This window comes from Micrococcus sp. TCR-5 (genome assembly GCF_052220525.1).
Classification (GTDB): Bacteria; Actinomycetota; Actinomycetes; order Actinomycetales; family Micrococcaceae; genus Micrococcus; species Micrococcus luteus.
Genome location: NZ_JBQPDO010000001.1, coordinates 284217 through 339331 on the forward strand (window position 1 = coordinate 284217; position 55115 = coordinate 339331).

Annotated in this window: 52 protein-coding genes, 5 tRNA genes, 1 other RNA gene and 1 pseudogene (2 of these 59 cut by a window edge); 34 read left to right on the forward strand and 25 right to left on the reverse strand. The window is 72.8% G+C overall.

Annotated elements, in window-relative coordinates; translation table 11 throughout:
• From fabF to aceE, 6 genes are all read right to left on the reverse strand, one after another.
• Window positions 1-455, reverse strand: partial view of a beta-ketoacyl-ACP synthase II gene (gene fabF / locus ACTSKS_RS01315; RefSeq protein ID WP_144825294.1) — the start only. Its footprint begins 790 nt before the window's first position; the window shows 455 of its 1245 coding nt (coding positions 1-455); it begins with the start codon at window positions 453-455; its stop codon lies off the left edge, out of view.
• 176 nt (window positions 456-631) lie between these two features.
• Complete coding sequence (locus ACTSKS_RS01320) at window positions 632-877, reverse strand: acyl carrier protein (RefSeq protein WP_010078906.1); 246 nt, start codon at window positions 875-877, stop codon at window positions 632-634.
• Window positions 878-938: 61 nt separating this feature from the next.
• Window positions 939-1991, reverse strand: a complete 1053-nt coding sequence (locus ACTSKS_RS01325) for a beta-ketoacyl-ACP synthase III (RefSeq protein ID WP_020624511.1) — start codon at window positions 1989-1991, stop codon at window positions 939-941.
• A 32-nt stretch (window positions 1992-2023) separates the two neighbouring features.
• A complete protein-coding gene (locus ACTSKS_RS01330) occupies window positions 2024-2947 on the reverse strand; it encodes an ACP S-malonyltransferase (RefSeq protein ID WP_036312804.1) in 924 nt (307 codons plus the stop codon).
• Between the two features lie 104 nt (window positions 2948-3051).
• On the reverse strand, window positions 3052-4254 hold the full coding sequence (locus tag ACTSKS_RS01335; RefSeq protein ID WP_036312800.1) for a PucR family transcriptional regulator: 1203 nt from the start codon (window positions 4252-4254) through the stop codon (window positions 3052-3054).
• 124 nt (window positions 4255-4378) lie between these two features.
• Window positions 4379-7129 (reverse strand): pyruvate dehydrogenase (acetyl-transferring), homodimeric type, encoded by a 2751-nt coding sequence (gene aceE, locus ACTSKS_RS01340; protein WP_439884138.1) that lies wholly within the window; start codon window positions 7127-7129, stop codon window positions 4379-4381.
• A 254-nt stretch (window positions 7130-7383) separates the two neighbouring features.
• Here aceE and ACTSKS_RS01345 point away from each other — a divergent pair, with 254 nt between their 5' ends.
• The 5 genes from ACTSKS_RS01345 (at window position 7384) to ACTSKS_RS01365 (ending at window position 9658) form a co-directional block, all read left to right on the forward strand.
• On the forward strand, window positions 7384-7815 hold the full coding sequence (locus ACTSKS_RS01345) for a DUF3052 domain-containing protein (RefSeq protein WP_135039841.1): 432 nt from the start codon (window positions 7384-7386) through the stop codon (window positions 7813-7815).
• Complete coding sequence (locus tag ACTSKS_RS01350; RefSeq protein WP_135039842.1) at window positions 7808-8314, forward strand: redoxin domain-containing protein; 507 nt, start codon at window positions 7808-7810, stop codon at window positions 8312-8314. The genes ACTSKS_RS01345 and ACTSKS_RS01350 overlap by 8 nt, the downstream gene beginning before the upstream one ends.
• 15 nt (window positions 8315-8329) lie before the next feature.
• A tRNA-Val gene (locus ACTSKS_RS01355) sits at window positions 8330-8403 on the forward strand.
• A gap of 74 nt (window positions 8404-8477) precedes the next feature.
• A complete protein-coding gene (locus ACTSKS_RS01360; protein WP_135039843.1) occupies window positions 8478-9317 on the forward strand; it encodes an AzlC family ABC transporter permease in 840 nt (279 codons plus the stop codon).
• Window positions 9314-9658, forward strand: coding sequence for an AzlD domain-containing protein (locus ACTSKS_RS01365; RefSeq protein WP_135039844.1), 345 nt, complete (start codon window positions 9314-9316; stop codon window positions 9656-9658). Before ACTSKS_RS01360 ends, ACTSKS_RS01365 begins: the two co-directional genes overlap by 4 nt.
• Here ACTSKS_RS01365 and ACTSKS_RS01370 read toward each other — a convergent pair.
• Entirely contained in the window at window positions 9645-10229 is a 585-nt protein-coding gene (locus ACTSKS_RS01370; RefSeq protein WP_135039845.1) for a hypothetical protein, read from the reverse strand. The two genes, ACTSKS_RS01365 and ACTSKS_RS01370, sit on opposite strands and share 14 nt — an antisense overlap.
• Before the next feature lie 138 nt (window positions 10230-10367).
• Here ACTSKS_RS01370 and ACTSKS_RS01375 point away from each other — a divergent pair, with 138 nt between their 5' ends.
• The 3 genes from ACTSKS_RS01375 to gndA all read left to right on the forward strand — a co-directional run bounded on the left by ACTSKS_RS01375 (window position 10368) and on the right by gndA (window position 13632).
• Window positions 10368-10868, forward strand: a complete 501-nt coding sequence (locus tag ACTSKS_RS01375) for a hypothetical protein (protein WP_041103632.1) — start codon at window positions 10368-10370, stop codon at window positions 10866-10868.
• A gap of 205 nt (window positions 10869-11073) precedes the next feature.
• Window positions 11074-11988: a polyphosphate kinase 2 gene (ppk2, locus tag ACTSKS_RS01380; RefSeq protein ID WP_010078895.1), complete on the forward strand. Its 915-nt coding sequence runs from the start codon at window positions 11074-11076 to the stop codon at window positions 11986-11988.
• Window positions 11989-12069: 81 nt separating this feature from the next.
• Window positions 12070-13632 carry an NADP-dependent phosphogluconate dehydrogenase gene (gene gndA, locus ACTSKS_RS01385; RefSeq protein ID WP_036381289.1) on the forward strand — a complete coding sequence of 521 codons (1563 nt, stop codon included), beginning with the start codon at window positions 12070-12072 and terminating at the stop codon, window positions 13630-13632.
• 19 nt (window positions 13633-13651) lie between these two features.
• Here gndA and epsC read toward each other — a convergent pair whose 3' ends face one another.
• The 3 genes from epsC to msrA form a co-directional block, all read right to left on the reverse strand.
• The gene (gene epsC / locus ACTSKS_RS01390; RefSeq protein WP_036381293.1) at window positions 13652-14239 is read right to left on the reverse strand and encodes a serine O-acetyltransferase EpsC; all 588 of its coding nucleotides are present in this window, start codon (window positions 14237-14239) and stop codon (window positions 13652-13654) included.
• Between the two features lie 43 nt (window positions 14240-14282).
• Window positions 14283-15218, reverse strand: a complete 936-nt coding sequence (gene cysK, locus ACTSKS_RS01395) for a cysteine synthase A (protein ID WP_036340182.1) — start codon at window positions 15216-15218, stop codon at window positions 14283-14285.
• Window positions 15219-15303: 85 nt separating this feature from the next.
• Window positions 15304-15885: a peptide-methionine (S)-S-oxide reductase MsrA gene (msrA, locus tag ACTSKS_RS01400; protein ID WP_036312770.1), complete on the reverse strand. Its 582-nt coding sequence runs from the start codon at window positions 15883-15885 to the stop codon at window positions 15304-15306.
• A gap of 113 nt (window positions 15886-15998) precedes the next feature.
• On the opposite strand from msrA, the gene ACTSKS_RS01405 reads away from it, so the two are divergent.
• The 3 genes from ACTSKS_RS01405 (at window position 15999) to ACTSKS_RS01415 (ending at window position 18748) form a co-directional block, all read left to right on the forward strand.
• Window positions 15999-16925: a Nif3-like dinuclear metal center hexameric protein gene (locus ACTSKS_RS01405; protein ID WP_317676647.1), complete on the forward strand. Its 927-nt coding sequence runs from the start codon at window positions 15999-16001 to the stop codon at window positions 16923-16925.
• Window positions 16922-17656 carry a zinc ribbon domain-containing protein gene (locus tag ACTSKS_RS01410; RefSeq protein ID WP_135039848.1) on the forward strand — a complete coding sequence of 245 codons (735 nt, stop codon included), beginning with the start codon at window positions 16922-16924 and terminating at the stop codon, window positions 17654-17656. The genes ACTSKS_RS01405 and ACTSKS_RS01410 overlap by 4 nt, the downstream gene beginning before the upstream one ends.
• An 81-nt stretch (window positions 17657-17737) precedes the next feature.
• Window positions 17738-18748, forward strand: a complete 1011-nt coding sequence (locus ACTSKS_RS01415) for a reverse transcriptase-like protein (protein ID WP_182488441.1) — start codon at window positions 17738-17740, stop codon at window positions 18746-18748.
• A gap of 34 nt (window positions 18749-18782) precedes the next feature.
• On the opposite strand, the gene ACTSKS_RS01420 is transcribed toward ACTSKS_RS01415, so the two are convergent.
• Window positions 18783-19580: a YaaA family protein gene (locus tag ACTSKS_RS01420; RefSeq protein ID WP_135040024.1), complete on the reverse strand. Its 798-nt coding sequence runs from the start codon at window positions 19578-19580 to the stop codon at window positions 18783-18785.
• Between the two features lie 119 nt (window positions 19581-19699).
• Between ACTSKS_RS01420 and ACTSKS_RS01425 the strand changes: the two genes are divergently transcribed.
• Window positions 19700-20014, forward strand: a complete 315-nt coding sequence (locus tag ACTSKS_RS01425; RefSeq protein WP_135040023.1) for a hypothetical protein — start codon at window positions 19700-19702, stop codon at window positions 20012-20014.
• A 21-nt stretch (window positions 20015-20035) separates the two neighbouring features.
• On the opposite strand, the gene rnpB is transcribed toward ACTSKS_RS01425, so the two are convergent.
• Window positions 20036-20414: RNase P RNA component class A (rnpB, locus tag ACTSKS_RS01430), an RNA gene on the reverse strand.
• 144 nt (window positions 20415-20558) lie between these two features.
• Between rnpB and ACTSKS_RS01435 the strand changes: the two genes are divergently transcribed.
• On the forward strand, window positions 20559-22004 hold the full coding sequence (locus tag ACTSKS_RS01435) for a glyceraldehyde-3-phosphate dehydrogenase (RefSeq protein ID WP_182488440.1): 1446 nt from the start codon (window positions 20559-20561) through the stop codon (window positions 22002-22004).
• 82 nt (window positions 22005-22086) lie between these two features.
• On the opposite strand, the gene def is transcribed toward ACTSKS_RS01435, so the two are convergent.
• Window positions 22087-22710, reverse strand: coding sequence for a peptide deformylase (gene def, locus ACTSKS_RS01440; RefSeq protein ID WP_158183698.1), 624 nt, complete (start codon window positions 22708-22710; stop codon window positions 22087-22089).
• Between the two features lie 94 nt (window positions 22711-22804).
• The gene (locus tag ACTSKS_RS01445; protein ID WP_236649745.1) at window positions 22805-23506 is read right to left on the reverse strand and encodes a Crp/Fnr family transcriptional regulator; all 702 of its coding nucleotides are present in this window, start codon (window positions 23504-23506) and stop codon (window positions 22805-22807) included.
• Between the two features lie 163 nt (window positions 23507-23669).
• Here ACTSKS_RS01445 and ACTSKS_RS01450 point away from each other — a divergent pair, with 163 nt between their 5' ends.
• On the forward strand, window positions 23670-23897 hold the full coding sequence (locus tag ACTSKS_RS01450; RefSeq protein ID WP_036381311.1) for a heavy-metal-associated domain-containing protein: 228 nt from the start codon (window positions 23670-23672) through the stop codon (window positions 23895-23897).
• A gap of 32 nt (window positions 23898-23929) precedes the next feature.
• Window positions 23930-25924: a heavy metal translocating P-type ATPase gene (locus ACTSKS_RS01455; RefSeq protein ID WP_442927215.1), complete on the forward strand. Its 1995-nt coding sequence runs from the start codon at window positions 23930-23932 to the stop codon at window positions 25922-25924.
• Here ACTSKS_RS01455 and ACTSKS_RS01460 read toward each other — a convergent pair.
• On the reverse strand, window positions 25840-26145 hold the full coding sequence (locus ACTSKS_RS01460) for an antibiotic biosynthesis monooxygenase family protein (protein WP_044659105.1): 306 nt from the start codon (window positions 26143-26145) through the stop codon (window positions 25840-25842). The two genes, ACTSKS_RS01455 and ACTSKS_RS01460, sit on opposite strands and share 85 nt — an antisense overlap.
• Before the next feature lie 1115 nt (window positions 26146-27260).
• Here ACTSKS_RS01460 and ACTSKS_RS01465 point away from each other — a divergent pair.
• The 3 genes from ACTSKS_RS01465 to ACTSKS_RS01475 all read left to right on the forward strand — a co-directional run bounded on the left by ACTSKS_RS01465 (window position 27261) and on the right by ACTSKS_RS01475 (window position 28901).
• Entirely contained in the window at window positions 27261-27707 is a 447-nt protein-coding gene (locus tag ACTSKS_RS01465) for a hypothetical protein (RefSeq protein WP_036384865.1), read from the forward strand.
• A gap of 61 nt (window positions 27708-27768) precedes the next feature.
• Window positions 27769-27975, forward strand: coding sequence for a hypothetical protein (locus ACTSKS_RS01470; RefSeq protein ID WP_036384866.1), 207 nt, complete (start codon window positions 27769-27771; stop codon window positions 27973-27975).
• A 302-nt stretch (window positions 27976-28277) separates the two neighbouring features.
• Window positions 28278-28901, forward strand: coding sequence for a DUF3263 domain-containing protein (locus tag ACTSKS_RS01475; RefSeq protein ID WP_442927228.1), 624 nt, complete (start codon window positions 28278-28280; stop codon window positions 28899-28901).
• Window positions 28902-28920: 19 nt separating this feature from the next.
• Here the strand turns inward: ACTSKS_RS01475 and ACTSKS_RS01480 are convergent.
• Window positions 28921-28996 (reverse strand) — tRNA-His (locus tag ACTSKS_RS01480).
• Between the two features lie 103 nt (window positions 28997-29099).
• Window positions 29100-29726 (reverse strand): oligoribonuclease, encoded by a 627-nt coding sequence (orn, locus tag ACTSKS_RS01485; protein WP_036384868.1) that lies wholly within the window; start codon window positions 29724-29726, stop codon window positions 29100-29102.
• Between the two features lie 90 nt (window positions 29727-29816).
• Between orn and mptB (ACTSKS_RS01490) the strand changes: the two genes are divergently transcribed.
• Genes mptB (ACTSKS_RS01490) through ACTSKS_RS01500 form a run of 3 tightly spaced genes read left to right on the forward strand, consistent with a single transcriptional unit; the run spans window position 29817 to window position 34578 of the window.
• Window positions 29817-31472 (forward strand): polyprenol phosphomannose-dependent alpha 1,6 mannosyltransferase MptB, encoded by a 1656-nt coding sequence (gene mptB, locus ACTSKS_RS01490; RefSeq protein WP_442927216.1) that lies wholly within the window; start codon window positions 29817-29819, stop codon window positions 31470-31472.
• A gap of 50 nt (window positions 31473-31522) precedes the next feature.
• Window positions 31523-33196 (forward strand): polyprenol phosphomannose-dependent alpha 1,6 mannosyltransferase MptB, encoded by a 1674-nt coding sequence (gene mptB, locus ACTSKS_RS01495; protein WP_223247532.1) that lies wholly within the window; start codon window positions 31523-31525, stop codon window positions 33194-33196.
• The gene (locus tag ACTSKS_RS01500; RefSeq protein ID WP_036316843.1) at window positions 33193-34578 is read left to right on the forward strand and encodes a glycosyltransferase family 87 protein; all 1386 of its coding nucleotides are present in this window, start codon (window positions 33193-33195) and stop codon (window positions 34576-34578) included. Before mptB (ACTSKS_RS01495) ends, ACTSKS_RS01500 begins: the two co-directional genes overlap by 4 nt.
• A gap of 36 nt (window positions 34579-34614) precedes the next feature.
• On the opposite strand, the gene ACTSKS_RS01505 is transcribed toward ACTSKS_RS01500, so the two are convergent.
• Together ACTSKS_RS01505 and ACTSKS_RS01510 are read right to left on the reverse strand one after the other, a co-directional pair.
• Window positions 34615-36060 carry a DUF2079 domain-containing protein gene (locus tag ACTSKS_RS01505; RefSeq protein WP_061867776.1) on the reverse strand — a complete coding sequence of 482 codons (1446 nt, stop codon included), beginning with the start codon at window positions 36058-36060 and terminating at the stop codon, window positions 34615-34617.
• Window positions 36061-36175: 115 nt separating this feature from the next.
• Window positions 36176-36249 (reverse strand) — tRNA-Arg (locus ACTSKS_RS01510).
• Window positions 36250-36447: 198 nt separating this feature from the next.
• On the opposite strand from ACTSKS_RS01510, the gene ACTSKS_RS01515 reads away from it, so the two are divergent.
• Window positions 36448-36999 (forward strand): single-stranded DNA-binding protein, encoded by a 552-nt coding sequence (locus ACTSKS_RS01515; protein WP_036381125.1) that lies wholly within the window; start codon window positions 36448-36450, stop codon window positions 36997-36999.
• A gap of 98 nt (window positions 37000-37097) precedes the next feature.
• Window positions 37098-38780 carry an energy-dependent translational throttle protein EttA gene (gene ettA, locus ACTSKS_RS01520; RefSeq protein WP_442927217.1) on the forward strand — a complete coding sequence of 561 codons (1683 nt, stop codon included), beginning with the start codon at window positions 37098-37100 and terminating at the stop codon, window positions 38778-38780.
• 186 nt (window positions 38781-38966) lie between these two features.
• On the opposite strand, the gene ACTSKS_RS01525 is transcribed toward ettA, so the two are convergent.
• Window positions 38967-39986, reverse strand: a complete 1020-nt coding sequence (locus ACTSKS_RS01525) for an acyl-CoA thioesterase (RefSeq protein WP_442927218.1) — start codon at window positions 39984-39986, stop codon at window positions 38967-38969.
• Window positions 39987-40063: 77 nt separating this feature from the next.
• On the opposite strand from ACTSKS_RS01525, the gene ACTSKS_RS01530 reads away from it, so the two are divergent.
• Window positions 40064-40774 carry a hypothetical protein gene (locus ACTSKS_RS01530; RefSeq protein WP_250161886.1) on the forward strand — a complete coding sequence of 237 codons (711 nt, stop codon included), beginning with the start codon at window positions 40064-40066 and terminating at the stop codon, window positions 40772-40774.
• A 38-nt stretch (window positions 40775-40812) separates the two neighbouring features.
• Here ACTSKS_RS01530 and ACTSKS_RS01535 read toward each other — a convergent pair whose 3' ends face one another.
• The 4 genes and pseudogenes from ACTSKS_RS01535 to ACTSKS_RS01550 form a co-directional block, all read right to left on the reverse strand.
• The gene (locus ACTSKS_RS01535) at window positions 40813-41286 is read right to left on the reverse strand and encodes a globin (protein WP_250162097.1); all 474 of its coding nucleotides are present in this window, start codon (window positions 41284-41286) and stop codon (window positions 40813-40815) included.
• Window positions 41287-41454: 168 nt separating this feature from the next.
• Window positions 41455-41886, reverse strand: a pseudogene (locus tag ACTSKS_RS01540) (OsmC family protein); the annotation flags it as partial.
• Window positions 41887-41977: 91 nt separating this feature from the next.
• Window positions 41978-44599 carry an aminopeptidase N gene (gene pepN, locus ACTSKS_RS01545; protein ID WP_442927229.1) on the reverse strand — a complete coding sequence of 874 codons (2622 nt, stop codon included), beginning with the start codon at window positions 44597-44599 and terminating at the stop codon, window positions 41978-41980.
• A gap of 155 nt (window positions 44600-44754) precedes the next feature.
• Window positions 44755-45525 carry an IclR family transcriptional regulator gene (locus tag ACTSKS_RS01550; RefSeq protein WP_250162096.1) on the reverse strand — a complete coding sequence of 257 codons (771 nt, stop codon included), beginning with the start codon at window positions 45523-45525 and terminating at the stop codon, window positions 44755-44757.
• A 183-nt stretch (window positions 45526-45708) separates the two neighbouring features.
• Here ACTSKS_RS01550 and ACTSKS_RS01555 point away from each other — a divergent pair, with 183 nt between their 5' ends.
• The 4 genes from ACTSKS_RS01555 to ACTSKS_RS01570 all read left to right on the forward strand — a co-directional run bounded on the left by ACTSKS_RS01555 (window position 45709) and on the right by ACTSKS_RS01570 (window position 49616).
• Window positions 45709-46563 carry an alpha/beta fold hydrolase gene (locus ACTSKS_RS01555; RefSeq protein ID WP_181816363.1) on the forward strand — a complete coding sequence of 285 codons (855 nt, stop codon included), beginning with the start codon at window positions 45709-45711 and terminating at the stop codon, window positions 46561-46563.
• Between the two features lie 14 nt (window positions 46564-46577).
• Window positions 46578-48143 (forward strand): flavin-containing monooxygenase, encoded by a 1566-nt coding sequence (locus ACTSKS_RS01560; protein ID WP_442927219.1) that lies wholly within the window; start codon window positions 46578-46580, stop codon window positions 48141-48143.
• Between the two features lie 87 nt (window positions 48144-48230).
• Window positions 48231-48704 (forward strand): ribose-5-phosphate isomerase, encoded by a 474-nt coding sequence (locus tag ACTSKS_RS01565; protein WP_119217347.1) that lies wholly within the window; start codon window positions 48231-48233, stop codon window positions 48702-48704.
• A complete protein-coding gene (locus ACTSKS_RS01570) occupies window positions 48705-49616 on the forward strand; it encodes an Fpg/Nei family DNA glycosylase (protein ID WP_440314981.1) in 912 nt (303 codons plus the stop codon).
• A gap of 122 nt (window positions 49617-49738) precedes the next feature.
• Here ACTSKS_RS01570 and ACTSKS_RS01575 read toward each other — a convergent pair.
• Window positions 49739-49809 (reverse strand) — tRNA-Gly (locus ACTSKS_RS01575).
• Window positions 49810-49888: 79 nt separating this feature from the next.
• Between ACTSKS_RS01575 and ACTSKS_RS01580 the strand changes: the two genes are divergently transcribed.
• From ACTSKS_RS01580 to clpX, 6 genes are all read left to right on the forward strand, one after another.
• Window positions 49889-50779: an SDR family NAD(P)-dependent oxidoreductase gene (locus ACTSKS_RS01580; RefSeq protein ID WP_127435167.1), complete on the forward strand. Its 891-nt coding sequence runs from the start codon at window positions 49889-49891 to the stop codon at window positions 50777-50779.
• Window positions 50780-50862: 83 nt separating this feature from the next.
• Window positions 50863-50936, forward strand: a tRNA-Pro gene (locus tag ACTSKS_RS01585).
• A gap of 42 nt (window positions 50937-50978) precedes the next feature.
• A complete protein-coding gene (gene tig / locus ACTSKS_RS01590; protein WP_134417050.1) occupies window positions 50979-52343 on the forward strand; it encodes a trigger factor in 1365 nt (454 codons plus the stop codon).
• 267 nt (window positions 52344-52610) lie between these two features.
• On the forward strand, window positions 52611-53225 hold the full coding sequence (locus ACTSKS_RS01595; RefSeq protein WP_152743804.1) for a ClpP family protease: 615 nt from the start codon (window positions 52611-52613) through the stop codon (window positions 53223-53225).
• A 41-nt stretch (window positions 53226-53266) separates the two neighbouring features.
• On the forward strand, window positions 53267-53932 hold the full coding sequence (locus ACTSKS_RS01600) for an ATP-dependent Clp protease proteolytic subunit (RefSeq protein WP_002855988.1): 666 nt from the start codon (window positions 53267-53269) through the stop codon (window positions 53930-53932).
• Between the two features lie 167 nt (window positions 53933-54099).
• Window positions 54100-55115: the 5' portion of an ATP-dependent Clp protease ATP-binding subunit ClpX gene (gene clpX, locus ACTSKS_RS01605; RefSeq protein ID WP_060775624.1), read on the forward strand. It continues 283 nt past the right edge of the window; the window shows 1016 of its 1299 coding nt (coding positions 1-1016); it begins with the start codon at window positions 54100-54102; its stop codon lies beyond the right edge, outside the window.

The window sequence follows — 55115 nt, forward strand, 5'->3', positions numbered from 1 at the left end:
CCGAACTCGAGGGAGAGCGCGCCGGCGGCGCCGTTGGGCATGAGCATCGGGACGGTCATGGGCAGCACGCGGCGCGGGCCGCGCTCGCGCAGGGTGTCCCAGCCGTCCAGGAGGGTCCACACGCCGCCGATGCCGGTGCCGAAGGCCACGGCGAGCCGGTCGCCGTCGACCTCCGCGCCCTCGAGGCCGGCGTCCTTCCAGGCCTCGCGCGCGGCGACGGTCGCCATCTGGGTGGCCGGGTCCTGGCGCTTCTGCTCCACCTTGGAGAGGACCTCGGAGGTGGGCACGGCCAGCTCGGCCGCGAAGGTGACCGGCAGCTCGTACTTCTCCACCCAGTCGTGCTCCATGGTGCGCGCACCGGAGACGCCCTGCAGGGCGTGGGACCAGAAGGTGGGCACGTCGCCGCCGATGGGCGTGGTGGCGCCGAGGCCGGTGATCACTGCGGTGCGGGTCATGGGTCTGCTGCCTCTGGGTCTCGAGTGGGGATCGGGCGGAGGGGGAGTCGTCGGCACGACGCGCGGCGCTCGCCGGGGTGCCGGAAGTCGAGGGTGGCGGGGCCGGGGGCGCTCACGCGCCCCCGGCGCTCACCGAGGGGACGGGACGGACCGGGCCCGCCGCCGTCGTGGGCCGATCAGGCCTGGGCGCCGTCGATGAAGTCGACGGCGTCCTGGACGGTCTTGAGGTTCTTGACCTCCTCGTCCGGGATCTTCACGCCGAACTTGTCCTCGGCGTTGACCACGATGGTCATCATCGAGATCGAGTCGATGTCCAGATCGTCCGTGAAGGACTTCTCCGGCTGCACCTCGGCGGTGTCGAGGCCGGTCTCCTCGTTCACGATCTCGGCGAGGCCGGCGAGGATCTCTTCCTTGGAAGCCATGGGGCGTCTCCTTCGGTAGGGGTGTGGGGTGTACGTGATCAGTGAATCAGACGGCGCCGCCTCAGGGGAGGCGGACCACCTGGGCGCCGTAGACCAGCCCGGCGCCGAAGCCGATCTGCAGGGCCAGGCCGCCGGTGAGCTCGGGGTTCTCCTCCAGCAGACGGTGCATGGCCAGCGGGATGGACGCGGCCGACGTGTTGCCGGCGTCCGCGATGTCCCGGGCCACGACGACGGACTCCGGCAGCTTCAGCTGCTTGGCGAACTCGTCGATGATCCGCATGTTGGCCTGGTGCGGGATGAACGCGGCGAGGTCTTCGGGCTCCACGCCCGCGGCGTCGAGGGCCTCGCGGGCCACCTTCGCCATCGACCACACGGCCCAGCGGAAGACGGAGGGCCCGTCCTGGCGCAGCGTGGGCCAGAGCATCCCCTCCGCGCCGGTGATCGCCGAGGCGTCGCCCGTGGTGCGGGCGTGCTCCACGGCATCGCGGAGCTCCAGCTGCGAGTGCGTCATGGAGATCGTGGACCAGCGCTCCCCGTCCGAGCCCCACACCGAGGGGGAGATGCCCGGCTCGTCCGAGGCCGACACGATCACGGCGCCCGCGCCGTCGCCCAGGAGGAAGGAGATGGAGCGGTCCGTGGGATCCACGACGTCGGAGAGGCGCTCGACGCCGACCACGAGCACGTGCCGCGCGGTGCCGGAACGCACGAGCGCGTCGGCCTGGGCCACGCCGTAGCAGTAGCCGGCGCACGCGGCGGAGACGTCGTAGGCGGGCGCCGGGGTGGCCCCGATCTCGTGCGCCACGAGGGCCGCGGCCGAGGGGGTGGCGTGCGGGAAGGTGACGGTCGAGACGATCACGGCGTCCAGGTCCGAGCCCTGCAGGCCGGCCCGCTCGAGGGCCTCCCGGGCGGCGCCCACGGCCATGACGGGCACGGTCTCCTCCGCCGTGGCGCGCTGGCGCGTGACGATGCCGGTGCGCTGGCGGATCCACTCGTCCGACGAGTCGATAGGGCCGATGAGGTCCTCGTTGGGGACCAGGTTCGCCGGGCGGTAGGCGCCCACGGCCACGATGCGGCTGGCCGCGGGGCGCTCGTGCTGCTTCAGGGTGACGGTCATGGTGCTTCTCTCTGCCGGGCGGTGCGCGGGGTTCAGGCCGAGTGCTCGGCCAGGAACGCCCGCGCGGCGTCCAGGTCCTCGGGGGTCTTCACGGCGAGCTGCGCGGTGCCCTTGAGACCGCGCTTGGCCAGTCCGGTCAGTGTGCCACCGGGCAGCAGCTCCAGGACGCCCGTGACCTGCCGCGTGGCCATGGTCGCCATGCACAGGTCCCAGCGGACCGGGCGGGTGACCTGGTCCACGATCCGGGCGAGCACGTCCGTGCCGGACTCGACGGCCTCGCCGTCCCGGTTGGACAGCAGGGGCAGGCGCGGGTCCGAGGGGGAGAGGCCGGCGACGTGGGCCGCGAGGTCGTCCACGGCGGGGCGCATGTGCTCCGTGTGGAACGCGCCGGCCACCTTGAGCGGGATCACGCGAGCGCGGGCGGGGGCGGACTCGGCGAGCGCGCCGAGGGCCTCCGCGGTGCCGGCGGCGACGATCTGGCCGGCGCCGTTGACATTGGCGGGCGCCAGGCCCGCCGCGTCGATGGCCGCGAGGACCTCGTCCTGGTCCCCGCCCACGACGGCGGCCATGCCCGTGGGCGTGGCCGCGGCGGCCCGGGCCATGCCGGTGGCGCGCACGCGCACCAGGGAGAGGGCCTCGGCGGGGGACAGCACGCCGGTGACGGCGGCCGCGGTGACCTCGCCCACGGAGTGGCCGGCCACGACGGTCGACTTCGGTGCGGCGGCGTCCGCCTCGAGGGCCGCGGCGGCCACCAGGCCGGCCGCCACGATCAGCGGCTGGGCGACGGCGGTGTCCTTGATGGTCTCCTCGTCCGACTCGGTGCCGTGGCGGATCAGGTCCACGCCCGCGGCGTCGGAGAGGGACGCGAGCAGGTCGCGGGTCCCGTCCAGCTCGAGCCAGGGGGCGAGGAAGCCGGGCGTCTGGGACCCCTGTCCGGGGCACACGATGGCAAGCATTCCTCCATCGTGTCAGGATCGGCCGCCATCCCGGACAGATCGCGCCACGAAGCACGGCGAGTCGGTTTGGAGGGTTTCTACAAGTGGGGGGGCGCCGCCCCGGCTCAGTCCGAGCCTGTCCCGGTCGTCGGCCGCGCCCCCGCGAGCCGGCCCAGGGTGATCGCGGTCTGCAGGACGTACGCGTCGCGGGGGACCAGCGGGTCCCAGCCGGTCACCTCGGCCACCCGCTTGAGGCGGTACCGCACCGTGTTCGCGTGGACGAACAGCTCGCGGGCCGTGCCCTCGAGCGAGTGGCCCAGCGCGCCGTACGCGTCCACGGTCTCCAGCAGGGAGGTGCCGGCGTCGGCCAGGGGCGTGAACACCCCGTCCACGAGGGCTTCCCGGGCCGTGGGGTCGCCCAGCAGCGCCCGCTCGGGCAGCAGGTCCTCCGCCGGGGTGGGCCGGCTCGCCCGGGGGTGGGCGGCCGCCGCGCTGAGCCCGGCGAGGGTGTGCCGCGCCGAGACGTGCACCGAGACCAGCGAGTCCACGACGGGTCCCACGATCACCGGTCCCGGCGCGAACCAGGGCGCGAGCGCCTCGCCCACCGCCCGCGCGTCCCGCACCGAGCCGACCACGAGGACGAGCCGTTCGGACTGCACGCCCACGAGCAGGTCGCAGTCGAGCCTCGCCGCGGCCCGCCGCAGGTCCGGGATGAACGCGGGCTTGTCCTGCCCCGGGGCGAGACCGGCCATGACCATCACGTCGTGGTCCCCACGCCAGCCCAGCGCCGTGGCCCGATGCCGGATCTCGTCCGGGTCCTGCCCGCGCAGCACCGCGTCCAGCAGGACCGACTCGAGCCGCGAGTCCATCGCGCCGCGCATCTCCGCGGCCCGGGCGTACACGTCTGCGAGCGCGAACGCGACCTCGCGCGAGTAGTGGAGGATGTGTTCGCGGACGGGCGCCTGGTCGCGCTCGGCCAGCAGCTCCGGCACCCGCGTCTCGACGACGTCCACCATCGTCCGGATGAGCTGGAGGGCCCGCTGCAGCGAGATCGCCCGGGTGAGATCGGTGGGCGCGGGCCCGAAGACGTCCTGCAGGACGTGGCCCGTGGAGGTGGGCCGCTCGAACCACGTGAGGAAGCCCTGCAGGGCGCGCTGGGCCACGAGCCCGAGGGCGCTGCGCTCGTCCGGGGTGAGTCGGCGGTACCAGGGCAGGGTGGCGTCCAGCCGCTGCAGCACCGCCGTGTTCAGTGCCCCCAGGTGGCTCCGGAGGCGGGCCAGCCCGTCGGTGCTCACGGGGCGAGGGGCGGCGGGGCGGGGCTCGGGCATGCGCTTCATCCTAGGCGCGTGTTGTGGGGTTCCTACAGCGACGACGCCGGCCGCCCGCCTCCGTGGCGGAGGCGGGCGGCCGGCGTCGGGTCGGGAGGACGTCGGCCTCCCCGCGGCGTGCGGGTCAGGCGTCGCCGCCTGCGATGCCGGTGGTGCCGGCGTTGACGTCGTCCAGGCGGTACTTCTCGTGCGCCTTCGCGGCCGTGCCCCGCTCGACCTCGCCCTCCTCCTCGAGGAGCTGCAGCGCGCGGACCACCATCGAGTGGGTGTCGATGAGGAAGTACCGACGGGCGGCGGCGCGGGTGTCCGCGAAGCCGAACTCGTCGGCGCCGAGCGCCGAGAAGCGGTTCGGCACGAACGGGCGGATCTGGTTCGTCCACGAGGTGGAGTAGTCCGAGGTGGCCACGATCGGGCCCTCGGCCCCCTGCAGCGCCTGCGTCACGTAGGGCACGCGCGGGGTGGCGGACGGGTCCTTCAGGGCGTCCTTCTCCGCCGCGACGGCGTCGCGGTACAGCTCGTTGTAGGAGGTCACCGACCACACGGAGGCGTTCACGCCCCACTCCTCGGAGAGGATCCGCTGGGCGTCGAGCGCCCACGGCACGGAGACGCCGGAGCCCAGGAGCTGGACCTTCGGGCCGTCGCCCTGGCCCTCGGAGAGGCGGTAGATGCCCTTGAGCAGGCCCTCCACGTCGAGGCCCTCGGGCTCCTCGATGTGGGTGATCGGCTCGTTGTACACCGTGAGGTAGTAGATGACGTTGCGGACGTCGTCCCCGCGGTCGTGGTCGCCGTACATGTCCTCCAGGCCCTGGCGCACGATGTGGGCGATCTCGTACGAGTACGCCGGGTCGTAGTGCTTCACGGCCGGGTTCGTGGACGCCAGGACGGGGGAGTGACCGTCCATGTGCTGGGTGCCCTCGCCGGCGAGGGTGGTGCGCCCGGCGGTGGCGCCGATCATGAAGCCGCGCGCGAGCTGGTCGCCTGCGGCCCAGATGTTGTCCGCGGTCCGCTGGAAGCCGAACATCGAGTAGAAGATGTACACCGGGATCATCGGCTCGCCGTGCGTGGAGTACGCCGTGCCGATCGCGTTGAACGCCGCGGTGGCGCCGTCCTCGTTGATGCCGACGTGGTAGATCTTCCCCTGCGGGGACTCCTTGTAGGACAGGAACAGGTCCCGGTCCACGGACAGGTAGTTCTGCCCCTTGGGGTTGTAGATCTTCGCGGTCGGGAAGAACGAGTCCATGCCGAAGGTGCGGGCCTCGTCCGGGATGATCGGCACGAAGCGCGGTCCCATGTTCTTGTCCCGCATCAGGTCCTTGAGCAGGCGCACGAACGCCATGGTCGTGGCGGCCTGCTGCTTGCCCGATCCCTTGCGGGCCTGCTTGTACGCGGACTCCGGGGGCAGCGGGATCGCGTGGTAGTCGCTGCGCCGCTCCGGCACGAAGCCGCCCAGCTCCTTGCGCCGCTCCATCATGTACCTGATCTCCGGGGCGTCGGCACCCGGGTGGTAGTACGGGATGTTGTACGGGTCCTTCTCGATCTGCTCGTCCGAGATCGGGATGCGGTGGCGGTCCCGGAACACCTTGAGGTCGTCCACCGTCAGCTTCTTCATCTGGTGCGTGGCGTTGCGGCCCTCGAAGGACTTGCCCAGGCCGTAGCCCTTGATGGTGTGGGCCAGGATGACGGTGGGCTGGCCCTTGTGCTCCATGGCGGCCTTGTAGGCGGCGTAGACCTTCTTGTAGTCGTGGCCGCCGCGCTTGAGGCCCCAGATCTCGTCGTCGGTCATGTCCGCCACCATCTCCTTGGTGACGGAGGACCGGCCGAAGAAGTGGTCGCGCACGAAGCCGCCGGACTCGGCCTTGTAGGTCTGGTAGTCGCCGTCGAGCGTCTCGTTCATGATGCGCACGAGCTCGCCCTCGTCGTCGACCTCGAGCAGCGGATCCCACTCGCGGCCCCACAGGACCTTGATGACGTTCCAGCCGGCGCCCCGGAAGTAGGACTCCAGCTCCTGGACAATCTTGCCGTTGCCGCGCACCGGCCCGTCGAGACGCTGCAGGTTGCAGTTGATCACGAAGGTGAGGTTGTCGAGCTTGTCGTTGGCCGCGACGTGCAGCTGACCGCGCGACTCGGGCTCGTCCATCTCGCCGTCGCCGAGGAAGGCCCACACGTGCTGGTCGGAGGTGTCCTTGATGCCGTTGTTGTGCAGGTACCGGTTGGTCTGCGCCTGGAAGATGGCGTTCATCGGCCCCAGGCCCATGGACACGGTGGGGTACTGCCAGAAGTGCGGCATCATCCGCGGGTGCGGGTAGGAGGGCAGGGCGTGGCCCTGGCGGGACTTCTCCTGGCGGAAGCCGTCGAGGTCCTGCTCGGTCAGGCGGCCCTCGAGAAACGCGCGGGCGTAGTTGCCCGGCGAGGAGTGGCCCTGGAAGAAGATGTGGTCGCCGCCGCCCGGGTGGTCCTGACCGCGGAAGAAGTGGTTCAGGCCCACCTCGTAGAGGGTCGCCTGGCCTGCGTAGGAGGAGATGTGACCGCCGACGCCGACGCCGTCGCGCTGGGCGCGCTGCACGAGGGCCATGGCGTTCCACCGCAGGTAGTTGCGGTAGCGGCGCTCGAGCTCCTCGTCGCCCGGGTACTCCGGCTCCTGGTCCGCCGGGATCGTGTTCACGTAGTCCGTGGTGGTCACGTAGGGCAGGGCGACGGACTGGGCGCTCGCGCGCTGCATGAGGGAGCGCATGATGTACTGCGCCCGCTCCGTGCCGCGCTCCTCGATGAGTCCGTCGAGGGACTCGATCCACTCCGACGTCTCCTGGGGATCCTTGTCCGGGAGCTGGTCGGTCAGACCGCTGCGGATCTGCGAGCTCTCTTCGGCTGCGCTCACGGTGCCTCCTGGTTCTCGTGCGGAGGGGTGCTCCGCGGTGGGCTGCGGGCAGACGATCCGGTCCGGGCCCGCGACGCCGAGCCGGGCGCGTCGCCCGGAGAGTGCGTCTGTTCCTCCCCAGAGTAGACCGCAGCCGCCGCGTCCGCCCGGCCGGAGGCCCCGGAACGGCGGCGTCCACGGCGTATGGTGGTCATCATCACCCGCTCGACGGCGCGGGCCGCAGTGCCCGCCACCATCAAGGAGGACCGGACACTATGCAGGCTGGGTCGACGCCGACCTCGACGGACAGCGCCCTGCTGGCGGAGCTCGCCCTCTCGAGGGGCGACCTGGTGCAGGAGTGGGGGTACGACGACGACGTCGACTTCACCTTCCGTGACGCGCTCGAGGACGCCCTGGGCGAGGAGCTGCTGACCGAGGACGATCAGGAGCCGGCGGACGCCGTCCTCTTCTGGTGGCGCGCGGACGACGGCGACGTCATGGATCTCACGGATGCCCTCGTGGACGCCCAGCGGTCCCTCGATGCCGGCCCCGTCTGGATCATGACCCCCCGCACGGGGCGCCCCGGCCACGTCAGCCCGGCGGACGTCGCCGAGGCCGCCTCCACCGCGGGCCTGCACGCCACCACCGGGGCCGGCGCCTCCGAGGACTGGGCCGCTCAGAAGCTCGTCCAGAAGCGCGGTGGCTGAGCCCCCGTCCGGCGGGACGCGGGGCGCCGACGTCGTCCCCGCGCTGCGCGACGACCACGGCCAGAGGTGGCCGTGGCCGCCGACGCGCGGGCCCGAGGACGCGGCCGCGCCGCGGGGCACGTGGCTCGTCTTCCTGCCCGGGGCGTTCACGCCGGTGTGCACGGACGAGCTCGGCTGGCTCGGGGCGCTCGCCGGGGACGTGGCGGTCGACGAGGTGGCTGTCCGCGTGGTCTCCTGTGACGCCGCCCCCGTGCTGCGCCGCGTCCGCGAGGAGCTGGCACTGCCGGAGCCGCTCACCCTGCTCTCCGATTTCTGGCCCCACGGCGCGGCCTGCCGTGCCCTCGACGTCTTCGACGCGGAGACCGGGCGGCCCCGCCGCGTCTCCGTGCTGCTCGGCGCGGACGGGGTCGAGGCCGCGCGCGTGGTCGCCGCCCCGGGGCAGGCACGCACCCGGGGCGAGCACGAGGCGGCGACGCGCGACCTGCTCGATCACCGGTAGCCTGGACGGACACCGGCACCTGTAGCTCAGTCGGTCAGAGCATCTCGTTTACACCGAGAGGGTCGGGGGTTCGAGTCCCTCCGGGTGCACCGATCGCGGGGCCGTGACATGGCGTGACGCCCTGACCTGTCATGTCGCCGGCCCGCCGGGCGCGTGTGAGACCATGCTCACCATCATGGGCTCCTCGTCAGCGTCCTCGCGCGCCTCCGCTCCGCCCTCGCGGTGGGCCGAGGTGCGCTCCGGCGTCGCCGTGACGCTGGGCGCCGGCCTCGGCCTGTTCCCCCTGGGCGTGGCCTTCGGGATGCTCGTGGTCCAGGCCGGGCTGCCCGCGTGGGTCGCACCCCTGTTCTCCGTGGTCGTGTTCGCCGGGTCCGTCGAGCTGCTGCTCGTCTCGCTGGTGGTGGCGGGCACGCCGCTGCTCACGATCGCCGTGACGGTGTTCCTCGTGAACTTCCGCCACGTGTTCTATGCGTTCAGCTTCCCGCTGCGCGTGGTCCGGGGGCGCCTCGCGCGGATCTACTCGATGGGCGCCCTGATCGACGAGGCCTACGCCATCGCCGCGGCCCAGCCCCGCGGCTGGACCGGCCCCCGACTGGTGGCCATGCAGATCGCGCTGCATGCGTACTGGGTGCTCGGGGGCCTCGCCGGGGTGGCCGTCGCGTGGCTGCTGCCCGCGCCGGTCGAGGGCCTCGAGTTCGCGCTCGTCGCCCTCTTCATCGTGCTCGCCATGGACGCCGCCCGCACGCGGGCCCAGCTGCCCCTCGTGCTGGCGGCCGCGGTCGCCGTCGGGGTGGCCCTGCTGCTGGCACCGGCACAGGTGCTCGTCGTCGCCTTCGCCCTCTACGCCGCGGTGCTGATCGCGTTCCACGTGCTCGCCGCGCGCGGCGTCGCGCTGCCGCTGCCGGAACCCGCCCCCGTCACCGGGCAGGTGCCCGTCGTCGCCGCGGCGGGGGAGCGGCCCGTCACGGACGCCGAGCCCGGCGCCGAGGATGACCCCCGATGACCGGCGCCGCGTACCTGGTGGCCGCGGCCGTCGTCGCGGGCCTCGTGACCTTCTGCCTGCGCGCGTTGCCGTTCGCCCTGCTGCAGCCGCTGCGGGAGTCCGTGCTCGCCGCGCGGCTGGCGGTGTGGATGCCCGCCGGCGTGCTGACCGTCCTGGCCCTGGTGATGCTGCTCGACGCCGCGGCCCTGGCCCCCGGAGAGCCCGTGGACGGGACCCGGGTGGCCCACGCGCTGATCGCGGCGGCGGTGACAGTCGTCGTGCATCTGCTGGCCGGGCGGCGGACCCTGGTCTCGATCGCCGCCGGCACGCTGGCCTACGTGCTGTTGGTCAACCTGGCCTGACCGGCGGCGGGGCGGGCTCGCCCAGGCGTTCGGCCCACGCGCGGGCCGCCGCGGCGAGGCGCCGGCCGTAGGCGGTGACCCCGTCGGACAGCGTCCCGGCGTTGTAGAGCGTCCCCGCCCGGGCGATCCCCTCCGCGGAGAGGTCGCCGCGCAGGTGCCCGCGCAGGATCTCCAACCCGAAGGCCAGGTTGTCCTCCGGCTCCCACAGGCGGAGGCCGCGCTCCGCCGCCTGCGCGAAGTACGGCGGCCACGTGATCTGCGCGGGCCCCACCCCGTTCGACGTCTCCCCCTGCGCCACCCGGGCCACGAGCTCCTCGTAGCGCTCCCGGGTCACGGGGACGTCCGTCCCGCGCGGGGCGCTGTGCACGCCGCCGGCGTCGTGCCCGAAGACGTTCCGGCCACCGGACTCGAGCTCGGCCAGGGCCGCCGCCACCGGGAGGGGCACGTCCGCCCGGCGTGCGGCGGCCACGATCGCCGCGGCGTTGTCGAGGTGCCGGCCGAGCGTCGCCGGCGGGTCGGACGAGCGGTCGCGGGCGGAGCGGCGGGTGAGGAGGTCGCGGAGCAGGCCCATCGGCCCACCCTCCCGCATCCCGGGTTGAGTTGTCGCGGGTGACGGGCCCACGCACCCGCGACAACTCAACCCGGGATGCGGGGCAGGGGCCGGGCGGCGGCGCGTCGTCGGCGTCCGGGGCGCACTAGGGTGGAGCGCATGTCCGCGACCCCCCTCGGCTTCTGGAAGCTGCCCGCCCGTCCCGACGGCGCCGCCCGTCACCTCGCCGTCATCACCGGGGGCGAGGCGCAGCAGACCATGCTCTTCCTCCAGGACGGGCAATGGTCCATCCTCGCCCTCTTCCAGGACGAGCTGGCCGGCAAGGCCGCCGCCCGCACCCTGGACGCGCTCCTGCAGTCCGTCACCTGTCTGCGCATGGGCGGCCGTGACGTCCTCGACGGCGCCGACACCCCGCGGCCCGGTGTCGAGTGGGCCGGCTACGACCGCGAGTTCGAGGAGGCCGACGTGGCCGAGCAGCGCGACGTCGAGCCGCGCGGCCGGATCTGGATCCTCCCCGCCACGGACGGCGCCTCCGTCGGCCTCAAGCTTCCCGGGCACCGCCGGTACGACGACGCCGTCGCCCAGTTCGCCGACGTCGACGCGGCGCGTGCCGCCGTCGCGGCGATCGACGAGCTCCTGGGCGTCGGCCCGCGCGGCTGAGCAGGCCGACTCTCGTCGGCCCGGGGCCGCGACCGTTCGCCTCCCAGGGTTCACCTGCTGTTCACGCGGCTGCGCTGCCGGGCCCGGCTTCCTCGTCCGCCGCCCGCCCATAATGGTGGACAGAGCACAGGCCGCGGCCCGCCGCCGTCGTACCGAGGAGGGGGACGGACGGGCACGGTGACGCACCCAGTGAAGGAGACGGTCCATGGAGCTGCTGCAGCCCGACGCCCCCCGCGAGAACCTCCGCGAGTTCATCGACAAGCTGCGCGACGGCGGCTACACCGTCTCGGACGGCCACACCAACGATCCCGACCTGATCGATCCGCAGGGCCGTGCCGTGGAGACGTGGAGGGAGGACTACCCGTACGAGACGCGCATGACGCGCGAGGAGTACGAGCTGGAGAAGTACCGCCTGCAGATCGAACTGCTCAAGCTGCAGTACTGGGGCGAGGACACCGGCCAGCGCCACATCATCGTCTTCGAGGGCCGCGACGCCGCCGGCAAGGGCGGCACCATCAAGCGCTTCACCGAGCACCTGAACCCCCGCACCGCCCGCGTCGTGGCCCTCAACAAGCCCTCGGACCGCGAGCTCGGCCAGTGGTACTTCCAGCGCTACATCCAGCACTTCCCCACGGCGGGCGAGATCGTGCTGTTCGACCGATCGTGGTACAACCGCGCCGGCGTCGAGCGCGTGATGGGCTTCGCCACGGACGAGCAGTACCGCCGCTTCATGAACCAGGTGCCGCTGTTCGAGAAGATGCTCGTGGACGACGGCATCCACCTCACCAAGTTCTGGTTCTCCGTGACACAGACCGAGCAGCGCACGCGCTTCGCGATCCGCCAGATCGACCCGGTCCGCCAGTGGAAGCTCTCGCCCATGGACCTCGAGTCCCTGGACCGTTGGGAGGCGTACACGGAGGCCAAGGAGGCCATGTTCCTCCACACGGACACGGACCACGCCCCGTGGATCTCCATCCGCTCCAACGACAAGAAGCGGGCCCGCCTCAACGCGATGCGCTACTTCCTGTCCCAGTTCGAGTACGAGGGCAAGGACCACGAGGTCGTCGGCACCCCGGACCCGCTGATCGTGCGCCGCGGCCGCGACGCCGTGGGGGACTGACCGCGGTCGACGTAGGCTGGGGGGCGGGTCCGTGTCCGGCACGGCCCGTCCCACCGTCCGAGCCACAGGAGGCCACCCGCGATGACCGAGCAGACCACCACCGTCCCCGTCGGCGCCGCCGACATCGGCGTCACGGGCCTGGCGGTGATGGGCGCGAACCTCGCCCGCAACTTCGCCCGCCACGGCTACACGGTGGCCCTGCACAACCGCAGCCGGGCCCGCACGGACCAGCTCGTGGCCGAGCACGGTGACGAGGGCGCGTTCGTGGCGACGGAGACGCTCGCCGAGCTCGTGCAGTCCCTCGCCGTGCCGCGCCGGGTGCTCATCATGGTCAAGGCGGGCGCCCCCGTGGACGCCGTCATCGACCAGCTCGTCCCCCTGCTGGACGAGGGCGACATCGTCATCGACGCCGGCAACTCCCATTACGAGGACACCCGCCGCCGCGAGGCGGCCCTCGCCGAGAAGGGCCTGCACTTCGTGGGCGTCGGTGTCTCCGGCGGCGAGGAGGGTGCCCTGCACGGTCCGGCGATCATGCCCGGCGGTCCGGAGAAGTCCTACGAGGCCCTCGGCCCGATGCTCGAGAAGATCTCCGCGCAGTTCGAGGGGGAGCCGTGCTGCGCCTGGGTCGGCACGGACGGCGCCGGCCACTACGTGAAGATGGTCCACAACGGCATCGAGTACGCGGACATGCAGGTCATCGGCGAGGCCTACGACCTGCTGCGCCGCGTGGGCGGCCTCGAGCCCGCCGAGCAGGCCGAGGTGTTCACGGCGTGGAACCAGACCGACCTGGCCTCCTACCTCATCGAGATCACGGCCGAGGTGCTCGCCCAGGTGGACGCGGCCACGGGTCGCCCCCTCGTGGACGTGATCGTGGACGAGGCCGGGCAGAAGGGCACCGGCCGCTGGACCGCGATCTCGGGTCTCGACGTCGGCTCCCCGGTGGCCGCGATCGCCGAGTCCGTCTTCGCCCGCTCGCTGTCCTCCCAGCGCGCGGTGCGCGAGGCCGCCCGTGAGACCCTCGCGGCCGGCGTCGACGAGGACGCGCAGCGCGCCCCGCAGGACACGGACACGTTCGTGGAGGACGTGCGCCAGGCGCTGTTCGCCTCCAAGCTCGTGGCCTACGCGCAGGGCATGGACATGCTCGCCGCCGCCGCCGAGGAGTACGGCTGGTCGCTGGACCTGGGCACCATCGCCTCGCTGTGGCGGGACGGCTGCATCATCCGCGCCGACCTGCTCGACGTGATCATGCAGGCCTTCGGCGGCCGCGACACCTCCCGCCACCCGGCGCCGGGCACCCGCGCCCCCGGCCAGCCGCTCAACCTGCTCTTCGCCCCCGAGTTCGCCCAGGCGATCGCCGAGGCCCTGCCGGCCTGGCGCCGCGTGGTCGGCACCGCCGTCGCCGCGGGCGTGCCGGTGCCGGTGTTCTCCTCGGCCCTGGCGTACTACGACGGCCTGCGGGCCGACCGCCTGCCGGCCGCCCTCGTGCAGGGCCAGCGCGATTTCTTCGGCGCCCACACCTACCTGCGCGTCGATCGCGAAGGCTCGTTCCACACGCTGTGGTCCGGTGACCGCACCGAGGTGGACGGCGAGGGCGTGCCCGTGGTCATGCCGCAGCCGACCGAGGGCGACCCCACGCAGGACTGACCCGGCGTGGACCCGGCCCTCAGATCCAGAGGGCCGGGTCCACGTACTCCGCGGGGTCCACGAGCGGCTTGCCCTCGGACGGGCCCTTGCGCGGTCGGACGGTGGCCGGCACGCCGGTGGCGATCGCGTCGGCGGGGGTGTCCTTCACGACGACGGCGTTGGCGCCCACCGCCGTTCCCTCCCCGAGCTCGACGGGTCCGAGGATCTTGGCGCCGGCCCCCACCACGACGCCGTCGCGCAGCGTGGGGTGCCGCTTCACCTTGGCCAGGGAGCGGCCGCCGAGGGTGACCCCGTGGTACAGCATCACGTCGTCGCCGATCTCTGCGGTCTCGCCGATCACGACGCCCATGCCGTGGTCGATGAAGAACCGGCGACCGATCGAGGCGCCGGGGTGGATCTCGATGCCCGTGGCCGCGCGCGTGACCTGCGAGAGCACGCGGGCGGGCATCTTCAACCGGTCGTGCCGCCACATCCGGTGCGCGACGCGGTGCGCCCACACGGCGTGCAGACCCGAGTAGACGAGGGCCACCTCGAGGTCACCGCGCGCCGCCGGGTCATGGCTGCGGACGGTCGCGATGTCTTCCTTGATGCGGGAGAACAGTCCCACGGGCGGCCCCTTCGGGTCGGTGCGGTCGGTGAGCGGGCGGCGGTCAGCCGCGGATGTCCTCGAAGAGGGCGGTGGAGATGTAGCGCTCGCCGAAGTCACACACGATGGCGACGATCAGCTTGCCCTCGGACTCGGGCTTGGCGGCCTCCTTGAGGGCGGCCGAGATGATCGCGCCGGTGGAGATGCCGCCGAGGATGCCCTCCTCGGTCCCGAGCCGACGGGCGGTCTCGATGGACTCCTCGAAGGCGGCCGGGTAGACCTCGTCGTAGAGGTCGGTGTCCAGGATCTCGGGCACGAAGTTCGCGCCGATGCCCTGGATCTTGTGCGGGCCGGCCTGGCCGCCGGAGAGGATGGGGGAGTCGGCCGGCTCGACGGCGATGAGCTTCACGTCCGGCTTCTGCTCGCGCAGGTACCGGCCCGCGCCCGTGATGGTACCGCCGGTGCCGACGCCGGCGATGAACACGTCCACGGCGCCCTCGGACGCGTCCCAGATCTCCGGGCCGGTGCCCCTGTAGTGGGCCTGGACGTTGGCCTGGTTCGCGAACTGCTGGGCCCAGATGGAGTTCGGGGTGCTGCGGACGATCTCCTGGGCGCGCTCGAGGGCGCCGCGCATGCCGTCTGCCCCGGGGGTCAGCACGATCTCGGCGCCGAACGCCTTGAGCATCACGCGGCGCTCGGTGGACATGGTCTCGGGCATGGTCAGGATCACGCGGTAGCCGCGTGCCGCGCCGACCATGGCCAGGGCGATGCCGGTGTTGCCGGAGGTGCCCTCCACGATGGTGCCGCCGGGGGTCAGCTCGCCGGCCGCCTCCGCGGCGTCGACGATGGCGGTGCCGATGCGGTCCTTCACCGAGTTGGCCGGGTTGTAGAACTCGACCTTCACGGCGACGTCGCCGGGCAGGTCCTTCGCGAGGCGGTTCAGCCGGACCAGGGGCGTGTTGCCGACCGCCTGGGTGATGTCGTCAAGGATGCGGGCCATGGTGATACCTCCGGTGGTGGTGCGCCTCGGGGCGCGGGCGATCTAGTGGGTGTTCCTGCGTCAGGCTATCGAGCCGCGGCGGCGCTCAGGCGTCCACGAGCCACGCGGAGTAGTTCCGGCGCACCTTCGCGAGCTTCGGATCGATGACCACACGGCAGTATCCGTTGGAACGGCGCCGCGCATAGAAGTCCTGGTGGATGTCTTCGGCCGGGTGCCACGCGGACGCCGGCTCGACGCGTGTGACGATGGGGCTGTCATAGTTCGCCTGTGCCCGGGCGATCTCGTCCGCGAAGAACCGGGCCTCGGCCTCGTCGTGGGCGAAGACGGCCGATCGGTACTGGGTGCCGACGTCGGCCCCCTGGCGGTTCAACGACGTGGGGTCGTGGCCGGTGAAGAACAGGTCCATGATCACCTCGGGCGGCACGACGGCGGCGTCGAAGCGCACGCGGACCGCTTCGGCGTGGCCGGTGGTCCCGGTGCACACGGACTCGTAGCTCGGGGCGGGGTCGTCGCCTCCGGTGTAGCCGGACTCGACGGCGAGCACGCCCCGCACGCGACGGTAGACGGCGTCGAGGCACCAGAAGCAGCCGCCGGCGAGCGTCAGCTCGCGGACGTCGGCGGGCGCGTCGGAGGCGCCGAGGGGCTCGGTACGGGGGGAGTCGGTCATGGCAGGCACAGCAACGCGGCCCGCGCTTTTCATTCCCGACGTCGCCGCGCCGTGCCCTCACCCAGGGCCGCCGGGTCGTGCGTGCCCGGGCCGGGTGGGCCATCATGGCCGGTATGACCGTGTCCCGTCCCACCGTCCCCGCCTCGCCGGAGCACGCCCTGGCCCCGCCGACGCTCGGGCAGGTCCTCGAGGTCGTCCAGGGGCTGTGGCCGCGGGAGCTGGCGGAGCCGTGGGACGCCGTCGGGCCGGTGGCCGGGCGCCCGGAGGCCCCGGTGCGGACCGTCCTGTGGGCGTTGGACCCGGTGCAGGCCGTGGCCGACGAGGCCGTCGCCCGCGGGGCCGACCTCGTGGTCACCCACCACCCGCTCCTGCTGCGCGGGACCTCGTCCGTCGCCGCCGTCGGACACGCCGCCGCGAAGGGCCGCCTGCTGCACACCCTGATCGAGCACCGCATCGCCCTGCTGGCCGCGCACACCAACGCCGACGCCGTCGTGGACGGCGTCTCGGACGTGCTGGCCCGTGCCGTCGGCGTCACCGGAGCGCTCTCGCCCCTGACGGCCTCCGCCGCCGGCACCGGGGCCGAAGGCATCGGCCGGGTGGGCGACCTGCCCGAGGAGACCGACCTGGCCGCCTTCGCCCGGGCCGTGCACGCGGCGCTGCCCGCCACGGCCGGCGGCGTGCGCGTGGCGGGCGACCCCGCCCAGCGCATCCGCCGCGTCGCCGTGTGCGGCGGTGCCGGAGACAGCCTCTTCGACGCGGTCCGCGCGTCCGGCGCGGACGTCTACGTGACCGCCGATCTGCGCCACCACCCGGCCTCGGAGGCCCGGGAGACGGCGGCGTCGGGGGAGGGGCGTCCCGCGCTCGTGGACGTCTCGCACTGGGCGAGCGAGTCCCTGTGGCTCGAGCACGGCGCCCGCGCCCTGGAGGCCGCCCTGGCGGAGCGGGGACTGGGCGTCACCACCCTGTTCTCAGATCACCGCAGCGACCCCTGGGACTTCCTGGTCGGGGGAGAGCGGGCCGACGAGGGGAGTCACGCATGAGTGAGGTCACCGCACCGCCGGCCGTCCAGGCCCGGCTGCTGGAGCTGCAGGAGCTCGACACGGCCCTGGACCAGGCCCGCGCCGTCGTCCGTCGGCTCAAGGCGGACCCGGAGCACGCCCGGCTGCGCGCCCGTGCGCAGGAGTTCGAGGAGGCGCTGCCCGGTCTGCAGGACGCCGCCCGCACCGCCGACCGGGCGGGGGCCGAGGCCACCGAGAAGGCCGCCGCCACCCGCGCCCGTCGGGACCGGACCCGGGAGCGGCTCGAAACGGGCCAGGGCGGGCCCAAGGAGCTGCAGGCCATGCAGCACGAGGACGACACGCTCACCGCACTGCTCGACGACCACGAGGCCGCGGCCCTCGAGGCCATGGAGGCCGCCGACGCCGCCGAGTCCCGGCTCTCGAGGGGCCACGCCGCTCTGGAGCGGGCGCAGGCCGAGGTCGAGGCCCGCGCGGCGGAGGTGCGCCGCGAGGGGCAGGCTGTGACCCAGCGTGGCCGGGACCTCATCCAGCGCCGGGCGGCGTTGGCCGCGGAGTTCCCCGCGTCGTTGCTGGCCCTGTACGAGGAGGCGCGGGAGCGCAACGGCGGCATCGGCGCGGCCCGGCTCGTCGGGAACCGGTCCGCGGCCGCGGGCACGGAGCTGTCGCCCGCGGAGGTCGCGCGCATCCGGGCCCTCCCGCCGGCCGCCGTCGCCCGCTGCCCCGAGTCCGGCGCCATCCTCATCCGGGACTGATCCCGGGCCCCGCCCCCGGCGCGATCAGTAGAGTGGGGGGCCGCGTCGGACGGCGCGACCACGGACACGAGGAGGCGCACGGTGAGCGGACGAGTCCTGCAGGTGGAGGCCGACGGCGGGTCACGGGGCAACCCCGGCGTCGCCGGCTACGGCGCCCTGGTGCGCGACCCGGCCACGGGCGAGATCCTCCGGACCGACGCCGCTCCGCTGGGGAAGGCGTCCAACAACGTGGCCGAGTACTCCGGGCTCGTGGCCGGGCTGCGGATGGCCCGGGACCTCGACCCGGAGGCCCGGGTGCACGTGCTGATGGACTCCAAGCTCGTGGTGGAGCAGATGTCCGGGCGGTGGAAGATCAAGCACGACGACATGCGGCGCCTCGCGGCCGAGGCCCGTGCCGTGCTGCCCCCCGAGCGCGTCAGCTACGAATGGATCCCACGCAACCGGAACAAGGACGCCGACCGCCTCTCCAACGAGGCCATGGACGCCGGCGCGCGGGGCGGGCAGTGGGACGCCGGCGCCTCAGAGGTGCCCGTTGCGGCCCCCACGGCCGCGGGGTCGACCGCCGCGGAGGCGTCCACGACCTCCGCACCGGCGGTGGCCGGGTCCGGCCTCGACGCGGACGCGGACGTCCGGGCCGTGGAGGCGGACGGGCCCGACGCCGTCGCCTCGCCGGAGGATGCGACCCCGGCGCCCGCGCCCACGGGCCGGCTGCACCACGTGGAGATCTGGGTCGCCGACCTCGCGGCGGCCGAGGCGAGCCTCGGCTGGCTGTTCGGCGAGCTCGGCTACGTGCCCGGCGAGGGGTGGGCCGAGGGCCGGACGTACCAGGGGGCGGGGGAGTACCTCGTGCTCGAGGCCGGGCCTGACGTCGCCGCGGGCGCTCACGAGCGCACCCGTCCGGGCCTGAACCACCTGGCCTTCCGGGCCGGGTCGCGCGCCCGCGTGGACGAGCTCACCGCCGCCGCGCGCGGCCGGGGGTTCCGCCTGCTCTTCGAGGACCGCCACCCGCACGCCGGGGGTGCGGACCACTACGCCGCCTACCTCGAGACCGCGGACGGCTTCGAGGTGGAGCTGGTGGCCGTCGAGGACTGAGGCCGCGTCCGGACAGAGCGATCCTCGGCCCGGATCATCCCTCGGGCAGGATCACCCGCAGCGCGCCGGGCTTCGCGCCGGACGGCCGGGCCAGCTCGACCTCCCAGCCGGGGCCGTCCCCGGCCCGCGCGACCACGTCCGCCACACGGTCCAGCGTCGAGGTCTCCCGGGCCCCCGCCTCCAGGAGCGCGCGAGCCACGAGGCCGCGGGTGTGCTTGGCGAAGTGCGAGACGACCGTCCGCTCGCCGTTGCGCAGCTGGAACACGTCCACCGCGAGGGTCCGCTCCGCCGGTGCCCGCCACTGGGCCGCGTAGCCGCCGGAGCGGCAGTCGACGACGGGCCCGCCGTCCTGTGCGGCGAGCGCGTCGAGGGCGGGGGTCATCACGGGGCGCCAGTGCGCGGCCAGCCCGGGCAGCCCCGGCAGCTTCGCGCCGACGGGCAGCCGGAAGGCGGGGATCCGGTCCGCCAGCGCGGTGGCGCCGAACAGTGCGGAGAAGACCAGCACGGACGCGCGGGCGCGGCGCTTCGCCGCCGAGGACAGGGCGGCGTGGTCGAGGGCATCGAAGAGCACCCCCGTGAACACCCGGTGACCGGGCGCGGCAGGGGCCGAGGCCAGGCGCGTGTTCGCCTCGACCTCGCCGGCGAGCGACGCCCCGACGCCGAGGGCCGCCAGGGCATCCGGGGCAGCCGAGACCGCGGCGAGCCGCCTGAGCAGGTCCGCGCGGGCGCCCGTCACCGCGGCGTCCTCGGCCAACGCGAGGGAGTCGAGGTCGAGCGGGGCCCCAGAACGGGGTGCGGTCTTGCCCTCGGAGGGCGGCAGCAGGATCAGCACCGGGCCAGCCTAGCCAGGCGCCCCGGGCCGACGCGCAGACGGGCCGGGCCGACGTCGTCGTCCGGACCTGGCACAGTGGTGGGGTCCGCACAGCCGCCCCGCATCCCAGGAGTCGCCCGATGACCGCCATGAACGTGTTCGGCGTGGTGTTCCCGTTCGTCCTGCTCGTGATCGCGGCCGCCGTGTGGCTCGGGGTCCGCTCCAGCGGGCGGGAGCGCACGCACGCCTCGGCCGTGGAGCACCGCCTGCGGGAGCGCACCTTCACGGGGCAGGACCGCGTGACGCTCGAATGGCCACGGGACCGGCGACGCCCGAGCCTGGCGAAGGTCGTCTCGATCGGCGAGTCGTACGGGTACCGGCTGCTGGACAAGCAGGAGCGCGAGCACGTGGTGGAGCTCGAGTTCGAGCGGATCCTCGACGACGAGGGGTTCTGACCCCAGCCGGGGGCCGTGAGGCGGGACGGACCGGCTGTAAGCCGGGTTCTGTGCCTCGCGCGCGTTGCCCCGCGCGAGGTGACGGCCATCCATCTGGGCCCGCCATCGCTGACGGGCTCGAGCGGCCAACCCGGACGCTGGGGCGAGCAGCCCTCGTGACGCGTCCTGTTCGGCCTTGCACCGGATGGGGTTTACCGAGCCGGCCCCGTCACCGGGGCCGCTGGTGGTCTCTTACACCACCCTTTCACCCTTACCGCCGCGCACACGGCGCGGAGGCGGTCTTCTCTCTGTGGCACTGGCCCGCGGGTCGCCCCGGGTGGATGTTGTCCACCATCCTGCTCTGCGGTGCCCGGACTTTCCTCGCACCCCCGCAGGGGCACGCGGCCGTCCGCCGATCCGTCCCGACCGACCAGTCTACGCCCCGCTGAGGCCGCGGGGCCGCTGCGGACGCGTCCTCGCCTAGAATGGAGGCGTCCGCCGACAACGAGGTCGGGGGACGGGGCCTGCCCAGGACGGCCCCGCCAGGTTTCAAGGAAGGACTCCCGTGGCAGACACCGCCTCGACCCAGACCCCCGAGTGGAACACGCAGCAGAAGCTCGCGGAGAAGATGGTCCCCCTGCTGGGCACCCTGTACCGCGAGCACAACGTGGTCACCTCGATCTACGGGCGCTCCCTCGTGAACCGCGGCGTGATCGACATCATCAAGGCCCACCGCTACGCCCGCCGCGTGCAGCAGGCGCCGCTGAGCGTCGAGTCCACCTATCCACTGGTCGAGGCCATGGCCGCGATGGACCTGGGCGCCGCCACCGTCGACCTGGCCGAGCTGGCCGCCAAGCAGAAGGCCTCGGGCCAGGACGTCCAGGCCTTCCTGGACGCCGAGCTCGCCGAGGTCAAGGGCAAGGCCGGTGAGGGCCTGGGCGAGACCCAGGACGTCGTGCTCTACGGCTTCGGTCGCATCGGCCGCCTGCTGGCCCGCATCCTCCTCGACCACGCCGGCGGTGGCTCCAAGCTGCGCCTGCGTGCCGTCGTCGTGCGCAAGAACTCGGAGGATGACCTGATCAAGCGCGCCTCCCTGCTGCGCCGCGACTCGATCCACGGCCCGTTCGACGGGACGATCGTGGTGGACGAGGACCGCGACGTGATCACCGCCAACGGCACCGAGATCCAGGTCATCTACTCGAACGATCCGACCACGGTGGACTACACCTCCTACGGCATCAAGGACGCGCTGGTCGTCGACAACACCGGACGCTGGCGCGACGACGAGGGCCTGTCCCAGCACCTGCAGGCCAAGGGCGCCGCGAAGGTCCTGCTGACCGCCCCGGGCAAGGGCGAGATGAAGAATATCGTGTTCGGCGTGAACTCGGACGACATCACGCCCGAGGACACCATCATCTCGGCGGCCTCCTGCACCACCAACGGCATCACCCCGGTGCTCAAGGTCATCCAGGACGACTACGGCATCGACCACGGCCACGTGGAGACCGTGCACGCCTACACCAACGACCAGAACCTCGTGGACAACTTCCACAAGGGCGCCCGTCGTGGACGTGCCGCCGGCATGAACATGGTGCTCACCGAGACCGGCGCCGCCAAGGCCGTGGCCAAGACCCTGCCCGAGCTCAAGGGCAAGCTCTCCGGCAACGCCATCCGCGTCCCCACCCCGGACGTGTCCATGGCCATCCTGAACCTCGAGCTGACCAAGCCCACCTCGGTGGAGGAGCTCAACGCCCGCCTGAAGCAGGAGTCCCTCACCGGCGCCCTGCGCGGCCAGGTCGGCTACGTGGACTCCCCGGAGGTCGTGTCCACCGACTTCGTCGGCTCGGACCGCGCCGGCGTCGTGGACGGCCTGGCGACCCTCGTGAACAACGACGGCAAGAACGCGATCCTCTACGTCTGGTACGACAACGAGTACGGCTACTCGCACCAGGTGATCCGCGTGGTGGAGAAGATGGCGGGCCAGCAGGTCCCCGCCTTCCCGCAGGCCTGACCCGCCGATGATCGACGGCCCGTCCCCGCGGAGGGGACGGGCCGTCGTCGTGTGCCGACCGGGGCGGACGCGGAGCCGAGGCTCAGGCCTCGTCGTCCCCGTGGTCGTGGTCCGCGTGGTCGTCGGCGTCGTGGCCGAAGGGGTCCTCGTCGGTGCCGGGCAGCCACGTCACGCCGGGCACGTTCAGTCGCTCGGCCCGCTGCGCACGCTTCCAGCGCCGCTGCCACTTGCCCTCGAGCCGGTTCACGTAGAGGGTGCCGTTGAGGTGGTCGTACTCGTGCTGCATGATGCGCGCGAACCAGCCCTCGGCCTCGAACTCGAACATCTCGCCGTCCACGCGCTGGCCGGACAGGCGCACGCGGGTCGGGCGCTGCAGGGGGAAGCCGAGCCCGGGCACCGAGAGGCAGCCCTCGGTGTGCTCGTCCGGGTGCGGGTCGTCCTGCGGCGCCTTGTCCAGGTGGGTCAGCACCGGGTTGATCACGTGGCCCACGTTCGGCGCGTCGCCGGAGTCCGGGAACGTCCACGTGAAGATCCGCAGCCCGACCCCGACCTGCGGGGCGGCCAGACCCACGCCGTGCGCGGCGTCCTGCGTGACGTACATGTCCTCGATCAACTCGCGGATCTCGTCGTCGATCACCTCCACCTCGGCCGCGCGCCGGTGCAGCACGGGCTCGCCGTAGACGGTGATGGGACGGATGGAGGCCATGGCGCTGCGCTTCCCGGCCCGGGCTGCGGGCCTGCGTGGGTAGGGGGACGGGGGAGCCCCCAGCCTACCGCCGCGGACACCACGACGACGGCGGTCATTCCGCGGCAAGGGCCTCCAGCGCCTCCGGGTCCAGCAGCGTCACCCGCGGGCCCTCGATGGCGATCAGGCCGTCGTCGGCGAGGCGGCGCAGCCCGCGGCTGAACGCCTCGGGGGTGGTGCCCAGCAGCGAGGCGACGTCCTTCTTCGGCGCGGCCAGCACCACGACGAGGTCGGCCTCGTCCCGGAGGGCCGGCAGGCCGAGCAGATGTCCGGCGATCCGTGCGGTGACAGGCTGACGCTCCCATGCCAGCCGTTGTTCAGCCTCGGCCAGGCGGACGGCCAGCGTCCGCATCACGCGTCCCCCGATGCCCGGATGCTCGGCCAGGAGTCGGGCGACCTCGGCGTGGGAGAAGGTGCACAGGCGGGTCGCGGCCACGGCGCGCGCCCCATGCCGGGCCGGCTCGCCCGTGAGGAACTCGTGCTCGCCCACGGAGTCGCCGGGCTCGACCATCCGCACCACGCGTTCCCGGCCGGTCGCTGAGCCGAGCGTCAGCGCCAGGCGGCCGCTGTGCACGACGCACAGGCGGTCCGTGCGGTCACCGGCCAGGTGCAGGGCATCGCCGGCCTCGAGCACGAGCGGCCGCGCCAGGGCGGAGACCCGGCGCAGCTGCTCCAGATCCAGCCCGGAGAACAGCGGGACCCGGGCCGCGCACGGCTCTGGTTCATCCACGAGGGCGAGGGGCAGGTCGATACGCACGCCATCAGCCTCCCACACGGCGGCTTGACCGCGGTCAAGGCGTACCCGCCGTCCCCTTCGTAGCGTCAGTGACATCCCCGGAGGACGGGGATCGGACCGGGCACCCGCCCCGTCTGCTCAGCCTCACCGGCGACCGCGCCGGTGACGACCGACTGGAGTGACCATGACCCCCACCACGCACACCCTGCTCCGCGCCGAGGGCTTCAGCTGCCCCTCGTGCGTCCGGAAGATCGAGAAGGCCCTCGACGCCCTGCCCGGCGTGACCGGCGCGCAGGTCCACTTCGAGACCCAGCGCATCGAGGTCGACCACGACCCGCAGACCACCACTGCCCAGGACCTCGTCGAGGCCGTCGCCAAGGTCGGCTACACCGCCCGGCCGTCGGCCTTCTGACACCGCCCCGCCCCCGACGAACGGAGTCCGCCATGTCCACCCCCGCCGTCACACGTCCGGGCCGCCCTCGTGCCCGGTTCGCGTTGTCCCGCCGCTGGCGGCGCCCCGTGGTGGCCGGCCTGCTGATCGCCGTCTCGCTCGTGCTGGCGCCCGAGCAGCTGGCCCACGGGACCGGACACCTCGTGGCGGCGGGCCTGATGCTCGCCGCCGCCGTCGTGGCCGGCCTGCCGATCGCGCGCGACGCGATCGCCGCCCTGCGGGTGAAGACCGTCGGCATCGACCTGCTCGTCGCCACCGCCGCGATCGGCGCGTCACTGCTCGGCAATTTCTGGGAGGCCGCCGCCGTGACCTTCCTCTTCGCCCTCGGCCACGCCCTCGAGGACGCGACCCTGTCTCAGACTCGCTCGGCGCTCGCGGACCTCGTCTCCACGGCGCCCGAGACCGCCGTCGTCGTGGACGCAGACGGGACCCAGCGCACCGTGCCTGCCCACGAGGTGGCCCCCGGCGCGACCGTCCTCGTCAAGGCCGGCGCTCGGGTGCCGGTGGACGGCGTGGTGCTCACCGGGGTCGGCGCCGTGGACGAGGCATCCATCACGGGCGAGTCCATCCCGGCGGAGAAGACCGACGGTGACGCCATGTACGCGGGCACCGTCGCCACGGCCGGCCTGCTGCAGGTGCAGGCCCGGGGCGTCGGCGCCGACACCACGCTGGCGCGCATCATCCACCGCGTCGAGGCGGCGCAGGAGGCCCGTGCGCGGACCCAGCAGTTCATGGACCGCTTCTCCCGCTGGTACACCCCGGCGATCATGGTGCTGGCCTTCGCTACCGGCCTGATCACGCGGGACGTCCCCCTGGCCCTGACCCTGCTGGTCATCGGCTGCCCGGGCGCCCTCGTGATCTCCATCCCGGTCGCGATCGTGGCAGGGATCGGCCGCGGCGCCAAGGACGGCGTGCTCATCAAGGGAGGGGAGTTCCTTGAGCGCTCCGCTAAGGTCGACGCCGTCGCCGTCGACAAGACCGGCACCCTCACGTCGGGCACCCCCGAGCTGACAGACGTCGTCGCGTTCGAGCCCGGGGCCGAGGACGAGGTGCTGCGCTGGGCCGCACGGCTCGAGGCGGCCTCGGACCACCCGCTGGCCGCGCCGGTCGTCGCGGCGGGCCGGGACCGCGGCCTGCTGGACGGCCCGCTGGCCACGGATGTGGACGTCGTCCTCGGCCGCGGGCTCACCGGAGAGGTGGACGGCCGTGTCGTCGCCGTGGGCAACGTGGCGCTGCTGCGCGAGCGCGGCGTGGATCCGGCCGCGACCGACCGGGTCGAGACCGTCGCGGCCGAGCTCGCGGAGGCGGGCCGGACCCCGGCGGCGGTCGTCGTCGACGGCATCCCGCTCGGCGTCCTCGCCATCGCAGACACCCTCCGGCCCGAGGCCGCGGGCATGATCCGGGCGCTGCACGGGATCGGCGTCCGCGAGGTCGTGATGCTGACCGGCGACCAGCCCGGCGTCGCGCAGGCCGTGGCCCGGCAGGTGGGCGTCGACGACGTGCGGGCGGGCCTGCTGCCCCAGGACAAGCTCGAGGCGATCGAGGCCCTGCAGGCCGAGGGCCGCGTCGTCGCGATGGTCGGTGACGGCGTCAACGACGCCCCGGCCCTGGCGACGGCGGACATCGGCGTGGCCATGGGCGCGGCCGGCTCCGGTGTGGCCATCGAGACCGCGGACATCGCCCTGATGGGCGACCGGCTCGAGCGGCTGCCGCAGGCGCTCGATCTGGCCCGGCGCACGGTGCGGGTGATGCGGCAGAACATCGCGATCTCCCTCGTCACCGTCGCGGCCCTGCTGGCCGGCGTCTTCGCCGGCGGCGTCACGATGGCCGTCGGCATGCTCGTGCACGAGGCGTCCGTGCTGCTGGTCATCGTGAACGCGATGCGCCTGCTGCGGCGCCGCGATCAGCCCAGGTCCACGACCTCGAACTCGAGCAGGTCGGCGCCCGTGGCGACCGGCGCCGGGCGGCCGCCCTGCTCGGCGGCGTGAGCGGCGGGCATGCGCCCGTCCCGCCAGCGCCGGAAGTCCTCCTCCGACGCCCACGTCGTGACCACGAAGTAGCGGTCCTCGCCCGCAGTGGGCCGGAGCAGCTGGAAGCCCTCGAAGCCCGGCTCCTGGTCCACCGCGTGCTTGCGGGCGGCGAACCGCTTCTCGAGCTCCGGGCCGGCGCCCTCGGGGACGCTGATGGCGTTGATCTTCACGACGGACATGGGCAGACCTCCTCGTCGGCGGGGGTGCGGCGTCGGGTCGACGCCCTCACCGGCCGACTCTACGCCCGGCTGCGGACCGGGAGTCCGTCGATCGGTTGAGGCCCGGCGGCGTCGTCCCTGCGACGCTGAGCCGTGGAACCGGCCGCGGGGGACCCCGGGCGGCCCTGCTCGAGGCAGCCTCCTCGCGGCGGGCGCCTCGAGCGGGGGCATGCTGATTGGGGCCCGGGCCGTCCAGGCCGCGGGCGCGTTCCTCTCGGGCGCCGTGGCCCGTCACCTGGCGGCTCGGTTCAGCGCCCCGGGCACCATGCTGATCGGGCGGGGCCTGGAAGTGGCCGGGGTCGTGGTGCTCGCCCTGCTCCTGGGCCCGGACACCTCAGGTTGGCTCGGCCCTGGGCACCGCGTTCGCCGGGGCCACCCTGTCCATCGCCCTCGCCGCCGCGCTCCCCGCGGCCCTGGACGACGCCGGCCTCACCGGTCCGGCGGCCGACTCGCTCGCCTCAGCCACGCGGGGCTCGGCCGGCACCACGATCCCGCAGCTGCGGGCGCAGGGCGAGCGCGGCCCGCTCGAGGAGCACACGGGGCCGCCGTCGACGCGCTCACGGCCGGCTTCGCCGACGCGGCGCGCTGGGCACTGCTCATCGCGGCCGTGTTCCTCGTGCTCGGATTCATCGGCGCGCTGCGGCTGCGGCGGGCGTCCGGGAACCCCTGAGCACACGAAGAAGCCCCCGGAATCCGCATGATTCCGGGGGCTTCGAGTGGGATGAGGGACGAGGATTGAACCCGGCTGGACACGCCCCGGCCTGGCTGAATCATGCGGGACGGTGGGCCACGCGCCCCGGTTTGAACAGGTCGTGTTCGGTGGACGGGGGCTACCAGGGTTGCATTCGGGAGAGGTGACGGGGGTTCCCGCGCGTGGAGCCGGAATCGAAGCCGCCCCACCACCAGGGGAGGTGGCGGGAGCGGGAGCCGCAGCGGTCACGGGATTGGCCGCGGCAGGCGGCGGCCGCACGAAGGGGATGGCGGGCGGCGCCGAGGCCCAGCGTAGCCCGGGCGGGACGGCACGGTTACGGGTAAATCCGCGACACGGAAGGCCAGCTTCTCCCTATGCTGAAGCAGTGCACCTCGCCCTGCTGACTGCGTCCGCAATTTCCTCGCTCCCCATCTGGGCGCAGTGGATTTCCGCCCTCGCGCCCGTGGGAACCGCCACCGCCGTCATCGTTGCCTTCCTCGCCTACCTCCAGAAGAAGCGCTCTGACGACCGTGCGGACTGGTGGGCCCGCGCCGTGAAGGCCATGGAACTGATGACGGCCGAAGAGACCACCTCCGTGAACGCCGGCATGGCCCTGGCCAGCCACATCATCGACAGCGAGACGGCCTCCGACAAAGACCGGGCCATGTTCGCGGAGGTCGTCGACAGGATCGTCGACGACATCATCCAGGACAGCGTGCAGGTGGAGAGACGGGTGGCCAAGGAGAAACGGCTGCACCGCCAATCGCGCAGCGGTGGCTTCCTCAACAACGTGCGCACCGGATGTCCCTGGCTCCGCGGTCACACCCAGTAGCCTCTAGTCGTTACATCCACACCGGCTCTACACTCGTCTTCAACACCCGGAGGTGACCACCATGACTGCCCAGCTCTCGTCGAACGCGCCCCGCCCCCGCGACTCGAGCGCCTACGTGACCGTTCATAGCCGCGGCGGGCAGAAGGTCTTCGTCCGCGACGCCGCTAAGCGAGAGACCCTCCGGCGCGCTGACGCGCTCCTGGTGAAGCTGGCCTCCTCCAAGACTGGCGAGACCACCGAGACACGGCGCGGCCGCCGCTCGGCCTGACCCAGACGCACGAGAGCGCCCCCGCACTCCCTTGAAGGGAGGACGGGGGCGCTTCGTCGTGGGGCCGGTCAGTCGGTGACGCGATGGCGAGGGCTGCGGCCGAGTTCGCGCACGAACGAGCCTTCGGCCACCTAGTCGTTCGGGAGCCAGCGCCGACGTCGGAGCCCTCGCGGATCTCGACGACGTCGCCCACCGGCACGGTCGCGTTCTGGGCCGCCCAGCGAAGGCCAGGCTGGACCATGCCGACGACGGAGAGGCCGACAGCGATGGAGAACGCCGCCCAGTCGGGTAGGTCAGCGAGGATGGCCGCGCCGGCCACCTGTCCGTTCGTGACCACATGGTGCTGCAGCTGTGGGGCCGCGCGTGACCGGGCCGCTGAGCACCTGGTCAGGTTGCGGGGGACGGCGCTGGCGATGTGCGTGGCCACGCTCTCCGAGGACCCCGTGGCGACCGCCGCCTACCCTGTGGTCACGCGGCGTGCGGGGGGCAGACCCGCGGGCGCGCGGTGCGGGCGGCCTCGCGGCGGTAGCCGGCCAGGGTGCCCTCGCTGCAGTGAACGGCGCGGGCCAAGACGTAGCGGTCGAGGCACTGGGCGAGCGTGGGTACGTCCTCGGTGCCGTCGGCGTGGGCCTCGAGCGGGCGACGTCCGGGCCCTGGGCGGGGTCCTCGATGATCGCCTTGATGCGGAGCGCCCCCGTCTCGGAGAGCATGGCTGGCATCTGCCGGAAGCGGCCGCGCTCGTAGTAGCCCACCCGGAAGGTGGTCACGCCCTTCTTCGACGTGCGCGTGCTGATGGTTGCCATGACTCGCTCTCCTCGGTCCCGTCGCTCACGCGGAGGCCGCTCCGGCCCCGCGGGGTGCCGAACACAACCATGGACGCAACCACGAACACGATGAGGGAACGAGAAAGCCCCCGGAACCAGTAAGGATTCCGGGGGCTTCGGGTGGGGTGAGCGACGGGGATTGAACCCGCGACCTTCTGGACCACAACCAGACGCTCTGCCGACTGAGCTACGCCCACCATGCCTGCTTCACACGGACGGATCCGCGCGGCGCAGCGGGGTCCACAGTACACGAGATCCCGCGCAGCGCCGAATCGGGGCACTAGGGCCGGGAGTGCCTGCTCAGGCCTGCGCCCCGGACACCACCTCCGCGATGGCGCGGGCCTCCTCCGTGGTGGGGCCGGGGGCGGGGGCCATGACGGCGGCCCGGTAGTAGCGCAGCTCGGTGATGGAGTCCTTGATGTCCCCGAGGGCGCGGTGGCCGCCGGTCTTGGCGGGGGCCTGGTAGTAGGCGCGCGGGTACCAGCGGCGGGCCAGCTCCTTCACGGTGGACACGTCCACGATCCGGTAGTGCAGGTGGTCGACGACGGCGGGCATGTAGCGGGCGAGGAACAGCTTGTCCTGGCCCACCGTGTTGCCGGCCAGCAGGCCCTTGCCGGCGGGCACGCGGGCGGCGATGTACTCGAGCACGCGCGCGGCGGCGTCGTCGAGCTCGAGGCCCTCCGCCAGCTCCGACAGCAGGCCGGAGGTGGTGTGCATGTCCCGGACGAACGGGTCCATCTGCTCGAGGGCCGCCTCGGAGGGACGGATCACCAGGTCGATGCCCTCGTCCAGGATGTTCAACTCGGCGTCCGTGATGAGCACCGCCACCTCGACGAGCTCGTCGACCTGGGGGTGCAGGCCGGTCATCTCGCAGTCGATCCAGACCAGGGGGGCGCTCTCCGGCGTGGGGGTGCTCGTCTCGCTCATGCCCCCAGGCTACTCGCGTGTCACGATGGTAGATTCGAGCGAGCCGCGCCCTCGCGCGCCCTCGCAGGACCGCACGGAAGGACCCGTCGCATGAGCGTGTCGACCCCGCGTCCGTCCGGGTCCACGGCCCACCGGCCGGAGTACGTCGGCGTCGGCGGCCTCCGCACGGACCCCCAGGTCGCCGGTGCGGACTGGTGGCCCATCCTCGTGGGGACCCTCGGCTCCCTCCTCCTGGTGGTGGGCTCGTACTCCGTCGGCTGGCTGGCCTCGGCCTCCCCGATCAATCGCTGGCAGTGGCTGATCCCGTGGCGCACCCAGGAGACCGGCGTGCTCGCCGGCGCGGCGCTCCTCACCCTCGGCTGCTGGGTGATGTTCTGGGCCTGGCTGCGCCTGGGCCAGACGATCCGCCCCTTCGGTCGCGGCGCCCTGCGCACGGTCAACCTCGCCACCGTCCTGTGGTGCCTGCCCCAGGTCGTGGCCCTGCCGATCTTCAGCCGGGACATCTTCGCCTACGTGGGACAGGGCCGTCTCATGGAGGCGGGGCAGGACCCCTACGTGGACACGATCTCCTCGCTGTCCAACTGGTTCCAGCTCGGAGCGGACGCCACCTGGGCGGACTCCGAGACCCCGTACGGTCCGATCTTCCTGTGGATCGAGCAGGCCGTCGTCGCGATCTCGGGGGACATGAACCCGGACCTGGCGATCTTCCTGTTCCGCCTGGTGGCGGTGGCCGGCGTCGCGCTGATCATGGTCTTCGTGCCGCTGCTCGCCCGCAGGATGGGCGTCAACGATGCGTGGGCGCAGTGGATCAGCGTCGCCAACCCGCTCTTCACCATCAGCTTCGTCGCGTCCGGGCACAACGACGCCCTCATGGTCGGCCTCGCCCTGGCCGGCACGTGGTGCGCGCTGCGCGCCGGGCATCCGCTCCGCCCCCAGCGGCCCGGGCAGTCCGTCGCGTGGGGGGTGGCCGGCGTCGTGCTGGTCACCCTATCCCTGGGCATCAAGCCCATCACCCTCGTGCTGCTCCCGTTCATCGGCCTGCTGTGGGCCGGCCCGACGGCCCGATGGCCGCGCCGGTTCGCCTTCTGGGCCCTCACCGCCGGGATCTCCTTCGGCCTCATGGCCCTGGTGGGCGTGCTCAACGGCTTCGGCTTCGGCTGGGTGGCCGTGATGGTCGGCACGGGCACGGGCACCGTGCCGTGGGGGCCGATCGGCATGCTGTCCCTCATCACGGTGGGGGCGAGCGAGCTCCTCGGGCAGGGGGCGGACGTGCAGGCCGTCGAGGGGGTGTACAAGACCGCCGGACGCGTGCTCTCGGTGCTCATCGTGCTGGCCCTGATGTTCCTCGGCCGCCAGGACCGCGTGATGACGCGCATGACCTGGGCGTTCACCGCGCTGGTGATCCTCTCGCCCATCATCCAGCCCTGGTACCTGTTGTGGCTGCTCCCGTTCTTCGCCGTGATCGGCATCCGGGACAACTGGCAGATCAAGTGGGTCGTGTTCACGGTCGGCTACTTCCTGGCGTTCGGCGCGTCGGACCAGCTCTTCACCTGGCAGTTCCTGGACATCGCGGACCAGGTCAAGGCCGTGTCCCTGATCGTCTCCGCCGTGTGTCTGCTGTGGATCCTCGTCGTGGACCGCCGCACCAGCCGGTTCGTGAAGGACCACTGGCACGTGCGCCCCGCCGTGCGCGCCGGCCTGGCCCGGCTCCGTGGCGCCCCTCGACCCGTGGAGCCGGGGGAGTGAGGCCCGCCGCCCCCGCGACGACCGGCGCCCGAGGGCCCCGTCCGAGCCGCGTGGCGGCGCAGCCCGAGCCGGAGGCGGCCGTCCGCCGGGGCACGTGGGCGTCCGTGCTCATCACGGTGGGCTCCTGGGGCGTGGGGTGGCTGCCGATGACGCCCGACTCGGTGTTCTCCGGCACCACCCTGCTCAACCCGCTGCGGGTCTACCTTCCCGGCGTGCTGCTCAGCACCGTGCTGCTGGCCGCCGGCTCGCTGCTCCTCGTCCGATCCTGGCTCGAGCTGGGGCGCGCGCTGCGGGGCCGCTGGGAGGAGCACGGCCGCCTGGTGGCCCGGGCCGCCTGGTGGTGGTCCGCCCCGCTGATGCTCGCGCTGCCGATCTTCTCCCGCGATGTGTTCTCCTACCTCCAGCAGGGCCGGCTCCTCGCGTCGGGTCTCGACCCGTATTCCCAGGGCGTGTCCGCCCTGCCCGGCTGGTTCATGCAGGGAGCGGACTCCATCTGGGCCGAGTCCCCGTCCCCCTACGGGCCGCTGTTCCTGCTGTTCGCCGAGACGACGTGGCGGGCCACGGGCGGCAACATCGAGCTCTCCGTCACGGCGTTCCGGCTCCTGGCGCTCGCGGGCCTGGCGCTGTGCCTGTGGGCGGTGCCGCGGCTGGCCGCCGTCGCGGGCCGATGCGGGGTGTGGGCCACGTGGGTGGCCGTGGCGAACCCACTGTTCCTGCTCTACATGATCGCCGGCGCCCACAACGACGCGCTGATGTCGGGGCTGATGCTCGCGGGCATCCTGCTCATGGTCCGCCCGCCCCGCCGCCGCGTGCATGCGCTGTGGGGGATCGTGCTGATCGCCCTGTCCGTTGCGATCAAGCCCCTGACAGCTTTGGTGCTGCCCTTCGTGGCCCTGCTCCTGCCCACCGGCTGGGCCCGGTTCCGCGCGGCCGATCCGCGCCTGCGCCGGCGGGACCGGCTCGGCCCGTGGTTCACGACGGCGGTGATCTCCCTGGCCGTCCTCACGATCCTCGGCGCCGGCTCCGGCCTCTGGTTCGGCTGGGTCCCGGCCATGCTCACGAGCGGGGACGCGGCGTTCCCGTATGCCCCCGTGGGCCTGCTCGGCCTGCTGCTCGGCGCGGTCGTCGAAGCCGTGACGCCCCTGGGGGCGCGCGACGTGGCCGCGGCCTTCTACACCGCGATGACGGTGTCGGCCCTCGGCTTCACGGCCTGGCTGGCCCTGCGCCGCCGGCCCCTGGACCCGGTGTTCAGCGCGGCGGCCGTGCTCGTGGTGGCCGTCGCCACCGCCCCGATCGTCCAGCCGTGGTACCTGCTCTGGGTCCTGCCGCTGCTGGCGTGCGCCCTCCGCCCGCTGCCGTGGGGCGCCGACCATCCCCGCTGGCTCGGGTGGGTCACCGCGCTCGCGGTCCTGTTGCTCACCGGCGTCGGCGTGGTGGACCAGCTCTCCGTGGCGCAGTGGCTGCCGGTCCTGGCCGTCCGCGTGTTCACCCTGGTCCTGATGCTCGCGGGGATCGGATGGATCATCCACCGCGATCCCGTCACCGCGCCCCTGTTCCCCGGGCGGCGGCGTCCTCCCCTGGAGGTGGTCGAGCCGCGGGCCGCGGCGGCGTCGCCGACGCCTCCGGAGGCGGGCGTGCCGCCGGACGCGCCGCCCGACGGGCCGCCGTCGACCGCCGCGCACCCCGCCTCCTCGTCCACCCGCATCCCCCAGGAGAGACCGTGACCTCCCACCCCCGCAGTCCCGCCCCGTCCCGTCCGAGCGGCCGCTGGGTCGGCCTGCTCGTCGGCCTGACCGTGGTGGCCGCCGCCGTCGGCGTGCTGACCAAGCAGTGGTGCCGCGTGAACGGCTGGGCGGCCCCCGGCGTGCACGCGCACATGTGCTATTCGGACTTCGCCCAGCTGTTCCCCACGCGGGGCCTCTCGGACGGCCACTTCCCCTTCTACACGCCGCTGCCGCCCGAGCAGTGGATGGAGTACCCGGCGTTGCTGGCCGTGGTCGCGGGTGTGACCATGTGGCTCGTGCCCGCCTCCGGCGACCTGCACGAGCGCACCGTGACCTACTTCGACGTGAACGCGATCGGCGTGGTGCTGTGCTGGATCGTGCTGGTCGTCGCGACCGCGTACACCGCGCGCGGTCGCTCCCGGGACGCCCTGCTCGTGGCCCTGGCCCCGGGGATCATCCTGACCTCGATGCTCAACTGGGACCTGTGGGCCGTGATGCTGGCCGCCCTGGCCCTGTGGGCGTGGACGGCGGGCCGTCCGACCCTCGCCGGCCTGCTCATCGGGCTCGGCACCGCCACGAAGCTCTACCCGCTGTTCTTCTTCGGCGCGATCTTCGTGCTGGCGCTGCGCACGGGCCGCTGGGCCGGGTTCGTGAAGGCGGCCCTGGCCGGGGCCGCGGCCTGGCTCGCGGTGAACCTCCCGTTCATGCTGACGGCGTTCGACCAGTGGTCGCGCTTCTACACGTTCTCGGGGGACCGCGCGGTCTCCTTCTCCTCGACCTGGCTGGCGCTGGCCTGGACAGGATGGTCCGGGGAGACGTTCACGACGCTTCAGAACGGCCTGTTCCTGGTGTGCTGCGTGGGGATCGCCTACCTCGCCCTCGCGGCGCGGCACCGTCCGCGCATGGCCCAGCTGTGCTTCCTGATCGTGGCGTCCTTCATCCTGTGGGGGAAGGTGTACTCGCCGCAGTTCGTGATGTGGCTGATCCCGCTCGTGGTCCTCGCGACGCCGCGGTGGCGCGCGTTCTGGATCTGGCAGGCCGTGGAGGTCTACCACTGGGGCGGGGTGTGGATGGAGTCGGCGCGCATCACCTCCGACGGGGCGTTCGCCGGCGGCGCCTGGTGGATCACCGCCTGGTATGCCTCGGGGATCGTGGCGCACATCGTCGCCCTCGTGTGGCTCATGACCACGGTGGTCAAGGACATCCTGGACCCCGTCCGCGACCCGGTGCGCCGCACCGCACTCGACCAGGGGGCCCCCGAGATCGCCCCGGGGGTGGCCGAGGACCCGCACGCCGGCGTCTTCACCGGTGCCCGTGACCGACTGCTCCTGCCCCCGGCCGGACTCGGCCTGCAGCCACTCGGCGAGTCCGCGGGCCGCTGACGGCGGAGCGGGTCCGCCGGCGCCGTGGGGTTCCGCTCAGCGGTGCTCGAGGTACGTCGTGCAGGTGGGCGAGACCGCGCGGTCCGGGTGGTGCAGGACGACGACGTCGCCCGCGGACCAGACCCGCTCGAAGCCGAGCCGCTCGGCGCGGGCCAGCGCCTGCTCCGGGGTGAGGGGGTCCCAGCCGCCGAGCTCGGGCACCGAGGTGTCCACGATCATCCACGTGGCCAGCTCGTCGCCGATGTCCCCGTGCAGCCCGACGTGGGTGCGGGCCGTCAGGTGCGGCACGGCGTTGTCGGCGGCCTCGACGCACACCCCGTCCGGGATCAGCCCGACCGCGTGGTCGAGGTCGCGGGCGTGCTGCGTCATCGTCATGTCGCCGGCGATCGTGCGGTGCAGCGGGTACACCTGCGGGAAGAACGCGGTGCCGATCAGACCGGCGGCCAGTGCCGCGGAGACGAGGACGGCGGGCAGCCGGCGCAGCGTGTCCCGGCGTCCGGCCAGCCGGTGGGCCGCCTCGAGCGCGGCCATGAGCAGCAGCGGGGCGAGGATCGCGTCGTACTGGTACACGGGGGCCCACACGTTGAGGCGGTCGTTGAACAGCCGCGAGAGCAGGATCGGCAGGGCCATCAGCGTGAGCGGGCTCAGGACCGGCAGGAACAGCAGCGGGACGAAGTGCAGGAGCCAGAGGGCCACCTTCAGCGGGTGGTCGAACAGCACCGCGACGGCGTTCCACGGCTGGGTCAGCAGGAACAGGACCGAACTGCGCATGTCCGGGCCCAGGGCGGTGAACTGCCAGTAGCCGAACGCGCCGGTGGGGGAGTAGTGGGGGATCACCACGGACGTGGCGAACCAGTAGCCGAGCACGCCCAGCACGGCGGTGACCGCGGCCTGCGGCCAGAAGCGACGGATCGCCATCACCAGGGCCACGGCCAGCAGGGTCACGCCCATGTCCTCTCGGACCGTGAGCAGCAGCGCCGCCAGGCCGGTGGCGAGCCACGCCCGCTGCCCGTCCAGGGCCCACACGAGCCAGGCGAGGATCGGCACGCCGAGGGTGACCTCGTGGAAGTCCCAGTTCACCATCGCCTGGAAGGGCCAGGAGAGCAGCAGGGCGGCGACGGCGGCCAGGGCCACCCCGTGTCCCGCGCGACGACGGGCGAACAGGTACACCGGCACGGCGGACGCGGCGAGGGCCAGCGCCATGACCACGCCGAGCATGCGGGGGTCCGGCCATACCCAGTAGAAGGGCGCCAGCAGCGCGAGGATCGGGTGGAAGTGGTCGCCGAGGATGTGGAAGTCCACGCCCTTGACGGAGCTGAGGGGGGCGTTGAACAGCGCGTACTGCCGCACCACCTGGTCGAAGATGCCCAGGTCGTAGCCCTTGGCCTCGTAGGTGGCGTACCGGAGGAAGGAGTGCGTCACGTACAGGGCCGCGGCCGCGACGAGCAGGGCGGCCAGCTGGACGCCCTCGCGACGGGTCACACGGACCTCGGGGACGGCGGGTCGCGGGGCGCGGAGCCAGGAGCGCAGACGGTCCAGGACGGTCTCCTTCGGGCGGTCGTCGGGCGTGCTCGGACGGCTCCGCCCCTGGTCTGGGTGCCCCAGGAGGGATTCGAACCCCCGACCGGCGGATTAGAAGGCCGCTGCTCTGTCCAGCTGAGCTACTGGGGCTGGGCCGTGTCAGTCTAACGGCCGCCGGCCGCGGCGCCGTCGGCTCCTGCACAGTCGCCCGGGGACCTCCGCGCGTCCCCAGACCGGCCCCGATCCTGCCGGGGTGCCCCGCGGTGGGGTTGTCTGGCCATGGCGGATCAGCCGATGCGCCGACGACTCGCCCCGGCGCCCACCGGGGCCCAGCCCAGGAGGCACACCATGCAGGACCTCATCACCGTGCGCGGCTTCGTGGCCACGGACCCCGCCACCCGCCACACCGCATCGGGGGCCGCCGTGACCGGCTTCCGCCTGGCCACCACCGAGCGGCGCTTCGACCGCGAGACCGCCGAGTGGGTGGACGCCCACACCAACTGGTACAGCATCTCGGCGTTCGGCCAGCTCGGCTCGAACACCGCCCAGTCCGTGAAGAAGGGCAACCCCGTGATCGTCACCGGTCGACTCCGGGTCCGCGACTGGTCCTCGGGCGAGCGCTCCGGCACGTCCGTGGACGTGGTGGCGGACGCCGTCGGGCTGGACCTGGGCTTCGGCTCGGCGGCGTTCCAGCGCAGCCAGCGCGCGGCCGTGCCGCGCCCCGAGTCGGCCCCGCGCGACGACGACGCGTCGGGCGGGCGGGCCGGCGCGGTCGGCGACGGGTTCAGCGCGGGCCTGCCGGACGGGTTCCAGGGTGGCGACGCCCCGGCCTCGCCCGGCCCGGACGAGTCGGACGCGGGCGCCCCCGGGCGCGAGCCGGCGGCGGCCGGCGTCGCCTGACCACGGGGCGGCACGGAGCACGGAGGGGGAGCGGGCTCGGTGGTCGCGGGATCGGCACGATGAGTGGAATCCCGCGGCCACCGACTAGCCTGGGCCGCATGGCGGAATTCATCTACACGATGGTCAAGGCCCGCAAGAAGGTGGGCGACAAACTGATCCTGGACGACGTCACCATGTCGTTCTACCCCGGGGCGAAGATCGGCATGGTCGGCCCCAACGGCGCCGGCAAGTCGACGATCCTGAAGATCATGGCCGGGCTGGACGAGCCCTCGAACGGCGAGGCGCGGCTCTCTCCCGGCTACTCGGTGGGCATCCTGATGCAGGAGCCCAAGCTGGACGAGTCCAAGACGGTGCTCGAGAACGTCCAGGAGGGCGTCGGCGAGATCTACGGCAAGATCCAGCGCTACAACCAGATCTCCGAGGAGATGGCGAACCCGGACGCGGACTTCGACGCCCTCATGGGGGAGATGGGCGAGCTGCAGTCCGCCATCGACGCCGCGGACGCGTGGGACATCGACTCCCAGCTCGAGCAGGCGATGGACGCCCTGCGCACGCCCCCGGGGGACGAGCCGGTCACGAACCTCTCCGGCGGCGAGAAGCGGCGCGTCGCACTGTGCAAGCTGCTGCTGGAGAAGCCCGACCTGCTCCTGCTCGACGAGCCCACCAACCACCTGGACGCCGAGTCCGTGCTGTGGCTCGAGCAGCACCTGGCCTCCTACCCGGGCGCCGTCATCGCCGTCACCCACGACCGGTACTTCCTCGACCACGTCGCGGAGTGGATCGCGGAGGTCGACCGCGGCCGCCTCTACCCGTACGAGGGCAACTACTCCACCTACCTGGAGACCAAGCGTGCCCGCCTCGAGGTGCAGGGCAAGAAGGACGCCAAGCTCGCCAAGCGCCTGGCCGAGGAGCTCGACTGGGTCCGCTCCAACACGCAGGGCCGTCAGGCGAAGTCCAAGGCCCGCCTGGCCCGCTACGAGGAGATGGCGGCCGAGGCCGAGAAGACCCGCAAGCTGGACTTCGAGGAGATCCAGATCCCGCCGGGCCCGCGGCTGGGCACCGTCGTGATCGAGGCCAAGGACCTGAAGAAGGGCTTCGGGGACCGCGTCCTCATCGACGGCCTGTCCTTCTCCCTGCCCCGCAACGGCATCGTCGGCGTGATCGGCCCGAACGGCGTCGGCAAGACCACCCTGTTCAAGACCATCGTCGGCCTCGAGCCCCTGGACGGCGGTGAGCTGAAGATCGGCGAGACCGTGAAGATCTCGTACGTGGACCAGTCTCGCTCCAACATCGACCCCGAGAAGTCGCTGTGGGAGGTCGTCTCGGACGGCCTGGACTACATCAAGGTCGGCAACGTCGAGATGCCCTCGCGCGCCTACGTGTCCGCGTTCGGCTTCAAGGGCCCGGACCAGCAGAAGAAGGCCGGCGTGCTCTCCGGCGGTGAGCGCAACCGCCTGAACCTGGCCCTGACCCTCAAGGAGGGCGGCAACCTGCTGCTCCTCGACGAGCCCACCAACGACCTCGACGTGGAGACCCTGACCTCCCTCGAGAACGCGCTGCTCGAGTTCCCGGGCTGCGCCGTCGTCGTCTCGCACGACCGCTGGTTCCTGGACCGCGTGGCCACCCACATGCTGGCCTACGAGGGCACCGCGGAGGACCCGGCCAACTGGTACTGGTACGAGGGCAACTTCGAGTCCTACGAGGCCAACAAGGTCGATCGGCTCGGCCCCGAGGCCGCCCGCCCGCACCGGATGACGCACCGCAAGCTCACGCGCGACTGAGCCGACGCGCCCCCGGGCGCCGCGCCGACGACGGCCCGCCGCGATCACGTGATCGCGACGGGCCGTCGTCGTGCCGGGACGAGTGCACATCGGCCGCCATGAACGGCCCGCGCGCGGCGCGGACGTCGAGCCGCCTCACCCGTGGCAGGGCCCGATCGGCAGCCTCACCCCCGTGGAACCGCCGGGTCAGCGCCGCCAGCTGCGGCGCAGCACCGTCCGCATGGCCATGCGCTGGGCCGCGCCACGAACCCGCGCCCGCCGGGCGGCGGCCCCCTCGGGCAGGCGGACCATGCCCTCCTGGGCGACCGTGGCCACGAGCGTCCCGTCCTCGGTGAACACGGCGCCCGTGCCGAGGCCGCGCGCGCCCTGGGCGCTGGGGGAGTCTTGGACGTAGAGCAGCCACTGGTCGACGCGGGCGGGCCGGTGGAACCACATCGCGTGGTCGAGGGAGGCCGCGGACATGCCGGGCTGGATCCAGGCCACGCCGTGCTGCCGCAGGATCGGCTCGAGGAGCGTGTAGTCCGAGGCGTAGGTGAGCGCCGCCAGGTGCAGCGCGGGGTCGTCCGCCAGGGGCGTGAAGGTCTTCATCCACACCATGTTGCGGTTCTCGGTCTCCGCGGCCGGGTCCACATAGATGGCCGGGGTGACGTGGCGGATGTCGAACGGTCGGGACCAGGCCCACTCCTGGGCCACGGGGTGGTTGATGCCGCCCAGCACGTCCGCCGTCGTGGGCAGGTCCTCGGGCCGGGGCACTCCCTCCGGCATGGCCACCTGGTGGTCCAGCGCGCTGCCGGCGGGCTCCTGGAAGGAGCAGGTCAGGGCGAGGATGGCCTTCTCGTTCTGGGAGGCCAGCACCCGGCGGACGGAGAAGGAGCGGCCGTCCCGCAGCGTCTCGACGGTGAACGTGATGGGCTGCAGCGCGTCCCCGGGGCGGATGAAGTAGCCGTGGAGCGAGTGGGCGGGGCGGGCGGCCGGCACCGTGCGGGAGGCGGCCGCCAGCGCCTGGGCGAGCACCTGGCCGCCGAACACCCGGCCGTTCGTCTGGCGGGGGGTCGTGCCCGTGAAGCGGACCTGACCCGTCACCGGGTCCGGCGCGGCCGGCGTCAGCTCCAGGATCCCGCGCAGCACGTCGGTGGGGTCCTTCGGGGCCGAGGCCGGGCGGGCCGGTGCGCGACCGGGGCGGGGACGGGGATGGCGCTGCGGCACGAACGGCTCCTTCGACGTGGATGGACCCCGCGACGGCGGGGCGGCCCGGGACGCGACGGACCTGGGACAATGCTTGCATGACCGAGCACTCCGCCGCCGCACCAGTCCTCCGCTTCGTCGACGACCGCGCTGTGCGGGACCTCGAGCAGCTGGCCACCCGCGCCCGTCGCGTCGCCGACACGGGGATGCGCCTGCACGTCGTGCCTGCGGCGGGGCGCTCCCGCACCCCGATGCTCGCCCAGTGGGTCTCCGTGCTGCAGCCGGCCGGGCTCGGAGACGGGGTGCCCGTCGTCCTGGGGCTGCGCACCGTGCCCCTGGCGACCGCCGACGGCGTGGCGGACCTGGACGCCGTCGTCGCCCTGGGATCCGTCACCGAGCGGACCGCCCGGATGCGCGGCCAGGACCCCGTCGACCTGGCGTTCGCCGTGCCGCCGGGCCGCGAGCACGTCACCTGGACCGCGCTGACCCCGCCGCGCGGCGGCTGGACGCCCGTGGCCGAGGTCGCCGACGAGGAGCTGGCCGAGGTGGCCACGCGCGGCGCGGACGCCGTGCGGGACGCCCTGCCCGAGAACCCGGGGGAGGCGCTGGTCCGCAGGGTCCGGGCGCAGATGTGGGGGCCCCTGCTCGGGGGCGAGGCGCTGCAGTTCCCGGCGGGCATGGCCTTCGGCGCGCACGCGCTGGGCTTCCTGCGGCCCGGCGGCCGCGCCCGGCTCAGCACGGCGGGGCCGTGGACGCGCCTGGACACCCCCGGCGGCTTCGTGCTGGGCCGCCCCGCCATGGCGGTGTGAGCGCGCGCCCCCATGTCGGGGCGCGGCCCGCGGGCCGGTCAGGCCGAGTTCTGCAGGGAGTGGGCGGCCCGCTCCAGGTAGTCCCAGAGTTCGGCCTCGTGCAGCGGTGACAGCTCCAGCGTGTCGACGGCGGCGCGCATATGCCGCAGCCAGGCGTCGCGCGCGGCCGGATCGATCCGGTACGGGGCGTGTCGCATGCGCAGGCGGGGGTGGCCGCGCTCCTCGGAGTACGTCCGCGGTCCGCCCCAGTACTGCTCCAGGAACATGAGCAGCCGGCGCTGGGCGCCCTCGAAGTCGTCCTGCGGATACATCGGGGCGAGGATCTCGTCCTCGCGCACGCGGGCGTAGAACTCGGCGGTCAGCCGGTCGAAGGTCGGGCGGCCGCCGACGGCGGCGTAGAAGCTGGTGGCCTGACCGGGCGCGGCCGGGGTCCCCGGGGTTGCACCGGCGGGGCCCGCCGCGGCGTCGCGGGCGCGCACCTGCTCCACCGGGGCGGGGGTGCCCTCCTGCATCACCGGCTCGACCTCGGTGGGCCGCTCCGCCAGGCCCGTCACCCGGGACGGGCCCTTGGCGACGCGCGGCCGCAGCACCGCCAGGGGGGCGCCCAGGCGCGCGGAGTGGTCAGGCAGCGTCGGCGTGCCGGTGGGCACGGCCTCGGGGCGGACCGGCTCGATGGTGACCGGGGCCGAGAGCGAGTTCGCGATGAAGCACAGCCGGTGCGCCTCGGCGTGGAGGGCCTCGGCCCGCTCCCGGTCGGCCTCGTCCTGCAGCGTGACCTCGGGCCGCAGCGTGATCGCGATGAACCGCCCGGCGCCGTCGCCGTCCACCTCGAGCTCGCCCTCGACCCCGCACGTCATCCCCGTGACCACGACCCCGGAGGTCGCCGCGACGTGCAGGTAGGAGAGCACGTGACACTCGGCGAGCGCGCCGAGCAGGAGGGTCTCCGGGTTCCACTTCGAGTCGTCGCCGCGGAAGGGGCGGGCGGCCGAGGCCTGGATCTCGCCGACGGCGGCGTCCTGGATCACCACGGAGCGGTCGTAGTCGCGGACGCCGGAGGTGCCCGAGCCGCGGTCGCCCGTCCACTCGGTGCGCAGGGAGAAGGTGTGCTTCATGGGTTCCAGCCTAGCCAGCCCGCGCCTCGACGGCGGCGGGGGCGGTGCTGGAGGGCATCTTCCGTGGAATGCCCACCAGCCCCCGCCCGGTTCAGGCCCCGGCGTGGACCTGACGCACGTGCGTCGTCGCGTGCTCGCGCGCGGCCAGGGCGCGGACCGTCTCGTCCCGGCCCTCGGCGAGGACGCGGGACAGCCCCGCGCGGGTGTCGGCCAGCCGCTCGGACAGGGCGGTGGCGCGGTCGGCGATCTCCGGGGTGACCTGGGCGGTCGGGTAGCCCAGCGTCGCGGCGGTCTCGGCCATCTCGTGAGAACGGGAGTCCCACATCGCCTCGACGCCCTCGAAGTAGGCGTCCGCGAAGGGCGCGATCAGCGCGGCGTCGTGGGCCCGGGCGAACCCGATCAGGGCCTGGCGCTGCTCCGTGTTGGACAGCTCGCCGGCCATCACCCGGTCCCAGGCCGCGCGCTTGGCCTCGGCCGTCGGCACGGCGGCCCGGGCCTGGATCGCGGCGAGCGCGCCCGTGGCGGTCGCGTCGGCGCGCTCGGCCTCGGCGATCTCGGCCTCCCCGGCGCGGCCGGCCGCCACCAGCGCGGTGAGCAGCTCCCAGCGCAGGTCCGTGGTGAGGTCCAGCCCGGGCACGGTGCAGGTGCCGTCGACGAGGGCGGCCAGGCGGTCCAGCTGCGCCGTGGTGCGGGCGTGCAGGGCGAACGCCTTGACGAACTGCAGCTGGTTGTCCGAGCCGTCCTCGGCCTCCGCGACGAGGCCCCACAGACGGTCGGCCGCCGCGACCCGTACGGCCTCGGCCTGGTCCTCGGGCAGGTACAGGCCGATCGCCGTCGCGAGCTGGCGCAGCAGCGTCTGCACCACGGACGAGTCCCGCTCGTGGCCGACGTTGGCGAGGACGAGGTCGACGAACCAGGCGGCGGAGGCCTCACCGTCGCGCACGGTGTCCCAGGCCGCCCCCCACAGCAGCGTGCGCGCCAGGGAGCCGTCCACATCCTTCAGACGGGTGGACGCGGCCTCCCACGAGGCGTCGTCGAGGCGCAGCTTGGCGTAGGCCAGGTCGTCGTCGTTGGGCAGGATCACGGCGGGACGACGGCGGCCGGCGGCCTCGGCGACCTCGGTCACCTCCCCGGCCACGTCGAGCTCGAAGCGCTCGGTGCGGGTCAGGCGGCCCGTGGCCTCGTCCACGTCGTAGAAGCCCACGGCCAGGCGGTGGGGGCGGAGCACGTCGTCGCCGGGCGCCGACGGCGAGCCGTCCGGGGCGCTCTGGCGCAGGCGCAGCGCGGTGATGGTGCCGGCCTCATCCGTCTCCACCTCCGTGCGCAGCGTGTTCACGCCCGAGGTCTCGAGCCACAGGCGGGTCCACTCGGACAGGTCTCGGCCGGACGCGGCCTCGAGCTCGGACATGAGGTCCGGCAGCTCGGTGTTGCCCCACGCGTGCTGGGCGATGTACGCGCGGACGCCGGCCATGAAGTTCTCCTGGCCCACCCAGGCCACGAGCTGGCGGAGCACGGAGGCGCCCTTGGCGTAGGTGATGCCGTCGAAGTTGACGAGCACGTCGTCGAGGTCGCGGATCCGGGCCTTGATGGGGTGCGTGGAGGAGAGCTGGTCCTGGCGGTAGGCCCAGTTCTTCTCCATGGAGGAGAAGGTGGTCCAGGCGCCGGTGTACTGCGTGTTCTCGGCGGCGGCGAGCGTGGACATGAACTCGGCGAAGGACTCGTTGAGCCACAGGTCGTTCCACCAGCGCATGGTGACCAGGTCGCCGAACCACATGTGGGCGAGCTCGTGGAGGATCGTGATGGCGCGGCGCTCGATCAGCGCCTCCGGCACGGTCCCGCGGAAGACGTACGACTCGAGGAAGGTCACGCAGCCGGCGTTCTCCATGGCGCCGGCGTTGAACTCGGGCACGAACAGCTGGTCGTACTTCTCGAACGGGTAGGCGTGGCCGTACTGGGCCTCGAAGAACTCGAAGCCCTGGCGGGTGAGCTCGAAGACGTTCTCCGCGTCCAGGTGCTCCACCAGCGACGCGCGGCAGTAGACGCCGAGGGGGATCGTGCGGCCGTCGGCGCTGGTCAGCTCCGAGTGCACGGAGGCGTACGGGCCGGCGACGAGCGCGGTGATGTAGGAGGAGATGCGCGGGGTGGGGGTGAACTCCCAGACCGCGGCGTCCACGCCCTGCGGGTTCTCCTCGTTCGCCACGACGCCAAGGGTGCGGCGGGAGGCCTCCGGCTGGTTGGACACCACGGCCCAGTGCGCCGGCGCGGTCACCGTGAAGCGGAAGGCGGCCTTGAGGTCGGGCTGCTCGAACACCGCGAACATGCGGCGGGAGTCCGGCACCTCGAACTGGGTGTAGAGGTAGACCTCCTGGTCCACGGGGTCCACGAACCGGTGCAGGCCCTCGCCGGTGTTGCTGTAGTCCCCGAGCCCGTCGACCACGAGGGTGTTCTGCGCCGCCAGCGGGCCGATCCGCAGTCGGGCGCCGTCGAAGTCCGCCACGTCCAGCGCCTCGCCGTTGAGGGTCACCGTGGGAGCCTGCTCCGCCACGAAGTCGATCCACGTGTGGGTGCCCACCGCGTCCTGCGTGGCCGCGAACGTCACGGTGGTGGCCGTGTGGAAGTGCTCCGCTCCGCGGGTGAGGTCCAGGCTCACTTCGTACGCGTCCACGGTGAGGGCGGCCGCGCGCGCGGCGGCCTCTTCGCGGGTGATGTTCATGGCGGCGGCGGTGGTCACGGTCGGACTCCTCCTGGGGTCGGGTGGATGCGGCACGGCCGGGCGCCTGTGATGGGGGCCATGGCACGGTGCTCCCCAGTGTGCCACCTGGCCCGGGCGTCGTGGACGGCCGCGTCAGGGCGGGCCGGCCGGCGTGCTCAGCCCCCGATCTCGGCCAGTCGGGTCGCCGCCGCACGCAGCACCTCAGCCACCTCGGGCACGCGTGCCGGTGGCATCCGCTGCTCGGCCGCCGAGGCCGTGAGGGACACCTGGGGGATGCTTCCCATCCGCGCCGGGACGCCACAGGCGACTCCGGCCACCCCGGGCACGACCGGCACACCGCCGCACCACCCCTGCTCGTCCATCTGACGCAGCAGGGTGTCCAGCAGGTCGTGCAGGGCCCCGTCATCCGTCAGGTTCCAGCGGCGGGGAGGCCGGGCGACGACCGCGTCCACCTCCGCTCGCCGGCGCTCGGGCGGCAGGGCGGCCAGGAGCGCGATGCCGGCGTACCCGGCGGCAAGCCTCTTGACCTCGCCGACCTCCACGGTGAAGACGCGCACGGGGGAGTCGCCGTCGCATCGCAGGAGGTAGGCCACTCCGCCCGCAGCCCGTGCCGCCAGGTAGACCGTGTCCCCCAGCTCGTCCGCGGCGGCCTGGACCACGGCCCGGCTGGCCTCGCGTTCGATCAGGCACCGCGGCGTCACCGGTTCGAACCCGACCGGGCCCCACCGATCACCGAGCGCATAGGCGGCCCCGCGCCGGGTCACGGCACCCTGCTCCGCCAGGTCGGCCAGCAGTCGATGGGCGGTGGGCTGGGGCAGACCCGTCCGCTGGACGAGCTGGCTCAGCCGCAGGCCGGCGGGTCCGGCCTCGTGCAGCAGGCGCATCACGAGGGCGGCACGGGGCAGGACGCCGGTGGGTGGGGTCATAGGGGTCACCGGTCCATCGTGCCGCAGCTCCGGCGTCGGAGCCAGTTCCATCTGATGGACTAAATGACTGACGCGCCTGCTTGCATTCTGAGAAATACACGCGCCATGATGGGGAATGTAGGGCGCGTCACATCGCAGGTGTCGGGCCCCATAGTCCACATATCGGTTTCAAGAAGGAGCCCCATGCCACTGACCGCATCGACCGTCACGCGCACCGTCAGCGTGGACGGTGCCTCCGTCACCTGCCACGACTCGGTGACACCCGGGGAGCTCGACCGGCCTCTCGTGCTGGTCCACGGCACGGGTGGGACGACCGCCTCGCACTTCGGCCACCTGTTCCCGATGATGGCCACGCGGACGCGCGTCATCGCCGTCGACTGGGCACCGCCGGCCGACCCCGCCGCGGACCTGACCGTCGACCTGCTGGTCGGCCAGGTGCGGGCCGCCGTCGACGAGCTCCTCGGCCCCGACGCCGCGTTCGACCTGCTGGGCTACTCGCTCGGCGCCGTCGTGGCCGGGCAGCTGGCCGCCGACCTCGGTCGCCGTGTGGAGAACCTCGTGCTCGTGGCCGGCTGGGCGACGACGGATGTCCACCAGCGCCTGCGCAACGAGGTCTGGCGGCACCTGTACGCCACGAGCCCTGATGCCCTGGCCCGTTACACGGCCTTCTGCGGCCTGTCCCCGCTGGCCCTGCGCTCCCTGACCCCGGCCATGCTCGACGGGGCGCTCGCCTCCCTGACCGCGGACGAGTTCACCGCCCGGCAGATGGACCTGAACGCCCGCGTGGACGTCGCCGACCGTCTCTCCGCCGTCACCGCGCGGACACTGATCGTCTCCTGTGCCGAGGACATCATGGTCCCGCCCCATCACCAGTACGAGCTGCTCGGCATCATCGACGACGCGCGGCTGACGACCATGACGAGCGGCCACGCCTTCTTCCTCGAGCGCCCGGCCGAACTCATGCAGATCGTCGACCTGCACCTGCGCGAGCCCGACCGCCATCCGGCCGGCGCGATCATCCCCGAGACCCACGCCTGAGAGAGGGGCCAGCCATGACCACCACCACGACCACCACCACCGACGTGCGCCCCGCACCGCGCGACGAGTCCGCCGAGATCCTCATCATCGGCTCCGGATTCGCCGGCCTCGGCATGGGCGCCCAGCTGCGGCGTCACGGCCGCGAGGACTTCCTCATCCTGGACCGTGCCCAGCAGGTCGGCGGGACCTGGAGGGACAACACCTACCCGGGCGCCGCGTGCGACGTCCCGAGCCACCTCTACAGCTTCTCCTTCGCGCCGAACCCGCAGTGGTCGGGCTTCTACACACCGGGCCCGGAGATCCAGGACTACCTCGTGCGCTTCTCCGAGGACGAAGGCCTCACCCCGCACCTGCGTCTCGGGGCGGACATGCTCGAAGCGCACTGGGACCCCGAGACGGAGCGGTGGACGGTGCGGACTCCGCGCGGGGCCTACACGGGACGCTGGCTGATCACGGGCACCGGGCACCTCGCCGACCCCCGCCTGCCGGACGTTCCCGGTCTCGACGCCTTCGAGGGCGAGGTCATCCACTCCGCCCGCTGGGACCACACGGTGGACCTGACGGGCAAGCGTGTCGCCGTCGTCGGCACCGGCGCCTCCGCGATCCAGGTCATCCCCGAGCTGGCGGCGACGGCGGCCGAGCTCGTCGTCTTCCAGCGCACCCCCGCGTGGGTCACCCCCCGTGTGGTCAAGCCGTACTCCGCGGCCGTGCGGCGCATGTTCGAGCGCGCCCCGCACACCATGCAGCGCGAGCGCGACGACATCTTCTGGTTCGCCGAGTCGAGCTATGCCCAGCGCCGCGGTGTGCCGACCGCGCTGGACCATGTCCGGTCGCAGGCCCTCGGGCACCTGGCCGCCGCGGTCTCGGACCCCGAGCTCCGTGAGCGCCTCACGCCGCGGTACCTGCCGGGCTGCAAGCGTGTGCTCGTCTCCAACGACTACTACCCGGCCATGGCCCGGGACAACGTCACTTTGGAGGACAGCGCGCTGGACCGCGTCGAGGGGAGCCGGCTGTTCGGCGTGAGCGGTCAGGGGTACGAGGTCGACGTCGTCGTCCTCTGCACCGGCTTCGAGGCGGCCCAGCCGCCGTTCGCCGACCGCGTCCACGACGGTGAGGGCCGTTCCCTGGCCGATCACTGGAGCAGCGGCATGGCGGCGTTCGACTCCACGGCCGTGGCGGGATTCCCGAATCTGTTCGCCATCAACGGGCCGAACACCTCGCTGGGGCACAACTCGATCGTCTACATCATCGAGTCGCAGATCGCGTACATCGTGGAGGCCCTGGACCGGGCGGAGCACGAGGGAATCCGGACGATGGTCCCCGAGGCACTCGCCCAGGAGGAGTACGTGGACCGTCTCCAGGAGCGGGCCGCCACCTCGGTGTGGCTCGTGGACGGCGGCTGCCACTCCTGGTACGTGGACCCCCGCTCTGGCAAGTTGACGCTGATCTGGCCCGACTACGCCTACGACTTCCGCGCCCGCAACGGCCACTTCACCGGGGAGGGCTTCCTCTCCTCGGCGAGCGAGGATCCCGAGCCCATGCCGGTGCGCGAGCCCAAGCGATCGGTCGCGCTGATCTGAGCCGGCCCGCCCCGGGAACAGGAGGCCGGGTGGGGTCGTCCGTAGACTGACCCCACCCGACCGTCGTCCTTCTGGAGGAGTCTGCGCATGCGCGTCCACATCGCCACCGACCACGCCGGCATGGAGCTGTCCGCCCACCTGGTGGAGCACCTCACCGCCGCCGGCTACGAGATGGTGGACCACGGACCCACCGAGTACGACCCGCAGGACGACTACCCGGGCTTCTGCATCAACGCCGCCCGCGCCGTCGTCGCCGACCGCGAGCAGGGACTCGACTCGCTCGGCATCGTGCTGGGCGGCTCCGGCAACGGCGAGCAGATCGCCGCCAACAAGGTGGTCGGCGTCCGCGCCGCCCTGGCCTGGAACCTGGACACGGCGCGGCTGGCCCGCCAGCACAACGACGCGAACGTCGTGGCCGTCGGCGGTCGGCAGCACTCGCTCGAGGAGGCCACCGAGCTCATCGAGGCCTTCCTGACCGAACCGTTCTCCCAGGACGAGCGCCACGTGCGCCGCATCGCGAAGATCGCGCACTACGAGACCACCGGAGAGGTGCTGATGTGAGTGCCTGAGGGCCACTCCGTCCACCGTCTCGCGCGCCAGTTCACCGACGTCTTCGGCGGACGCCGGATCCGCGCCACGAGTCCGCAGGGCCGCTTCGCCGAGGGGGCCGCCCTGCTCGACGGCCAGGTCCTCGAGCGCGCCCGGGCCCACGGCAAGCACTTCTTCGCCGACGTCTCCGGCGGCCACGTGCTCCACGTGCACCTGGGCATGTACGGGGCGTGGACCTTCGGCGGGGATCAGGACTTCGCGGCCGCGTCCTCGATCGGCGCACCCCGCCGGATCGGCGAGCGGGAGGTCCACGACGACGGCGCCCCGGCCGCCGAGCCCGACCGCGACGCCGACGGCTGGGTCCAGCCCCCGCCGCCGGCCTCCACGGTCCGGCTGCGACTGCGCGCCGAGCACGGCTGGGCCGACCTGATCGGCGCGAGCCGGTGCCGCGCACTCACCCGGGCCGAGGCTGCCGATGTCGTCGCCGGTCTCGGCCCGGATCCGCTCAACGACGACGATCCCGCGCCGTTCTACGACCTCGCCCGGCGGACACGGCGGCCGATCGGCGTCGTGCTGATGGACCAGGCGGCCGTCAGCGGGATCGGCAACATCTTCCGGGCCGAGGCCCTGTTCCGCGCCGGCATCGACCCGTGGCGGCCGGCCCGGGAGGTCTCTGCACCGGACCTGGCATTCCTCTGGGCGGACAACGCCGCGCTCATGCGGGAGGGCGTGCGGCTCGGGCGGATCGTCACCACGCGGCCGGAGCACCGGCCGGGGATCCCCGCCGAAGCGGCCTGGCCCGAGCACGCGAACTACGTGTACCAGCGGCAGGGCCTGGCCTGCCTCGTGTGCGGGCGCGAGACGATCGTGGTGGAGGAGATGGCGGCCCGGAAGCTCTACCGCTGCCTCACCTGTCAGAGCTGAGAGGCCTGTAGTAGGCCCGACCGGGCACAGCGGTCAAGGCACCGGCGCGGACGACGACCCACCCGAAAAAGTCATGAGCCGGGCCATCGTGTGCACACGATGACCCGGCTCATGAGGTCCGGAGGGGATGACGGGAATCGAACCCGCGTAGCCAGTTTGGAAGACTGGGGCTCTACCATTGAGCTACATCCCCGCGGGGCCGCGCTCGGCGCGGACCAGCGGCTGACACCGTATCACGGCGGGCCCGCGTCGGCCGTGGGGGAAGAGGCACGATGCACGGCTCCCGTCCCGCCCTCCGCAGGGCCGCGTCCGCCCTCGCCGGCCGTCATCCCCTGTCTCTGCGCGGCGCGACCGTCCTCGTGACGGGCGGCGCGTCCGGCATCGGCCGACTGATCGCCCTGGGGGCAGCCCACCGCGGCGCGGGCCGCGTGGTCGTCTGGGACCTCGACCTGCAGGGGGTTGAGGCCGTCGCCGCCGAGATCCGGTCTCAGGGCGCGGACGCCCGGGCCGAGCGCGTGGACGTGACGGATGCGGCCACCGTCGAGGCCGCCGCCGCCGGCGCCGGAGAGGTGGACGTCGCCGTGAACAACGCGGGCGTCGTGACAGGCGCGCCCCTCGAGGACGCCACGGAGGAGGGCATCCGCCGCACCTTCGAGGTGAACGCACTCGCGCCGTACTGGCTGACCCGGGCGGTCCTGCCCGGAATGCGGGCCCGGGACCGCGGGGCCGTGGTCACGGTGGCCTCGGCCGCGGGGTTGGTCGGCGTCGCACGTCAGACGGACTATTCCGCCACCAAGCACGCCGCGGTCGGCTTCGCCGAGTCCCTCGCCGCGGAGCTGCGCAAGGACGGCAGCCGCGTCACCTCCCTGGCCGTCTGCCCCTTCTACGTCGACACGGGGATGTTCGCGGGCGTGCGCAGCCGGGTGCCCTGGCTGCTGCCCGTGTTGGATCCGCACCACGTGGCGCAGGAGGTGTTGGACGCCGTCGAGGCCGGCCGCACGCGTCTGCTGCTGCCGCGCGCCGTCGGCCTGATCGCCCCCCTGCGCGCCCTGCCGGCGCCCGTCTTCGACCGCGCGATGGACGTCCTCGGGGTCAACGCCACGATGGACGGCTTCACGGGCCGGCGGTCGCGGCTTTTCGCGGGGCGCGAGACGGCGCGCTAGGATTCCACAGTCTGCCCTCGGGCAGTCCCTCGGGTGTCCGGCGAGCCTCCACCGCGTGAGCCCGCCGGCGTCGGGGACGACGGCGGGGTGTAGCTCAGCTTGGTAGAGCGCGCGCTTTGGGAGCGTGAGGCCGCAGGTTCAAATCCTGTCACCCCGACTCGACGTCAAGACCATCCACCACCACCAACAGGAGTCATCCGTGGTCAAGTCCACCGCAGAGAACCTCAGCCCGACCCGCGTCAAGCTGACCGTCGAGGTGCCGTTCGAGGAGGTGAAGCCCGCCCTGGACAAGGCGTTCAAGGACATCGCCAACCAGGTGCAGATCCCGGGCTTCCGCCAGGGCAAGATCCCGGCGCGTCTGATCGAGCAGCGCTTCGGCCGCGAGGTCGTCGTGGACCAGGCCGTCAACGAGGGTCTGAACACCTGGTTCTCCGCCGCCATCGCCGAGGCTGAGCTCACCCCGATCTCCCGCCCCGAGGTCGACGTGACCGCCACCCCGGACGCGGAGAACGCCGAGGGCCCGGTGGTCTTCACCGCCGAGTTCGACGTGCGCCCGACCATCGAGCTGCCCGACTACAAGGGCCTCAAGGTGACGGTGGAGCCCGCCCAGGCCACCGAGGAGGACGAGCAGAAGGCCCTCGACGCCCTGCGCTCGCGCTTCGGCTCCCTCAAGGACGTGGACCGCCCGGCCGCCCAGGACGACTTCGTCACGATGAACCTGACCGCCACGGTCGACGGCGAGCAGGTCGACCAGGCCGAGGGCCTGTCCTACCAGGTGGGCGCCGGCACCATGCTCGAGGGCATCGACGAGGCCCTCGACGGCCTGTCCGCCGGCGAGGACGCCACCTTCGAGACCACGCTCAACGGCGGCGAGCATGACGGCGAGACCGCCGTGGTCAAGCTGGAGCTGACGGCCGTCAAGGAGCGCGAGCTGCCCGAGGCCGACGACGAGTTCGCTCAGCTGGCCTCCGAGTTCGACACCATCGCCGAGCTCAAGGAGGACCTGAAGAAGCAGGCCGCCGAGGAGGCCGTGAGCCGCCAGGGCGTCGAGGCCCGCGACAAGGTCCTCGAGGAGCTGGCCAAGCTCGTCGAGGTCCCGGTGCCGGACGGCGTCATCGCCGAGCAGGTCGAGCAGCACTTCTCCGCCGGCGGCCACACCGCGGGCGACGACCACGACACCGCCGAGCACCGTGCCGAGCTCGAGCAGAACACCCGCGAGGCGTTCGCCAACGAGATCATCCTGGACGAGGTCGCCGAGGCCGAGGAGGTCACGGTCGACCAGGGTGAGCTGATCGAGTACATCATCGCCACCTCCTCCGAGTACGGCATGGACCCGAACCAGTTCGCCATGATGCTCGACCAGGGCGGGCAGATCCCGATGATCATGGGCGAGGTCCGCCGCCGCAAGGCCCTGGCCAAGGTCCTCGAGTACGCCGAGGTCACCGACACCGACGGCAAGGCCGTGGACCTCACGGCGTTCGTGACCCCGGGCGGCCAGGAGGCCCTCGACGCTGAGGCCGAGGCGACCGAGGCAGAGGGCGCCGAGGCGGCCGAGCAGGCCTGATCCCGGCCGGTGGGGGCGCACCCCCGCCGAGCCACGACGACGGCGCCCCCGCCCACGCCGGCGGGGGCGCCGTCGTCGTCCCGAGGTCACGGTGGGCGGCCCCGGGCAGGGCCCGCGACAACCTGCGCCAACAGCGAAACGCCGACGGCGTCCCGCGCGCTGGCCCGGACGCCCGGCTAGTGTCGGACTCGATCAGGGACCCGTCCGTCCGCGCGAGCGGCCGCCGTTCGGGGGGCCCGTGGACATCTCGACAGGAAGGCGGAAGTGATGACCGACATCACCCCCAGCATGCGTTCGGTGGACCCGGCGCAGCGCGAGGATTTCCTCTACACCCAGCTGCTGAAGTCGCGCATCGTCTGGCTGGGCGAGGACGTCCGTGACGACAACGCCAACGCGATCTGCTCCCAGCTGCTCCTGCTCTCGGCCGAGGACACGGAGAAGGACATCTACCTGTACATCAACTCCCCGGGCGGCTCCGTCACCGCGGGCATGGCGATCTACGACACGATGCAGTACATCCCCAACGACGTCGTGACGGTGGCCACCGGCCTCGCCGCGTCCATGGGCCAGTTCCTGCTCGCCTCGGGCACCAAGGGCAAGCGCTACGCCACCCCCCACGCCCGCGTGCTGATGCACCAGCCCTCCGGCGGCATCGGCGGCACCGAGTCGGACATCCGCATCCAGGCCCAGCTGATCCTGCACATGAAGCAGGTGATGGCGGAGCTGACCGCCGAGCAGACCGGCCAGTCCGTGGAGACCATCCTCGAGGACAACGCGCGTGACAAGTGGTTCACCGCGCAGGAGGCCCTCGAGTACGGCTTCATCGACCACATCGCCGACCGTGCCGCGTCCGTGACCGGCGGCGGCGGCGTCCGGGGCTGAGCCCGGCCCGGACCGTCCCGACCCTCTCCAGGAGACCAAGAATGACCCAGTTCCCCGCCGGGCTCCCCACCGGGATGCCCTCCCTGCCCACGCCGGACGCGCGCTACATCCTCCCGCAGTTCGAGGAGCGCACCCCCTACGGCTTCAAGCGTCAGGACCCCTACGCCAAGCTCTTCGAGGACCGCATCGTCTTCCTCGGCGCGCAGGTGGACGACGCGTCGGCCGACGACGTGATGGCCCAGCTGCTCGTGCTCGAGGCGATGGACTCCGAGCGTGACATCACCCTGTACATCAACTCGCCGGGCGGCTCGTTCACGGCCATGACGGCGATCTACGACACCATGCAGTTCATCCGGCCCGAGGTGCAGACCGTGTGCCTGGGCCAGGCCGCCTCCGCCGCGGCCGTGCTGCTGGCCGCGGGCGCCCCCGGCAAGCGTCTGGCGCTGCCCAACGCGCGCGTGCTGATCCACCAGCCGGCGATGCAGGGCGACCGCGGCACCGCCACGGACCTGGAGATCCACGCCCAGGAGATCAACCGGATGCGCGTGTGGATGGAGGAGACGCTGGCCTCCCTCACCAACCGCACGCCCGAGGAGGTCTCGCAGGACATCGACCGGGACAAGTTCCTCTCGGCCGAGCAGGCCCTCGAGTACGGCCTTGTGGACGAGGTCCTCGCCTCCCGCAAGATCACCCGCCCGTCCGCCTGACCGACGACGCCCGCCGAGGGGTCCGGCCGCGCGGCCGGACCCCTCGACGCCGACCGGGGACCCGGTCCCTTAACGTGTCCGTCCACGGCCGTATGCTGGACGGAATCTGACAGCGACGCCGCCCGCGCGGGGCGGACGTCTCCGCCCGGCCCCCGAGGAGTACCACCATGGCGCGTATCGGAGAGAGCGCTGACCTGCTGAAATGCTCGTTCTGCGGGAAGAGCCAGAAGCAGGTGCGCAAGCTCATCGCCGGCCCGGGTGTCTACATCTGCGACGAGTGCATCGAGCTGTGCAACGAGATCATCGAGGAGGAGCTCGGCGAGGCGGCGGAGGCGGACGAGACCGTCCTGCCCACCCCGCAGGAGATCTTCGACCACCTCGAGAGCTTCGTGATCGGCCAGGAGGCGGCCAAGCGTTCCCTCGCCGTCGCCGTGTACAACCACTACAAGCGCGTGCGTGGGCCGCAGGCGCGGAGCGGTGACCTGGCCGACCGCCTCACCGAGCGGGACGACCTGGCGGACGTCGAGGTCGGCAAGTCGAACATCCTCATGGTCGGCCCCACCGGCTCCGGCAAGACGTATCTCGCGCAGACCCTCGCCCGGCGGCTCAACGTCCCGTTCGCGGTCGCGGACGCCACCAGCCTCACCGAGGCCGGCTATGTGGGCGAGGACGTGGAGAACATCCTCCTCAAGCTCATCCAGGCCGCGGACTACGACGTGAAGAAGGCCGAGCAGGGCATCATCTACATCGACGAGATCGACAAGATCTCGCGGAAGTCCGAGAACCCCTCCATCACCCGGGACGTCTCCGGCGAGGGCGTGCAGCAGGCCCTGCTGAAGATCCTCGAGGGAACGGTGGCGTCGGTGCCGCCGCAGGGCGGACGCAAGCACCCCCACCAGGAGTTCCTGCAGATCGACACGTCCAACGTGCTGTTCATCGTGGCGGGCGCGTTCGCGGGCCTGGACGAGATCATCGGTTCCCGCGCCGGCCGCAAGGGCATCGGGTTCGGCGCGCCCCTGAACCACCTGGGCGCGGGGGACGTCACCTACGCGGACGTGCGGCCGGAGGACCTGCTGAAGTTCGGCCTCATCCCCGAGTTCATCGGCCGCCTGCCCGTGATCACCACCGTCGAGGACCTCACGCACGAACAGCTCGTGCGGGTGCTGACCGAACCGAAGAACGC

Coding starts and splice junctions, on each gene's coding strand:
- ACTSKS_RS01515 (WP_036381125.1), top strand. CDS start 36,448: ATGCAGGACCTCATCACCGTGCGCGGCTTCGTGGCCACGGACCCCGCC.
- ACTSKS_RS01560 (WP_442927219.1), top strand. CDS start 46,578: ATGACCACCACCACGACCACCACCACCGACGTGCGCCCCGCACCGCGC.
- pepN (WP_442927229.1), bottom strand. CDS start 44,599: ATGAACATCACCCGCGAAGAGGCCGCCGCGCGCGCGGCCGCCCTCACC.
- ACTSKS_RS01365 (WP_135039844.1), top strand. CDS start 9,314: ATGACCGGCGCCGCGTACCTGGTGGCCGCGGCCGTCGTCGCGGGCCTC.
- ACTSKS_RS01345 (WP_135039841.1), top strand. CDS start 7,384: ATGCAGGCTGGGTCGACGCCGACCTCGACGGACAGCGCCCTGCTGGCG.
- ACTSKS_RS01455 (WP_442927215.1), top strand. CDS start 23,930: ATGTCCACCCCCGCCGTCACACGTCCGGGCCGCCCTCGTGCCCGGTTC.
- ACTSKS_RS01475 (WP_442927228.1), top strand. CDS start 28,278: ATGGCCGCGCCGGCCACCTGTCCGTTCGTGACCACATGGTGCTGCAGC.
- ettA (WP_442927217.1), top strand. CDS start 37,098: ATGGCGGAATTCATCTACACGATGGTCAAGGCCCGCAAGAAGGTGGGC.
- msrA (WP_036312770.1), bottom strand. CDS start 15,885: ATGACCGACTCCCCCCGTACCGAGCCCCTCGGCGCCTCCGACGCGCCC.
- cysK (WP_036340182.1), bottom strand. CDS start 15,218: ATGGCCCGCATCCTTGACGACATCACCCAGGCGGTCGGCAACACGCCC.
- ACTSKS_RS01535 (WP_250162097.1), bottom strand. CDS start 41,286: ATGCAGGAGGGCACCCCCGCCCCGGTGGAGCAGGTGCGCGCCCGCGAC.
- ACTSKS_RS01550 (WP_250162096.1), bottom strand. CDS start 45,525: ATGACCCCACCCACCGGCGTCCTGCCCCGTGCCGCCCTCGTGATGCGC.
- ACTSKS_RS01530 (WP_250161886.1), top strand. CDS start 40,064: ATGACCGAGCACTCCGCCGCCGCACCAGTCCTCCGCTTCGTCGACGAC.
- def (WP_158183698.1), bottom strand. CDS start 22,710: ATGGCCTCCATCCGTCCCATCACCGTCTACGGCGAGCCCGTGCTGCAC.
- ACTSKS_RS01600 (WP_002855988.1), top strand. CDS start 53,267: ATGACCCAGTTCCCCGCCGGGCTCCCCACCGGGATGCCCTCCCTGCCC.
- ACTSKS_RS01470 (WP_036384866.1), top strand. CDS start 27,769: ATGACTGCCCAGCTCTCGTCGAACGCGCCCCGCCCCCGCGACTCGAGC.
- orn (WP_036384868.1), bottom strand. CDS start 29,726: ATGAGCGAGACGAGCACCCCCACGCCGGAGAGCGCCCCCCTGGTCTGG.
- ppk2 (WP_010078895.1), top strand. CDS start 11,074: ATGGAGCTGCTGCAGCCCGACGCCCCCCGCGAGAACCTCCGCGAGTTC.
- ACTSKS_RS01320 (WP_010078906.1), bottom strand. CDS start 877: ATGGCTTCCAAGGAAGAGATCCTCGCCGGCCTCGCCGAGATCGTGAAC.
- ACTSKS_RS01360 (WP_135039843.1), top strand. CDS start 8,478: ATGCTCACCATCATGGGCTCCTCGTCAGCGTCCTCGCGCGCCTCCGCT.
- ACTSKS_RS01595 (WP_152743804.1), top strand. CDS start 52,611: ATGACCGACATCACCCCCAGCATGCGTTCGGTGGACCCGGCGCAGCGC.
- ACTSKS_RS01370 (WP_135039845.1), bottom strand. CDS start 10,229: ATGGGCCTGCTCCGCGACCTCCTCACCCGCCGCTCCGCCCGCGACCGC.
- ACTSKS_RS01405 (WP_317676647.1), top strand. CDS start 15,999: ATGACCGTGTCCCGTCCCACCGTCCCCGCCTCGCCGGAGCACGCCCTG.
- mptB (WP_442927216.1), top strand. CDS start 29,817: ATGAGCGTGTCGACCCCGCGTCCGTCCGGGTCCACGGCCCACCGGCCG.
- ACTSKS_RS01565 (WP_119217347.1), top strand. CDS start 48,231: ATGCGCGTCCACATCGCCACCGACCACGCCGGCATGGAGCTGTCCGCC.
- ACTSKS_RS01325 (WP_020624511.1), bottom strand. CDS start 1,991: ATGACCGTCACCCTGAAGCAGCACGAGCGCCCCGCGGCCAGCCGCATC.
- ACTSKS_RS01375 (WP_041103632.1), top strand. CDS start 10,368: ATGTCCGCGACCCCCCTCGGCTTCTGGAAGCTGCCCGCCCGTCCCGAC.
- ACTSKS_RS01335 (WP_036312800.1), bottom strand. CDS start 4,254: ATGCCCGAGCCCCGCCCCGCCGCCCCTCGCCCCGTGAGCACCGACGGG.
- ACTSKS_RS01580 (WP_127435167.1), top strand. CDS start 49,889: ATGCACGGCTCCCGTCCCGCCCTCCGCAGGGCCGCGTCCGCCCTCGCC.
- ACTSKS_RS01450 (WP_036381311.1), top strand. CDS start 23,670: ATGACCCCCACCACGCACACCCTGCTCCGCGCCGAGGGCTTCAGCTGC.
- ACTSKS_RS01555 (WP_181816363.1), top strand. CDS start 45,709: ATGCCACTGACCGCATCGACCGTCACGCGCACCGTCAGCGTGGACGGT.
- ACTSKS_RS01410 (WP_135039848.1), top strand. CDS start 16,922: ATGAGTGAGGTCACCGCACCGCCGGCCGTCCAGGCCCGGCTGCTGGAG.
- ACTSKS_RS01330 (WP_036312804.1), bottom strand. CDS start 2,947: ATGCTTGCCATCGTGTGCCCCGGACAGGGGTCCCAGACGCCCGGCTTC.
- ACTSKS_RS01425 (WP_135040023.1), top strand. CDS start 19,700: ATGACCGCCATGAACGTGTTCGGCGTGGTGTTCCCGTTCGTCCTGCTC.
- gndA (WP_036381289.1), top strand. CDS start 12,070: ATGACCGAGCAGACCACCACCGTCCCCGTCGGCGCCGCCGACATCGGC.
- ACTSKS_RS01460 (WP_044659105.1), bottom strand. CDS start 26,145: ATGTCCGTCGTGAAGATCAACGCCATCAGCGTCCCCGAGGGCGCCGGC.